Source organism: Kribbella sp. NPDC002412 (assembly GCF_053592935.1).
Genome location: NZ_JBSFBL010000005.1, coordinates 167,378 through 222,962, shown reverse-complemented (window position 1 = coordinate 222,962; position 55,585 = coordinate 167,378). Strand labels below are relative to the sequence as shown.

The following is a 55,585-nucleotide window of genomic DNA, read 5'->3' as shown; positions in this document are numbered from 1 at the left end:
GATCACCGTCTTCACCGAGGCCGGCTACAAGGTCGCGCGTGAGTTCGAGGACGGCGTGATCATGGTCGAGTTCGACATCGCGCCGACCGACACCTCGTTCGGCGTGATGCAGGCCCGCGAGCAACGCTCCGAGGCGCTGTCGATCGCGCGGCTGCTGACCCCGTCGGCGGTCGCGGTGATCGGTGCCAGCCGCCGGGAGGGCACGATCGGCAACGCGCTGCTGCGCAACCTGCGCGACGGCGGGTTCACCGGTCGCCTGTACGCCGTGAACACCGACACCGACGCGGACGAGATCGAGGGGGTCCCGGCGTACCCGACGATCCGGGACGTGGACGACACGATCGACCTGGCCGTGGTCGCCGTACGGGCCGAGATGGTCGCCGACGTGGTGCTGGACTGCGCGAACAAGGGGGTGCGCGGGCTGGTCGTGGTGTCGAGCGGGTTCGCCGAGATCGGGGACGAAGGGCGGAAGCGGCAGCGGTACCTGGCCGGCCTGGCCCGGTCGTACGGGATGCGGGTGATCGGGCCGAACGCGCTCGGGCTGATCAACACCGCGCCCGGGGTGTCGCTGAACGCGACGCTGTCACCGCTGATGCCGAGCCGGGGCCGGGTGGCGTTCTTCTGCCAGTCCGGCGCGCTCGGGGTGCCGATCCTGGCCGACATGGTCCGCCGGGGCCTGGGCCTGTCCAGCTTCGTCTCGGCGGGCAACCGGGCCGATGTCTCGGGCAACGACCTGATGCAGTTCTGGTACTCCGACGACGCGACCGAGGTCGTGCTGCTGTACCTGGAGTCGCTCGGCAACCCGCGGAAGTTCAGCCGGGTGTCGCGCCGGCTGGCCCGGCGCAAGCCGGTGGTCGCGCTGAAGTCGGGCCGGACCACCCAGGGGGTGCCGCTCGGGCAGATGGTCCGGCGCAGCCAGTTGCCGGCCGCAACCGTCGAGTCGATGTTCCGGCAGAGCGGGCTGATCGGCGTCGACACCACCGGTGAGCTGTTCGACGTCGCCCAGCTGCTCGCGCACCAGCCGCTGCCGAAGGGACGCCGGGTCGCGATCGTCAGCAACTCCGACGCGCTGACGCTGCTCGCGCTGGACACGATGGCCGGCTGCGGCCTGGACGTCGCGGGCGAGCCCCGCAACCTGAGCGCCGACGCGACCGCGGAGGACTTCGGGGCCGCGTTGTCGGAGGTGTTCGCCGACGACCGGGTGCACTCGGTCGTGGTCATCTACACGCCGCCGGTCCAGTCCAACGGCGCCGAGGTCGCGCAGGTGCTGGCCGCGGCCGCCGCAGGGTCGGACAAGCCGGTCGTGTCGACCTTCCTCGCGTCACGCAGTGTGCCGGCGGAGCTCCGGGTGCCGGACGGCGACGGCGGCGTGGCACGGGGTTCGATCCCGTCGTTCCTGAACCCGCAGTACGCCGTGGGTGCGCTGGCCAAGGCGACGCGGTACGCCGAGTGGCGACAGCGGTCCGACAGCACGATCCCGGATCTGCCGGACGTGGACACCAGAGCCGCGGAGGACTTCGTCGCGGAGTACCTGCAACGGCATCCGCACGGCGCCGACCTGGACGACGCGGACCGGCAGATGCTGCTGAGTTTCTACGGCATCTCGGTGCTGCCGGCGTTCCCGGTGCAGAGCGCCGACGAGGCCGTCGAGCGGGCCGCCGACCTGGGCTTCGAGGTGATCCTGAAGGCCACCGCCGAGCAGTGGCGGATGCGGCCGGACCTGGCCGACATCTGGCGGCACATCCACGACGATGACGACATGCGTGAGGCCTGGGACGAGATGACCCGGACCTTCGGGGTCGCGTCCGATCCGGGGCGCGCGCAGTTCGTCGTACAGAAGATGGCGCCGCCCGGGGTGCCGGTGGTGATCTCGGCGCTGGAGGACGTATCGTTCGGCCCGGTCGTGTCGTTCGGCCTGTCCGGGGTCGCGACCGACCTGCTGGGCGACCGCTCGTACCGGATGCCGCCGCTCACCACTCGCGACGCCGCCGAGATGGTCCGCGAGGTCCGGGCGGCGCCACTGCTCTACGGCTACCGCGGCACCGACCCGGTCGACATCTCCGCGATCGAGAACCTGCTGCACCGCGTCTCCCGGCTGACCCTGGACCTGGAGGAGGTCGTCAAGCTCGACCTCCGCTCGGTCCTGGTCGGGGCCGAGGGCGCGACAGTTCTCGACACCACGATCCGGATCGCCCCGAACGAGAAGCCCCGTCAGGACACCCCGGCCCGGCGCCTCACCTGACGTAGATGCTGTCCGCGCGGCTCAGCAGGCCGGCGTCGACCAGTTCGCGGCGCAGGGCCGCGTGGTCGGGGTGCCAGCGGTTGAGGATCTCGTTGACCTCGGACTCGGGGTAGCTGCGCCCCGGCTCGAAGCTCGCGGCGAGGTACTCCAGGACGACCCGGAACTTCGCCGGAATCGTCGGGAAGTGCGTCAGCTTGCCGTCCCGGATGAACGACTTGAGCACCGCGTCGCGATCAGGGTCCGGGTCGAGCGGGACCCGCTCCGGCCGGTTCTCCCGCACCGCATCCTTGAACGCGTCCTCGTCCGCCCGCAACGCACCGTCGCCGTCGGCGACCAGCCCGCCCTTCACCAACCGCTGCAAGGCCTTGTGTACGACGGGCGCAGCCAGCCCGGTGCTTCCGGCAACCTGCTCCGGAGTCGTGGCCCCGAGGACGACCGCAGAGTACGTCCGCAACCGCGAAGGCTCAGCCAGCAACCCACACAGCACCTCAGCATTCATACCTCCCACGCTAACCACTGCTGCAATCGCATTTCGGCGGGATGCTAGACAGTGCTCATGACGATGACACCGGGTCCGCACAACGCGATCACCGATGTGCCGGGGGTATTGGTCGGGCAGGTGGAGCGGGTGGATGCGCCGTACCTGACCGGGACGACGGTTGTGCACGTGCCGGCTGGAGCGGTGGGCGGGGTGGATGTTCGTGGGGGTGCGCCGGGGACGCGGGAGACGGATCTGCTGGAGCCGGTGAATGCGAACCCGGGTGCGAACGCGGTCGTGCTGAGCGGCGGCAGTGCGTACGGCCTGGACACCGCCGGGAGTGTGATGCGGTGGCTCGAGGAGCGCGGGCAAGGCGTGCGGGTGGGTCCGGGGGAGCGGGACGTCGTGCCGATCGTGCCGACCGCGGTGATCTTCGACCTCGGTCGCGGTGGTGACTTCACGGCGCGGCCCGAGCCGTCGTGGGGCGCCGACGCGATCGCCGCCGCCACCGGCGGACCTGTTGCGCTCGGCAACCATGGGGCCGGCGCGGGGGCCCAGGCGCGATCGCTCAAGGGCGGCGTCGGCTCGGCCAGCGTCCGGCTCGACGACGGGACGACGGTCGGCGCGCTGGTGATCGTGAACGCGGCCGGCTCGACCGTCGACGAGCAGGGCCGGCTGTACGGCGCGCGCTTCGGTCTCGGCGACGAGTTCGCGTTCTTGCGCACCCCCACCGAGCAGCCGGCGCTCGTCGTACCCGGCCGCAACCTGATCCCCGGCCCCGGGACCAACACCGTGATCGCCGTGGTCGCGACCGACGTACCGCTGGACAAGCCGGCCGCGAAACGGATGGCGATGATCGCGCACGACGGGCTGGCCCGGGCGATCGACCCGATCCACACCCTGGTCGACGGCGACAGCATCTTCGCGCTCTCGACCCGCGTCCCCGAGGACGACCGGCCCCGGCTCGGCGTCACCGACCCGACCGCGCTCGGCCAACTCGAGACCGTCTACGCGGCCGGTGCGCGAACCCTGTCCCGCGCGGTCGTCCACGCGATGCTCAACGCCGCGACCGTCGAGACCCCGGCCGGCGCCATCCCGAGCTACCGCGACGCCTACCCGTCAGCCTTCCGGACCGCCTGACGTACGACTCCAGTACGACGCGCACCCGACGAACGACTCCGGAAGGCGACGGCAAGACCGGTCTGCGGGCCGACGATCCGGCGGCCGACGCGCGGAAAGCTCAGCAGCATGAGCTTTCAGAGTCCCCAGCAGGTCGTCCTCAGCGGTCACGGCCTGGTCAAGTACTACGGCGACGTCGTCGGTCTTGCCGGTGTCGACGTGGCCGTCCACTCCGGTGAAGCCCTCGCCGTTATGGGTCCCAGCGGCAACGGCAAGACCACGCTCCTGCACGTCCTGGCCGGCATCCTCACCCCGGACCAGGGCGAGGTCTGGCTGGCCGGTGAGCGGGTCGACAAGCTGAACGACGCCGCCCGCACCGTCCTGCGCCGCCGCCGGCTCGGTTTCGTCTTCCAGGACAACCAACTGCTCGCCGAGCTGCCCGCCGACGAGAACGTCGCGCTGCCCTTGATGGTCGACGGTGTCAGTCGCCGGGACGCCATCGGTCGCGCCCGCATGATGCTCGCCCAAGTCGGCCTGTCCGCCGAAGCAGGTCGCCGGCCCGGCGAGCTGTCGGGCGGCCAGGCCCAGCGGGTCGCGATCGCCCGGGCCCTGGTCGGCGAGCCGCAGGCCGTGTTCGCCGACGAGCCCACCGGCGCACTCGACGCCGCCACCGGCGCTCAAGTCATCGACCTGCTCGTCGGCGCCGCCACCCATCGCGGTGCCGCGGTGGTCGTCGTCACCCACGACAACGCCGTCGCCGCTCGCTGCCACCGAGTGCTGACGATCGTCGACGGTCGAGTCAGCGAGTCACTGGGAGCCGGCCGATGAACCCGATGACCGATTTCGGCCTGCGGTTCGTCCGCCGGCCCGGTCCGGGTGGCCGGGCGGCCAACCTGGCCGCGCTCGGCGCCACCGCCGTCGTGGCGCTGCTGGTCACCTTCCTGATCGCCGGGTCGCTCGGCCTGGTGCATCGCTCGGACCGGATCGGCTGGCGCAGCGGCGACAAGGCCGACCCCGCCACCGCGATCGGCGCGATCAACCAGGAGGACGACCTGAAGGTCGACGGCCTGCACCTGCTCCGCGTCGACCTCGCGACCCTGCGACCGAACGAGCTGCCGGCACCGCCCGGCCTCGACCACACCCCGAAGCCGGGGGAGGTCTTCGTGTCGCCCGAGCTCGCCAAGCACTGGTCGAGCATCAGCAAGGAGTACGGCGACGAGCAGCCGACCGGAGTGATCAGCGACAAGGGCCTGTCGTCGCCGGAGGAGCTGGTGCTCATCCGCGGGGTCGCGCCCAGTGCCATCGGAGAGCACCCGCAGTACGTCGCCAGCTGGCACGAGGACGTGATGGACAGCCGGATGGTCGGACTGCTGATGGCCGTTGCCCTGGGCATCACCCTGGTGCTGTTCCCGATCCTCAGCCTCGTCGGGCAAGCGGCCGGAGTAGCAGCCAAGCGTCGCGAGCACCGCCTGGCCGGACTGCGGCTCGCAGGTGCCACCAGAACGCAGGTGTTGTGGCTGAGCGCGGTCGAACAGGCAGTGCTCGGCCTGGCCGGCGCAGTCGTCGGTCTCGTCGGTTACACAGTCCTGACGCCACTGATCGCACGCATCCCGCTCGGTGGCGGCAGATGGTTCCTCTCCGACATCACGGTCAACTGGTGGACCGTGCTCATCGTGCTTGCCGCCGTCCCCGTGCTCTCGGTGATCAGTGCACTCATCGGCTTAGGACGCGTCAGCATCACGCCGCTCGGTGTCGTCCGAGGCCAGACCCGGAAGGCAACCAGTGCGCTCCGACTGGTGTTCCTTATCATCGGACCGGTTGTGCTGGCGTACTACGGCATGCAGACCGGCCTGCTTCCGGTACTGATCGGAGTCGGCCTGGCTGCGCTCGCCGTACGGGTCATCGGACCGTGGGCTGTGCAAGTGATCGGGAGGATCCTGGCGAACCTGGCCAACGGCCCGGTCACGCTGCTGGCCGGCCGGCGGTTGGTCGACGACCCGAAGGGTGCGTTCCGCCCGGTGGCCGCGCTGGTGCTGAGCGGGTTCGTCACCGGCTTCATGTCGGTGTTCATGCCGCCCGGCGACGACGACCCGACGTACCAGGACCTCCGCATCGGAGTGGTGTTGTTGCTGGGCCTGGTGTTCCTGACCGTGGCCGCCTCGACCGCGGCCGGAGCAGTCGGTACGGCGCTGGACCAGGCGGCGCCCGCCCGTGCGCTACGGCGGTCCGGCGTGCCGCTGTCCGTGATCGAGCGGTCGGCTCGGCTGGCGGCCGTCGTACCGGTGGTCGGTGTCGGGCTGCCGGTGGTCGGGTTCGGCGCGCTGTGCGGGCTGGTACTGAGCGGCGGAAAGGTCATCACCGAGGGGAATTCGGGCCTGCTGGTGCTGATCGGGCAGGTGCTGGCCGGGCTGGCGCTGGTCGCGGTCGCCGGAGCGGCCGGGGCGCCGGTGCTGCGGAAGGCAAGTGCGAACTGATCGCGGTTGTCCACAAGGCGAAATCGCTCTTGCACCGGATCGTGCAAGGATGAGGGCATGCGTGACCTGAATGCGCCGCAACTCGCGGATGTCTCTTCCGCCCTGCGCGAGGCGATCGACCGGTGCGGCTACTACCCGGACGTCGTGACGGACTCGCTCGCGGTCGCGATCGCGGGCGAGCCGATCACCTCGTTCGTGCTGCAGCACGAGCCGACCTTCGACCGTGACGAGGTCCGGCGGCACATCACCATCCTGGCGCTGACCCCGACCCGGCTGATCGTCGGGCACACCGACGAGCACGCCGCCGACGAGCTGATCCGCGCGCCGTACGCGTCGACCTCCACCGAGGCGATCCCGCTGCAGCGGGTGAACGCGGTGGTGGTCAACCGCGTGGTGCCGAACCCGGCCGGCTACGCCTCGGGCAAGGCCGACCCGGCGGTGGCCGGTGGTGGTGAAGTGGTGCTGACGATCGGCTGGGGGATGGTGAACCGCATCGACCTCGAGCCGGCGGTCTGCGCCGACCCGAACTGCGAGGCCGACCACGGCTACACCGGATCGGTCGCGGCCGACGACATCTCGTTGCGGATCAGCGCGGCTGCGGACGGTCCGGCCGGGATCCAGCAGGTGCTCGACTTCGCGCAGGCGCTGTCGTTCGCCACCAGCCGGTAGTGCCATGCTGACGCCGGTGAGCCCGCAGTACGGCGGTGGGGCGCTCGCCGATGTGCTGCCCTCGGTGGCCGGCGCGTTGTCGGTCCCCAACGAGCAGAACGTGCTAGGTCTCCCGCCTGCTTCGCGGTACGCCGTTCTCCTGCTCGACGGACTGGGGTGGCACCTGCTGCAGCGGCATGCGGACGTCGCGCCGTACCTGGCGTCGTTGCTGCCGACAGGTCGCAGCCTGACCGCCGGGGTGCCGTCGACGACCGCGGTCAGCCTGACCAGCCTCGGGACCGGCCTGCCGCCGGGTGCGCACGGGATCGTCGGCTACACGTCGATCGTGCCGGAGTCCGGTGCGCTGCTGAACGCCCTGTCTTGGGATGCGCCGGTGGACCCGCGGAGGTGGCAGCCGCACAGGACCGTGTTCGAGCGGATCGCGGCGTCCGGTGTCGCGACCCGCAACGTGAGCAAGGCACGTTTCGACACGTCCGGGCTGACGGCTGCGGCGTTCCGGGGGAGTGCGCACCGCGGCGCGGACACCGTGGAGGACCGGCTGGACGCGACACGCTTCGCCAGCCGGGAGGGCAAGTCGTCGCTGGTGTACGTGTACGACTCGCAGCTGGACTACACGGGTCACAACCAGGGCTGCAACTCCTGGCAGTGGCGCAAGGAGTTGGCCGCCGCGGACCTGTTCGCTTCGCAGGTGCGCTCGGCTTTGCCGCGAGACGCCGTACTGGTCGTCGTCGCGGACCACGGGATGGTCGACGTCGCGCCGGAGCACCGGGTCGACCTCGACGCCGAGCCCGACCTGACCGACGGGCTCCGGCTCGTCGGCGGTGAGTCGCGCTTCCGGCACTTGTACTGCGTGGACGGCGCCGAAGCCGACGTGTTGGCGACGTACCGGGAGCGGCTCGGTGAGAAGGCGCTCGTGCTCAGCCGCCAGGAGGCTGTCGAGCTCGGATGGTTCGGTGGCGTCGAGGATCGCGTCGCGCCCCGGCTTGGCGACGTAGTGGTCGCCTCTCTCGGGCCGGTCGCGCTGGTCGCGAGTCGGCGCTACCCGCAGGAGGCCGGGCTGATCGGCCTGCACGGGTCGCTGACCGACGACGAGATGGCGATCCCGCTGCTGGTCGACCCCGGTGTCTAGAAGCTCCAGACGTTCCAGAAGAAGTTGGTCTGGGCGGTCTTCGCCTCGCCGTCGCGCGCGATGACGGTCACCTTGTAGCGCCCGGAGCCGGGGGTGAGGACGCCGGTGATCCAGCCGCGCTCGGGGTCGATCTCCAGACCCGGCGGCAGCCCGGTCGCCGAGTAGCTGATCTCGCCCGACCCGCCGGAGCCCTTCATCAGCAGCGGAATCGCCGGCAGGCCGCCGACGCCGAGCTGATCGCCCGGCTTGGTGATCGAGATGGCGCCGTTCGGCTGCGCGGCCGCGGCGCCGACCGCCTCGGCCGCGTCGACCATGCCCTCGCCGTAGTACGAGTTGTTCGCCTGGGTTCCGATGCACTCACCGGCGGCGCCGGGCGGGCAGGCCAGGTCGTTCGCCTGCTGGGCGAGCTGGCCGCGGACCTGCGCCGGCGTCGCCTTGGGGTTCAGGCTGCGGAGCAACGCGGCGACACCGGCGACGTGCGGCGAGGCCATCGAGGTGCCGCTCATCGACTGGTAGCCTCCGCCCGGGACGGTCGAGTAGACGTTCTCACCGGGGGCGGCGACGTTGATCTTGTTCTCGCCGAAGTTGGAGAACCGCGACTTCGCGCCGCTGCCGTCGACGGAGGCGACCACGACCATGTTCGGCAGCTCGGTCGGCAGGCTCAAACAGTCGTTCGTCACCGTCCGCAGGGCCGGCGTCGAGTCGTTCGGGCTGGAGTCGTCGTCGGACTTGTCGGCCAGGTTGTAGTCCTCGTTGCCGGCCGCGGCCACGTTCACCACGCCCTTGGAGTCGGAGTAGGCGACCGAGCGCCGTACTGCCTCCGCGATGGCGTCCTGGTCCTGGTCCGACGGGCACAGGAACAGCCACGGGTCGGTGTAGTAGCTGTTGTTGGTGACCGACACGCCCTTGTCGGCGGCGAACATGAACGCGCAGACAGTGTTCTCCGGGAAGAACAGCTGGCTGTCGGCCTCGGCGACCCGGATCGACGAGAACTTGACCCCAGGCGCGACTCCGATCATGCCGGCGCCGTTGCGCGCCGCCGCGATCGTGCCGGCCACGTGCGTCCCGTGCTCGCCGACCGGCCGCCAGGCGCCGGGCCGGGTGTCGGCCTTGCCGTAGGCGCAGGAGGCGGACTTGGTGGCGTCGAAGTTCGCCTTCAGGTCCGGGTGCTGGTCGTCCACGCCGGTGTCCAGCACCCCGACGGTGATGGTCTTGGCGCCCGGGTTCTTGTCCCAGGCCCGGTCGGCGCCGATCTGGGCCATGTCCGGCCGGTCGGTCTCCGGCGTGCTGCTCGGGGCCTCGGGGACCTGCGCCGGGATGGCCGGGGCGCCGATGTCGGCGGGCAGGTCCGACGTCCGGGTGGCGCCGGCCTTCTGGACGCCCTCGACGCCGCGCATCTTGCCGGCGAAGTCGGCCGCGTTCGAGTGCGCCACGACCACCCCGATCGCGTCGTACGACGCGTACACCGTGCCGCCGTTCGAGGTGATCGCTGCGGTGACCTTGGCGGTCTGCTTCGGCTCGGTGATGACGAAGTACGCCCGCAGCCCCGCCTCGCTGCGTTCCGGCACGGCGGCCGCCGGCAGAGTGGCGGACGCGGTCGTCAGGCAGGCCGCGAGGAGCAGGAGCAGAGCTTTGCGCACGATCCATTCAAACCGGACGGAGGCTCAGAACCCAAGCCGACCCCCGGGAACGGTATCGACCTGGTACGACGCGCCACCCCGAGGTGCGGGGTGGTCCGCTGACTTGGCAGGATGATCGCCCGTGGCTGAGCTGCTCTACTTCACCGGGACCATGGACTGCGGCAAGTCCACCCTCGCCCTGCAGATGGACCACAACCACAAGGCCCGTGGCCGGCTCGGCCGGATCTTCACCAGCCACGACCGGGCCGGTGAGTCGGTGCTCTCGTCCCGGCTCGGGCTGGCCGCGCAGGCGATCGAGGTACGGCCGGAGTTCGACTTCTGGGAGTACGTCGTCGGCGAGCTGACGCACGGTGGCCGGATCGACTACGTGGTGTGCGACGAGGCGCAGTTCTACAGCGCGTTGCAGATCGAGCAGCTGGCCCGGCTGGTTGACGAGCTCCAGATCGACGTGTTCGCCTTCGGCATCCTGACCGACTTCCGGGCCACGTTGTTCCCCGGTTCGGCCCGGCTGGTCGAGCTGGCGGACAGAATGGAGCTGCTACAGGTCGAGGCGTTGTGCTGGTGCGGTGAACGGGCCACGCACAACGCCCGTACGATCGGTGGTGAGATGGTGACGGAGGGCGAGCAGCTGGTGGTCGGCGACATCGTGACGCAGGACCACGAGGTCGCGTACGAGGTCCTGTGCCGGCGGCACCACCGGCGCCGGCTCACCCAGGCCCGCGCCCGCGCCACCCTGTCACCGGAAGTCCTGCCGTTCGGAGGAGCCGCGTCATGAGTAACCCGTTGATCACCCTCGAGGAACTGCGCGCGCTCACCGAGCGCACGGTGCTGATCGACACGACCTGGAACCTCGCGGGCCCGCCCGGCAAGGAGGCGTACGACGCCGGCCACCTGCCCGGCGCCTACTTCGTCGACCTGGAGACCGAGCTCGCCGGACCGCCCGGGCCCGGCCGCCACCCGTTGCCCGCAGCAACCACCGTCACCGCGGCGCTGCGCCGGGCCGGCGTCGGCCCGAGCACGCCGGTCGTCGTCTACGACGCGGCCAACTCGATGGCGGCGGCCCGAGCCTGGTGGATCTTCCGGTACTTCGGTGTGCGCGACGTCCGCGTGCTCGACGGCGGACTCGCGGCCTGGCAGGCGGCCGGGGGAGAGGTGACCACCGAGGTCCCGGCCGACGGGGACGGTTCGTTCATCGCGACCGCCGGACACATCCCGCTGCTGGACGCCGACGGCGCGGCCGACGTCGCCGCGGCCGGCGTACTGCTGGATGCGCGGGCGCCGGAGCGGTTCGCCGGTGAGGTCGAGCCGATGGACCCGGTCGCCGGCCACATCCCGGGCGCCGTCAACGCGCCGACCACCGCGAACGTCGACGAGTCCGGTCGCTTCCTCCCGGCCGACGAGCTCCGGGAACGCTTCGAGAAGCTCGGTGCGAACGACTCCACCCAGGTCGGCGTCTACTGCGGCTCCGGAGTAACCGCGGCGCACGAAGCGTTGGCGCTGGAGGTCAGCGGCATCCCGTCGACCCTGTACGTCGGCTCGTGGTCGGAGTGGATCACCGACCCGTCGCGCCCGGTTGCCACCGGCACCGACTAGGGCACCACGACGACCTTCCCGGCGGCTTGGTCGTTCTCCATGTAGCGGTGCGCCGCGACGATGTCGTCGAGGTCGAAGACACGGTCGAGGTTGGGCCGGTAGACGCCGGCCTCGACCTGGTCGACGACCCGCTGCAAGATGGTGGCGCCCGCGCTGCCCTTGACGTTGTCGCTGTGGAAGGCCGTGAGCTTCGTTCCGGACGGGATCATCGCGATGGCCTCGAAGTCCGGGATCGACCACCCACTGAGCGAGCCCGCGACACACACCGTCCCGCCACGACGGACCAGGTGCAGCGACTCCACCGTCGTACGCGCGCCGACGAGATCCAGGACATAGTCCGGACCCTCGGGCCAGACCTCGTGCAGGCTCGACGCCAGCGGTTCGCCAGTGTCAACGAGCGCGTGGTCAACGCCCGCCGCCTTAAGGGCATCGAGTTTGCTGTGCTGCCGCGTCGTTGCCGCGAGGTCGACGCCGTGGCCGGACGCGATCGACGCCGCCGCCAACCCGACCGACGAGGTCCCGCCACGGATCAGCAACCGTCCTTTGACGACGCCCAACGCGTCCAAGGCGCCCTGTGCGGTCAGGTACGTCTCGGGTAGTGCCGCCAAGACGTCCCAGGGCAGTGTGGTGGTGACCGGCATCAGGAGGTCGTTCGGCAGCAATGCGTACTCCGCATAGCCGCCGTCGAACGCGCGGCCCATCTCACCCATCACCGCCGCGACGGTGGTCCCCTCGGGCAACCGTGGATCGGTCGATACTGCCACGACTCCCACGCACTCGATTCCGAGCACCCGAGGGAACGTCACGGTGGGCGAATGCCCTTGCCTGGTCCTCAACTCCGATCGGTTCAGGCCCGCGGCCTTCACCTGCACCAGGCTCCAGCCTTCCCGAACCACCGGAACCGGTACTTCACGAATCTCCAGGACTTCCGGGCCACCTGGTCTCACACAAACTGCTGCTCGCATCATGTGCACGAGTCTCGCCAGCCGGGGCGATGACCGGCCACCGGTAAAATGCCAGGTTATGCCCGTTGGCCGCCAAGTTCCCGAGTCGCAGCTGTGGCCGTCCGCCGGGATGCACCTGTGGCCTTCGGGCGGCACGAGCTCGGAGCACGCTCATCGGCGCGGGCACCTGGTGTACGCGGCCCGCGGTGTCCTGTCGGTGCACACCGAGCGCGGGACCTCGATCGTTCCGGCCAATCGGCTCACGTGGATCCCGGCCGGCTTCAGCCACTACCACCGCGCGCACGGCAGCACGGACATGCGGATTCTCTTCCTGCCGGCCGCGCTGGCCCGGCTCGTGCCCGGCCATCCGGTCGTGTTCATGGTCTCCGGCCTGGCCCGCGAAGTTCTGCTCACGCTCACTGGCCCGAACCAGCGTGACCGCGCTGCCCAGGCCCGCCTCCGCCGGGTCCTTGTCGACGAACTTCAGGAGGCACCCGAGCAGCCGCTCCAACTGCCGGAACCGCGCGACGACCGGCTGCGAGCCCTCGCGCAATTGCTCTACCGAGATCCCGCGGACAACACGGGATTGGCCGAGCTCGGGCAGACGGTCGGCGCCAGCGCCCGCACTCTCAGCCGGCTGCTGAGCACCGAGCTCGGCATGACCTTCTACGAGTGGCGCACCCAGCTCCGCATCTATCACGCCCTCGTTCTGCTCGCCGACGGCCACGACACCACCCACGTCGCCCACGCCTGCGGCTGGTCGAACCCCAGCAGCTTCATCGCCGCCTTCAGCAACCTCGTCGGCACCACCCCGGGCCGCTACCGAACGGCGCCACCTTTCGGCGGTGCTGGAAGGTCTTGACGCCCAGATGCGGATGCGGGATGGTCCTGAGAAATCGATTTCCCCGCTCCCTGGGAGTCACACATGAAGCGATCCACGTTCCTTCGCGCTGCGCTCGGCGCCGGTGTCGTCGCCGCCGTACCCGGTGTGCCGGCGTTCGCGCGGAGCCAGGCTGTTCTGACGAACAAGGTGGCCGACCTGACCGGGCCCGGACTGACGGACCGGTTCCGGATGGCGGCGACGGACCTCGGGATTCCGGTGCGGACGCCGGATGGGCGGATGCTGTTCATGTTCGGCGACACGTTCGAGGAACCGAGGGTCGGCGGCGGCTGGTGGCGGTCGCCGGTGGCGTTGTGGTCGACCACGACGGACCTGAACAGCGGCGTGAAGTGGTCGGGCGCGGTCGGTGGCGCGGCTGCGCAGCAGTTGTGGGAGTACGAGCACGACAACCCGGTGTTCTCGACCGTGCTGCCGTCGGACGTGATCACGGTCGGCGGCTCGATGTACCTGCACGCGATGGTGAACAAGGGCCTCGGCAACGTGGTCTGGACCGAGATCTGGCGCAGCGACAACTCGGGGGCGAGCTGGTACCACACCGGCGCGAAGTTCGACCCGAACCTCGACGGCGGGATGTTCCAGTGCCTCACCTGGGGCGAGGGCAACGACGGGTACGTCTACGTCTACTCGACCGGGTTCCAGCGGAACAAGCCGATCATCCTGAAGCGGGTCCGCAGCAACCAGATCGCCAACCCGGCGGCCTACGAGCCGTGGGGTTACCGCGACGGCGTCTGGGCCTGGGGCAACCCGGCGACGCCGATCCTGACCGGCAGCTTCGGCGAGCTCTGCCTGCGGCCGCTCGGCGGCAAGTGGGTGCTGACCTGGTTCAACGCCGGTGACTACCGGATCGACGGCATCATCATGGACACCCCGACCTCGAACCTCTACACGGCGTACCGGCAGACCCTGATCTACGGCGGCGCCTGGGGCAACGAGGACGACAACCACGTCGCCCAGCTGTACGGCGGCTACATCATCCCCGGCTCGACCCTCAGCGACATGCACCTGTCCGTCAGCCAGTGGAAGACCGACGCCGGCTGGCCGTACCGCGTGATGCAGTTCCGGGTCCGCAACTTCGGCTAGCGCTCGAGCACCATCGTGTCGGAGGTCTCGACCGTGCCGATCTTCTCGAAGCCGAGCGAGCGGTAGAGGTCGGCGGCCGGGTTCTTCGGGTCGACACTGAGACTGAGCCTCGGGTACGGCGACATCTCGATCAGCTCGGTCATCAGGGCACGGGCGATTCCGCGGCGGCGGAAGGCCGGGGAGACGCCGAGGGAGAGCTCAGGAACGTCGTCGGCGACGTAGCCGTAGCCCGGGCGGTCGGCGGTGAGGCAGCGAGCCCAGGCGGCGCCGGCGGGCGTCCCGTCCACCTCGGCGACCACGCCGAAGTCGGTCGCGCGCGGCCAGCCGTCGACGTACCGCCAGGCCTTGTCCTCGGCCCGCAGCTTGTCGAGCGTGAACGTGGGCGTCCCGTCCCAGTTGTATGCCTCGAGCAACATCTCGGTCAGGAACGTGAAGTCGTCGGCGGTCGCGGGTCGGAGCAGCATGGTGTCATCCTCGCCGACCCGCGACGTCCCCACCACCCGATTACAGCTGGATCCGCACGAGGTTGCGGGCCTGGACGGTGAACAGCGCGCTGCCGCGCGGGTCCACCGCGAGCTTCGGCTCCCCGCCGAACCACTCGGCGGCCAGACCGGTCGCGAACGGCGTCACCGTGAACGTCTCGAGGTCGACGGCGTAGACCGCGTTCCCGTCGGTCGAGTACGCGGTCGCGTCGACGACGTGCAGGTCGGATCCCTTCGTGCCTGCTCTGACTGTCCGGGTGACCATGCGGCGGCGTACGTCGTACTCGAAGACCCAGCCGCTGCTGGTGATGCCGTAGAGGTGGTCGCACGAGTAGGCGAGGCCGGGGATGACCGCGGCGCCCGCGACGGGCTCGAGCTGCCAGAGCAGTTCGCGGCGGCGAAGGTCGAACGCGGCCAGCCGAGCGGTCGTGGTCACCGGCGGCAGGCCGAGTCCTTCCTGGATGTTGGTCGCGAGGTAGGCCACACCGGCGTGACAGACGACCGCGTACGGGCTCTGCCGGGGCACGACACCGCGGTACGTCGTCCATTCGCCGGTGCGCGGTGAGTGCAGGGTGAGGGCGCCGTTGAGCTGACCGGGCTCGGGCTGCGTCGTCATCGCGATCAGTCCGGTTGCCTGGTCGTAGGCGAGGTCGCGCGGCCGGTCCTGCTGGTTGCCGGTCTTGCCGATCAGCTTCGCCGACTCCTCGCCCGGCCGGTGCGCGTACAGCAGGCCTTGCGTGTAGACCCCGAGGTAGGTCGTGTCCTTGATCGTCAGGGCGGTCTTCGGCTCACCCGGAATGCCGAGGCGGGTCCGGGTGCCGGCCGCCAGGTTGTGTACGTCGGCTCCGCCCTTACCGCCGACGTAGACGCGCTTCCCGTCGGAGTGCACGGACATCGGCTGCTCGGGCGCTGCTCTGAATCCGCGCTGGACCAGGTTGACGAAGCCGAGCTGGCGCGTCGCCGGGTCGAAGACGAAGACCGCTCCGTCCTGGACGCCGTACACCTTGCCCTCGTGGGACAGCAGCCGGTGGGTGGCTGCCTCCGGCTGGGCGATCCCGAGCTCCTCGATCTCGCCGCCGGCGATCGGGGTGCGGTAGAGCATGCCGGTCGGGCGGCCGGCGAAGTACAGGTGCTCGTCGTGCAGGAGCACCGAGGTGATGTACTTCTCGCCGGCTGCGGCGATCACCCGGTAGTCAGCCGGCGTGGCTTTGGCTAGCAGCAGCGCCTCGCCGTTGGACGAGATGCCCGCGGCCAGGTGGGTGTCCGAGATGTGCATGCTGGCCACAAAGTCCCGGGCGGCGAGTTCGGCCGGCAGGATCTCGGTCTTCGCTCCAGTCGCCCGGTCGATCGCCACCAGGTGCGCGTGCGGTCCGATGCCGACGTACACGGTCGTCTCGTCGGCGGCGACGCTGCGCGCGTAGGCCTCGCCTGGCACGATCTCGCCGAGGTCACGGCTGACCCCGGTGGCCGGGTCGTACTCGACCACGCGGCCCGGGTCGGAGATGGCCAGGTAGACCTTGCCGTCGGGGGAGGAGGCGATGTTCCAGATGTACGGCCAGGAGTAGCTGCCGACCTTGGTCACCTGGCTCGTGATCGTGTCGAGCCGGTAGAGGTCGGACTGGCCGTGGGTCGCCACGTAGATGTCGCTCCCGACCGCGCACATCGCCCAGATCCCGATCCCGGTCGGGATGTCGAAGTGGGCGGTGACCTGGTCCTGGCCGAGGTCGTACGAGCCCACGACGTTGGGCGCCAGGCCGCGGGTCCCGGCGTACAGCACGGATCCGGCGAAGTCGGCGTTGCCCAGCGGCGTGGTGACGCTGGCCGGACCGAGGTCGGTCACGGTGCCACGGGGTGGCGCCGCGTGCGCGGTCTCGCCCTGCCACAGCGCCACGCCGCCGGCTGCCGCCGCGAGCTGGAGGACCCTTCGCCGAGGAATCACGTCAACCACCCATTTCGGTCAGGCCCGTAATTATCTCGCCTAGGCTAACTCATGAAAGGGTTTCGGTCATGACCCAAAGTCGAAATTGCGCAGCGGGCAAGGTGGCGGTGCGGATGGCGATGAGCCGGTCGGACCTGGTCCGCAAGCTGGTGATGATCGGCACCGAGCTCACACGGTCCAAATCGGTACCCTGCTGACCATTGAGAAAGTAACACGCTTGGTTTAACTTACTCGGGACCTGGCCGGTGTGTGGCTCAGAGCACACCGGCGGCCTCCGGAAACCTGAGGAGTTCCGATGACGAGAGTGAGCAGGTGGGGCGCCGGGCTGGGGCTGGCCGGACTGGTGCTCGCCGTGGCCGGCTGTGCGGACGGGACCACGCCCGGCGCCGACGCCGGCGGCGCGATCGACGAGAACGCGCCGGTGACGATCACGATCGGGGACCGCCCGACCCCGGACAAGCCGAACGACATCGCCGCGTTCGAGCGCAACATCAAGAAGTTCATGGACGCGCACCCGAACATCACGGTGAAGTCGACCGAGACCAAGTGGGACGCCCAGACCTTCCAGGCGCAGGTGGCGGGTGGCTCGCTGCCGACGGTGATGAACATCAGCTTCACCGAGCCGGCCAACATGATCCCGAACAAGCAGCTCCCGGACATCACCGACGAGCTCAAGCTGGTCGACCTCACCAAGGACCTGAACCCCGACGTCCTCAAGATCGTCCAGGACGACGCCGGCCGGATCTACGGCGTGCCGATCGACGTGTTCTCGGTCGGCCTGGCCTACAACCGGGCGCTGTTCCAGCAGGCCGGGCTGGACCCGGACAAGCCGCCGACGACCTGGGACGAGGTCCGGCAGTACGCCAAGCAGATCACCGAGAAGACCGGCAAGGCCGGGTACGCGCAGCTGACCAAGGACAACACCGGCGGCTGGATGCTGACCACGATGACCTACAGCATGGGCGGCTCGGTGGAGAGCGAGGACGGCAAGAAGGCCACCTTCAACGACGCGCCGACGAAGAAGGCGTTGCAGCTGCTCAAGGACATGCGCTGGACCGACAACGCCATGGGCAGCAACTTCCTCTACAACCAGGAGGAGATCCGGCAGGACTTCGCAGCCGGCAAGATCGGCATGGTCCTGCAGGCGCCGGACGCCTACGACATGTGCGTGAAGAACTTCGGGATGAAGCCGGCCGACTACGGTCACGCCGCGCTGCCGCAGGACGGCGGCCCGCACGGCACGCTGACCGGCGGCTCGCTGAAGATGATCAACCCGAAGGCGTCCAAGAACGAGATCGTCGCGGCGCTGAAGTGGATCAAGTCGCAGGAGTTCGACAAGTACACCACCGAGAGCCTCGCGGTGCAGAACGCCAAGGACACGATCGCCGACAAGGGCTTCGTCGGCCGGCCCGGCATCACGCCGCTGAGCCAGGAGACCTACGACCAGTACAACAAGTGGCGTGAGCCCTACGTGAACGTCCCGGTGAAGCAGTTCCAGGGCTACATCGACTCGACCAAGTCGCTGAAGCTGCTGCCCGAGCCGCCGAACAAGGGGCAGGAGGTCTACGCCCTGCTCGATCCGGTGGTCCAGCAGGTGCTGACCAAGAAGGACGCGGACATCGACAAGCTGCTCACCGACGCCGCATCGAAGATCGACGCGCGCCTGGCCCGGTAGCCGAATGTCCCTCCTGCGTACGCCGAAGCCCCGCCGGAGCGTTGCCACCTGGTACCGCTCCGGCGGGCTGAGCGCGATCATCTTCGCCCTGCCCCTGGTGCTGACGTTCCTGTACTTCTCCTGGGGCCCGATCGTCCGCGGCCTGGTGCTCAGCTTCCAGAAGAACAACCTGGTCACCACGCCGGAGTGGGTCGGGATGGCCAACTTCAGCTACGTGCTGACCGACCCGCAGCTGCCGCAGGCGGCGTTGAACACGCTGTACTTCGCGCTGCTCGCGCTGATCTTCGGGTTCCCGGTCCCGCTGTTCCTGGCCGTGTTCATCAGCGAGCTGCGCAGCACCGGCTGGCTCTACAACGTGCTCTCCTACCTGCCGGCGGTGGTGCCTCCGGTGGCGGCGATCCTGCTGTGGAAGTTCTTCTACGACCCCAGTGGCGCCGGTGTGTTCAACGCCGTACTGGGCTGGTTCGGGATCGGGCCGTTCGCCTGGCTGAACTCGCCGGACCTGGCGATGCCGGCCATCGTGCTGGAGGCGACCTGGGCCGGCGCCGGCGCCACGGCGATCATCTACCTGGCCGCGCTGACCGGGGTCCGGACCGAGCTGTACGAGGCGGCCGAGCTGGACGGGGCCGGAATCTGGAAGCGGGTCTGGCACGTCACGCTGCCGCAGATCCGCGGAATCATCCTGATCATGATGCTGCTGCAGCTGATCGGGACGTTCCAGGTCTTCACCGAGCCGTTCCTGTTCACCGGCGGCGGCCCGGACAACGCGACCACCACGATCCTGCTGCTGATCTACCGGTACGCGTTCATCAACGGCGACTTCGGCGCCGCGACCGCGCTCAGCGTGCTGCTGGCCGGGGTGCTGTGCGTGCTGTCCGTCGTCTACCACTTCCTGACCCGGCGCTGGAGCATCACATGAGTGACGAGCGCGGCATCATCTCCGTGGCCGACCGGAAGCGGTCGCTGATCCGGTACGGCCTGCCCGCGATCCAGGTGCTGCTGTTCATCGGCGTCGTCATCGCCGGTGTCGGCCCGCTGCTCTGGTTGCTGAAGTCGGGCCTGTCGACGAGCCAGGACATCCTGCGCGGCCCGATGCAGCTGTGGCCGTCCGGGATCCAGTGGCAGAACATCCCCGACGCCTGGACGCGGGTTCAGATCGGCTCGTACCTCGGCAACACCGCGATCATCGCGATCGGATCGCTGCTGTCGACGCTGTTCGTGTGTACGACGGGCGCCTTCGTGCTGAGTGTGCTGCGGCCGAAGTGGGGACCGGTCGTGACAGGCGCCGTACTCGCGACGCTGTTCCTGCCCGGGGTGATCTCGCTGGTGCCGCTCTACCTGACGATCCTGAAGATGCCGGTGCTCGGGTTCAACCTGCAGAACACCTTCTGGGCGGTCTGGCTGCCGCAGGCGGCCGGCGCGTTCAACATCCTGGTGATGAAGCGGTACTTCGACTCGATCCCGCGGGAGCTGATCGAGGCGGCCCGGATCGACGGCGCGAGCAACCTGCGGCTGTTCACGTCACTGGTGCTGCCGCTGTCGAAACCGATCGTCGGGGTGGTCGCCCTGCTGACCGTGATCGGCTCCTGGAAGGATTACCTCTGGCCGCTGCTGGTGCTGCCGGACCCCCGGCTGCAGCCGATCTCGGTGGCCCTGCCGCGGGTGGCCGAGACCACGGAGATCTCACTGCAGATGAGCGCGCTGTTCCTGGCGGTGCTGATCCCGGTGATCTTGTTCTTGGTGTTCCAGAAGCAGTTCCTGAGAGGTGTCGGGATGTCGGGAGGAATCAAAGAGTGACAACGCTGAACGGCCGGCGGGTGCTGGTGACGGGGGCGGCGGGCCGGATCGGATCGGTGACCGTCGGTCATCTGGCCGACCTCGGCGCGGTGGTGACCGCGCTGACCATCGTCGAGGACCCGTCGCTCAAGGCCGACCGGGTGGTCATCGGCGACACCCGGTCCGAGGACGACGTCGCCGGCGCGCTCGAGGGCGCCGACCTGGTCGTCCACCTGGCCGCGCTCGCGCATCGCGACGCCGGCTCGCCGTACGACGTGTACACGGGCAACGTGGTGTCCACGTTCAACGTGCTCGCCCAGGCCGGCGCGCTCGGCGTCGAGCGCGCGGTGATCGCCAGCAGCATCAACGCGTACGGCGTCGCGATGAACCCGCACCAGCCGCTGCCGGCGTACTTCCCGCTGGACGCGACGATGCCCTCCGACGTCGGCGACTGGTACTCGCTGTCGAAGCAGAACGACGAGAACACCGCCCGGATGGCGTGGCGGCACTGGGGCATCGACGTGGTCGCGTTCCGGTTCCCGCACGTCAACTCCGCCGACGTCCTGCGCCGGCAGGCCGACGGCCACCGGGACAACCCGGCGGGCGCCGTCCGCGAGGGCTGGAGCTACCTGGACACCCGCGACGCGGCGTACGCGATCGAGCTCGGGCTGACGGCGCCGTTGTCCGGGGCACACACCTTTCTCGTCGCCGCGAACACCACGAACGCGCCGTACGAGACCGATGCCCTGCTGGACGCCTTCGCGCCGGACGTGCCGCGGCTGCGGCGGTTCGCCGGGCGTGAGGTGCCGATCGACCTGACCGCGGCCCGGACCGTCCTCGGCTTCCAGGCCCGCCACGAGCTCGACCTGCCGACCCTTCCCTTGGAGATCTGAATGCCCTCGAACTTCGACCAGCCCTGGCCGGTCCGGGACGACGTACGCATCCGGGAGGTGAAGGCGATCGTCACCGCGCCGCAGGGCATCCCACTGGTCGTGGTGAAGATCGACACCACCGAGCCGGGGCTGTACGGCCTGGGCTGCGCGACCTTCACCCAGCGGTGGAAGGCGGTGCAGACGTTCGTCGACGAGCACCTGGCCCGGCTGCTGATCGGGCGCTACCCGGGTGACATCGGCGACCTGACCCGGCTGGCCGGGTTCTCCGGCTACTGGCGCGGTGGGCCGGTGACGAACAACGCGATCTCCGGGATCGACCAGGCGCTGTGGGACATCGCCGGCAAGCGGGCCGGCATGCCGGTGTACGAGCTGCTCGGCGGCAAGGTCCGCGCGGCCGCCGACACCTACATCCACGCCAGCGGCCGGACGATCGAGGAGACCCTCGACCAGGCGCAGAAGTTCGTCGCGCAGGGCTGGCGGCACATCCGGCTGCAGATGTCGACTCCGGGCGGCGGCGGGTACGGCGCTCCGCGGATGGAGACCCTGTATCCGAACTCGCCGTACCACAACGGCTGGTCGGCGCGCGACTACCTGCGCACCACGCCCGAGCTGTTCGAGGAAGGTCGCTCGGCCCTGCCCGCCAACATCGAACTGCTGCACGACGTGCACTCGCGGCTCACGCCGAAGGAAGCGGTGCTGCTGGCGCGGTCACTCGAGCCGTACGGGCTGTTCTTCCTCGAGGACGTACTGCCGCCGGAGCACTGGGACCGGCTGCCCGAGGTGCGGGCCGCGTCGCCGGTGCCGCTGGCGGTCGGCGAGCTGACCACCTCGATGGGTGACGCCGTCCGCCTGGTTCGCGACGGGGGTGTCGACTTCATCCGGTCGCACGTGTCCGACATCGGCGGGCTGACTCCGGCCCGCAAGCTCGCCGACCTGGCCGAGCTGTGCGGCGTCCGTACGGCGTGGCACGGCCCGGGTGACACGTCTCCGATCGGCGCCGCCGCCAACGTCGCCCTCGATGTCAGTTCCGTTGCCTTTGGCATCCAGGAGGGCCACCTCTACAACGAGGCGACGCACGAGGTGTTCCCCGGCACGCTGCGGATCGAGGACGGCTGGCTGACCCCGAACGACGCGCCCGGCTGGGGGATCGACATCGACCTCGAGGCGGCCGCCCGTTATCCCGCGCAACTGTCCGGACACGACGAGTGGGCGGCCGGCGTACGACGCATCGACGGCGCCCTGGAAGCGCCGTGACAGCGGTTCTCCCGCAGTACGATCTCGGCTAGTCACGGACAGGAACGGGGAGGTGGGCAGTGGTGGCGGACGAACAGGACCTGCGGCGCGCGGGCGCGAACCAGTACGACCTGGGCTCGTTCAACGAAGCCGTGATCATCGAGACGATCCGGCTGGCCGGCACCATCAGCCGGACCGAGATCTCCCGCCGGACCGGGCTCACCCAGCAGTCGGTGTCGCGGATCCTGCGCATCCTGCTGCAGCAGGGACTGCTGGTCGAGGAGGCCCAGGAGCGGGCCGAGCGGCTGGGCAAGCCGCGGACGCCGGTCCGGCTGCGGTCGAACGCCGCGCACGCGGTCGGCATCCACATCGACCCTGAGCTGCTCACCGTCGCGGTCGTGGACCTGGACGGCACGATCGTGCGCCGCGAGACCGTCGAGCTCGCGGACGACCTGAGCGCGGACAGGCTCGTCGACCTGACCGCCGCGACCGTGACCGCGGCGCTCAGCATCAGCCAGGTCGACCTCGACTCGATGCTCGGCGTCGGCGTCGCCGTACCCGGGCCGATCAACGCCGACGGCACGTTGCTCGCCCTGCCCTTGCAGCCGGCGTGGCGCGGCCTGAAGATCCGGCATCTGCTCCAGCAGAAGCTCAACCACCCGGTCCTGGTCGAGAAGGACGGTACGGCGGCCGCGATCGGCGAGCGCTGGATCGGCCGCTCGGCCCGGGACCGCGACTTCGCCTACCTCTACCTCGGCACCGGCGTCGGCAGCGGCCTGATCCTGAACGGATCGATCTACCGCGGCGGTACGGCGAACGCCGGCGAGTTCGGCCAGGTCGCGGCGCTGCGGATGGGGGAGTGGGACGCCGCGGACGGACCGCGGATGCTGCCCGAGTGCAACCCGACCGCCTCGCTGCCGGTGATCGCGGCGGAGTACGGGTACGTCGAGACCGACCCGAGCGCCACCGACGAGGCGAAGCGGTACCGGGCGGTCTGCAAGGCAGCCGCCGACGGTGACGAGGCGGCGGTGCAGGCCGTCACCCGGATCGCCCGGGTGATCGGTCAGGGCGCGGTCGGCCTGGTCGACCTGCTCGACATCGACCTGGTGGTGCTCGGCGGGCCGGCGTTCGGCAAGGAGATCTCGGAGGTCTTCCTGGCCGAGATCGGCCGCGCGGTCAACGCGCATCCGGTCGCCCGCGAGACGCGCCCGGTCGCGGTGGAGGAGTCGATGCTGCAGACCGACGCGGCCGCGGTCGGCGCCGCCTCGACGATCTTCCACGACGCGTTCACACCGCGGGTCAGTGGATCCAGTCAGGCGCGTAGGCTGCCGAAGTGATTGCACCCCGCTCGCTGACTTCCGACGTACAGCTCCGTCTCGTGACCCTCGACGACGCCGAAGGGTTCCTGGACGCCTACAACCGCAGCTGGGACCACCTCAAGCCGTGGGAGCCCGACCGGCCGGACAGCTTCTTCACCGTGGCCGGGCAGCGTGACCGGCTGACCGGAGCGCTGGAGCGCTACAAGGACGGCCGGACCGTGCCGTGGGTCCTGACCGACGGGGACCGGGTGCTCGGCGCGATCACGCTCAACGACTTGGTGCACGGACCGTTCCGGACCGGGGCGCTGGCCTACTGGCTCGCGGTCGACGCGGTCGGGCGCGGCCTGGTCACCCGCGGCGTGGAGACAGTCCTGGAGATCGCCGACACCGAGCTGAAGCTGCACCGGCTCGAAGCCAGCACGCTGACGAACAACGTCGCGTCGCAACGCGTTCTCCAGCGCACCGGCTTCGTCCAGATCGGCATGGCGCCCACCTACCTGCACATCGCGGGCGCCTGGCAGGACTGCAACCTCTACCAGCGCATCCTCAACGACCGGGAGCCCGGCGCCTAGTTGGGCGGCAGGCCGACACCGCGCGAGACCTCGACGTCGTCGTAGCGGCCCTCCAGCACGTCGATGAACTTCACCGGCCGCTGGAGGGTCGAGGCGATGTAGACGGCGCGGACCGTGGCCAGCGCGTCGATGGCGTCCTGGACCGTGATGCCCGGCTGGCCGCCGTCCGCGATCGCTCGCAGGATGTCGTCGTACTGCGCCTTGTGCTTGCCGGGCGGGCCCGCGTCGACCGGGACGTCGTCCTTCGAGCCGTCGGCGTTGAACCGCTTGAGCAGGTCGTCCTCCACCTCGGCGCCGCCTCGCGTCCCGTGCACCGACACCCGCGTCCGGCCACCAGGAAAGGCCGCGGTCGTCGCGTGCAGGGTCGCCACGGCGCCGGACTCGAACGTCAATGTCGCGACGACGGTGTCCTCGACCTCGATCTCGTGGTGCGCCGCCCGGAGCGCCTGGGCCTGGATGTTCACCGGGCGGCCCATGAACCACAGCAGCAGGTCGACGGTGTGCACGCCCTGGTTCATCAGCGCGCCACCGCCGTCCTGTGCCCAGGTCCCACGCCAGCCGGCCGAGGCGTAGTACTCGTCACTGCGCCACCAGGCGACCGTCGCCACGGCCGACGTGAGCTGACCGAACCGGCCGGCCTGGATCGCCTCGTGGACGACCGCGCTGCCCGCGTCGAACCGGTGCTGGCTGATCACCGAGGACACGAGCCCTTGGTTCGCCGCCCGGGCCGCGGCAGCGCCGAGGCGCCGCGCCCGGGTCAGGTCGACGTCGAGCGGCTTCTCGATCACGACGTGCTTCTTCTCGTTCAGCGCTTCCTCGGCCAGCGCCGCATGGGTCCCGCTGGGGGTGCAGATCGCGACGAGCGAGATGTCTGACCCGCTCAGCGCCGCGGACAGGTCGTCGTACACCTTCGGCTCCGGGTGCCCGGCCTCCTTGAGCCGGGCCGCCAGCGCCTCCCGGGCACCGGCGTCGCCGTCGACCAGTGCCGTGACCGTGGCGTCCGGGCGTTCGGCGATGGTGTCCGCGTGGGTGCGGCCGATGATGCCGCAGCCCACGATCGCGACCTGGTGGTTCGTAGCGTCAGCCATCTCGCTCCTACGTGAAGTTCGCGGTCAGTACCTGGTCCGTGCCGACGGTGAAGGTGTACGACGCCTCGGTCGATACCACCACACCGTCGACGGTCCAGCTCTGGAAAACGCTATCCGATCTTGGTGTCGCAGTCACGGTCACCTGCGCGCCGACCTCGTACGTGCCGGGTTCGGACTCGTTGCCGGCGATCTTCACCGTGCCCGGGCCGTTGGCGGCGACCGAGACCCGGCGCTGGACGACGTTGATCACCATGACGTTCCGCAGCGTGACCGGGCCGGTGCTGGTGGCGCCGTTGTAGCGCGCGAGGTTGGTCGCCTCGACATCGCCGCCGGCCACCTTGACGGTGTAGCCGTCGGCGCCGAGGTTGTCGGTGCCGAGGTTGAAGGCGTCCACCTGCCCGCTGTTCACTACGAGCCCGTCGTGGAAGCCGTACGCGAACACGTTGAGCAGCGTCAGCCCGGTCGCGCCGTCGACGGTGACGATCTTGGCGGTCTTGCGCATGTACTTGTCGATGACGAGCTCGAAGATGTTGCCCTCGTTCATCCAGTACGGCTGCTGGTAGCCGACCCGGGTGACCGCGTTGCCGTTCGACAGCACGCCCTCGATCCGGCCGTCGCGGCCCGGGCCGAGCTTGATCGCGTGGTCGAAGAACGCGCCGGCGACCTTCCGGACCACGATGTCGTCGCCGCGCAGGTCGATCCCGTTCCAGGTGTTCGGGAAGCCGGAGTTGATGACGTAGTTGGCGCCGGCGTGTCCCCGGATAGCGAACGGATAGGCGACCACACCTTCGGCGCGGCCCGGGTTGTTGTCCGGGTAGAACACCCGCAGCCCGCGCACGCCGGCCTGGTGGTTCAGCGTGATCAACGCCGTCTCGGTGTTCCGCTCGAAGGCGTGCAGCACGGTCCCACCGCTTGCCCCGGACTGGTCCCGGTTCGGTACGGCGGACGCACCCCGCAACTCCACCTTCGCCGGGACGGTGAGGTGCGTGCTGATCCGGTACCACCCGGCGGGCAGGTAGACGATGCCGCCGCCCGCTCGTCCGGCCTTGTCGAGGGCCTTCTGCACAGCGCTCGTCGCGTCGGCGGCCGGGAGGTACCCGACCCCGTGTGGCGCGTCGACGACGTACAGGGCCTGCTTCGGTTTCGGAAGCGGCTTGGTCTGGTACGTCGGCGCCGTCCCCGACATACGGTGGACGATGCCGTCGACCGCGCCGGTGAGTGCTGTGCCGGTGACCTTCACGTAGCCGCGGGAGTTGTTCAGCACCGCGTGGTCGCTGCCCTCGACCCGGCCGGCTGCCAGCGTCATACCCCACCGGTCGTCCATCACGTCCACGAGGATGCCGATGTCGGTCCGCCGTACGTCGGGCTGGAGGAAGCTGCCGGTGAACTGGGCCCGCTGCCCGGCGACGACGTGGATGCCGACGCGGTAGTCGGACAGCGTGATCCGATGGAACTGGTCCCACTCGAGGTCGCCGAGGACCAGGCCGGTCCCGTGCGCCCGGGTCCAGGCGTCGAGGGCCTGGCGGGACGGCGGGTTGTACTTCGCCGGCGCCGACGCCCACACGGAGTTGCTGAACGCAACGTTCTCCCAGGTGCCGACGTCGGCGCCGTTGTACGCGCGGACGCCTTCGAACAGCGCGGTCCCGCGGACGTTGCGGATCGTCGACGACTCGTGCACCTGGCCGGAGCTGGGCGCGTTGCCGCGGTCGTTGGGCATCGTGCTGATCCCGATGCCGCGGTAGGAGTTCAGCAAGGTGACGTCCGCGACGGTCGCCATCATGTAGTTCTCGTTGCCGATCCAGGCGCCGCCGGGGATCTCGAACGTGTAGTTGTACGGGACCGGGTCGGTCGCGTTCTGGTTCGGGTAGAAGGTGGTGACGCCGAGGACGCCGGCGCTGCCGCCGATCCGGAACAGGCTCGGGCCGTCGTCGCCGCTCGGCAGGTCGGCGATCACGACCGTGTGGTCGATGTCGCCGCGCAGGGTGCAGAAGGCGTGCACCTCGACGGTGTCGCTGACCAGGTAGCGACCGGCGGGCAACCAGACCGTGCCGCCGCCTGCGTCCTGGCAGGCGTAGATCGCTTGCTGGATCGCCTTTGTCGAATCACGCCGGCCGCTGCGATCTGCGCCGTACTCGGTGGCGTCGAAGTCCGCGACCACTCCGTCCTCGGTGGGCGTTGCCGTCTGCACCAGCCGGGGCTCCGGGGTGACGACCGGGGACTCGCGGAGCTGGAGCTCCTTGACGATGAAGGAGTCGGCGCCGGTCATCGCGACCCGGAGGTAGCGGGCGGCGGTCGTGGCGAAGCGGGTCTTGCTGAACTGGTCGCCGCCGGGCGATCCGGTCCGGCCGACGGTGGTGAAGGTCGTCCCGTCGTTGGAGACCTGGACGGTGTAGTCGGGGGAGTAGGCCTGCGCCCATTCCACGCGGACGTCGTTCACGCGCCGCGGCTTGCCGAGGTCGAGCTGCAGCCAGGAGTCGCCTGGTCCGCTGGTCCAGGCCGAGTTGTGGTTGCGGTCGTTGACGTTGGTTGCGCCGGTGCCGCTGCTCGCGGTCGCCGCGCCGTCCGGGGCGAAGTTCGTGTCGACCGGCTGGAACGCATCCAGCTTCGCCTGCAGGGCCTGCAGCGCTTCCTTGACCTGTACGTCGGTGACGCCTGGAGTGGCCGCGATCGCTCGGGCGTCGTCGATCGCCGTACGCAAGGTGGCTCGGCTGCCGGCTGGGTACTGGCCGTCGCGGGTGCCTTCCCGGGCGGCCTTCTCGACCCGGGCGGCTTCGTCGATCAGGTCGAGCAGGCCTTCGGTCACGTCGAGCGCGGTCGCGACCTTGGCCACGCGCACCGCGGCGACCTTGAGGTCGACCGCGCCGTCGCCGTTGTGGATCCGGAAGTCGGAGCCGTTGGAGCGGTTCGTCATCACCGCGTCCGGGAGCGCGAAGGTGTGCGTCTTCCAGGTCTTGGTGTCGCCGTAGCGGACGACCTCGGAGTTCTTGAACTTCTCCGGGATCGTCTCGCCGGGGGAGTCGTAGTGCAGGCCGAACTGGCCGTTGCCCTCGTCGAAGTAGTCGACGCTGACCAGGACCAGGCTGCGGTTGTCGTACAGGTAGGTGTCGGCGACGTTCATGTAGAAGAAGTTCGTGCCCGGCGACGGCGCGGTGCGGTCGGTCTGCCAGTACGGACGGCCGTCCTGCACGCCGGTGACCAGGTTCTCCGGGCGGTCGCCGGCTCGCGGGCTGATGCCCTGCTGGACCGGCGACTGGCCGAGTTGTACGGCCGCGCCCGCCGTACTGATCCGCAGGCTTGCGATGGTGATGTCGGCGCTGCCGAACAGCCGAAGGTCGGCGTCGCCGAGCCGGTTGGTGAAGCCGATGCCGGTCAGCGCGAAGGTGCCGGTCTGCCACTGGCCCGTGTCCGCCAACTGGAGGTCTTCCGCGTCCGCCTGGGGGTTGTCGGCGGCGTCGTACTGGAGTTCCAGCGTGCCGGTGCCGCGGTCGAGATAGGTCACCGTCACCAGGACGTCGTCGGTGCCGATCTCGTCGACGTAGTCCCGGTCGACGTCGAACTCCAGGTAGCTCGTGTTGGCCGCCTGGTTGGTGCGCCAGAAGCTGCGGCCCAGCTCGGTGCCGGTCTGCAGCCCGGCCGGATCATCACCCGCGGCGGGCTGCACGCCGAGCGTGGTCGGGGTCGGTCCGAGGTCGGCGCCGACGCCGCTCGGGTACATCGTGGCGGCCTGGGCGGCCGGCGTGACGAGCACGCCGGCCAGCAGTAGGGCAGGGAGGAACCCCGCGAGCAGGCGTCTGGTCATGCTGAAACCTCCAGGTGGCGGTCCGGAAGTACACGCTTTCGGCAGCTGCGCGGTTAAGTTAAACCAAGCGTGTTACTAATTCAAGAGCCTGCCGCCCGCGGGGAGATCCCGACTGCCGACCTGCCCGCTGCCGTGCTGTCCGCGCCGGTGAACCTGTTGCGCCACGAGATGCTGCTCTCCCGGGAGCCGGCCACCTCGTCGACGATGGTCGCCCTCGTCGACGAGGTCTTCCTGCCGCTCGTCCGGGCTACTTGAACGCGGGCGCGTTGCGGGTCGCCCACTCCGCGAACGACCGGGCCGGACGGCCCAGGACCCGCTCGACATCCGGGCTGACGCGCTGCTCCTCGGCGGTCGGCTCGCCGAGGATGCCGAGCGTGGACTCGACCACCGGCTCCGGCATGTAGGTCAGCATCCGGGACCGGGCGGCATCGCGGCTGAGCTCGGCGAACCGCACCGGCTCACCGACCGCGTCGCCGATCGCGACCGCCTGCTGCCGCGGGGACACCGGCTCCGGTCCGGTCAGCGTGTAGATCGCTCCGGCGTGGCCGGGTTCCCGCAGTACGACGGCAGCGACCTCGGCGATGTCCGACGGGTCGACGGCCGGTAGTGCGATGTCGCCGTACGGCGCCTCGATCAGCCGGTGGGTGCGGACCGACTCGGCCCACTGGAAGGCGTTCGAGGCGAAGTTGCCCGGTCGCAGCATCGTCCACTCCAGGCCGGACGCCTTCACGATGTCCTCCAGGCCGGACGGGTGGCGCTGGGTGCCCACTCCTTGGGAGGACAACAGCACCACCCGCTCGACCCCGGCACCGCGGACGACGTCCATGACCTCACCGAGATTGCCCTTGGCCAGGAAGTCGGCGGAGGTCAGCAGGAAGACCGCCCGCGCCCCGTCGAGGGCGGGCTTGAGGGTTTGGGGTTCTGTCAGGTCCGCCGGGAAGCCGGACGCCGTCCGCGATACCGCTCGCACTTGCTCGCCGGCGGCGGTGAGTGCCGCCACCAGCGGCCGTCCGACGTTTCCCGTTGCACCAGTGACCACGATCATGTGTTCGCTCCTCGTTCGGTGGAATCCGCCGAGGACGCTACTTGCCTGGGCATACTAGGTACCTAGAGGAAAGTATTGGGATGGGAGGCTGATTGTGGCCGACGCCACACAGGTGGATCCGGTGCAGGCCTGTCCGATCGCGCCGGTGGTCGACGTGGTGTTCAGCCGGTGGACGACGCCGATCCTGTGGACGCTGAACGAGTTCGGCCGGCAGCGGTTCGTCGAGCTCGAGCGCCGGATCGGCGTGATCACGCCGAAGGTGCTGACCCAGCGGCTGCGGCAGCTCGAGCGGGACGGCCTGGTGCTGCGCACGTACTACCCGGAGGTGCCGCCGCGGGTCGAGTACGAGATCAGCGACCTGGGACGCAGCCTGGCGCCGCTGTTCCAGTCACTCGCCGAGTGGTCGCCCAACCTGGCCGAGGTCGAGGCCGCCCGCCGCCGCTACGACGACACCGAACCTGCCCACCGGCGTCCTTGACGGTTCAGGCCACGCCGACGAGCACACGCTCGGGGGTCCGGGTCTCGTCGAGCAGGGTGAAGAAGTGGGTGGCGGCGTCGGTGAGCCGGAGCAACCCGGCCTCGTGGGACTGCCAGCCGAACAGCAGCTCGCCGTCGATGGTGCGCTCCTCGAACGGTACGGCGTACCGGCTGAGCGTCACCCGGGTCGGACCGGTCTGCGGGTGATGGTCGCCGCAACCGCACTCGGCGGCGATGGTGATCGTAGTCAGCGCGTCGGGGGAGAAGCGGCTGAGCCGGAGCGTGGTGCCGCGCGCGGTGAACCGGGCGATCGATGCGTCAGGCAACTGCACGAGCAGCTCGACCGGGACGGCGTGCGAGCCGGGCAGCAGCAGGAGGCCGCGGGACGCGAGCAGATCGGCGAAGGCCGGGAGATTCATGTGCGAAAGATCCTGTGAGTGCTGGTGTCGGCGGGCGGGCCTCGGAAAGGACAGGGCCTCGTGCGCCGGAGACGGCGCGCGTCAGCGACAACAGCAACAACACAGCATCTGCATGCCGAAGATGATGGCAGAGGCCCGGTCCGATGCCAAACACCGTCCGCGATCTGGGACGACTGTCCGTGATGTGTCAACCAGCCTGCAGTTCCGCGGTGCGTTGCTTGGCCTCGTCGACCAGTTCGGGGACCTCGGTGTTGGCCAGGGTGTAGGCGTACCAGCGGAGTGACTGCTCCTTCTCGCCCAGCCAGTAGGCGAGCTCGCCGAGGTGGGCCGCAGCCAGTGGAGCGCCGACGTAGCCGGCGTCGACGTACTGGCCGAACCAGCGGGTGGCGTCCGGGAGGTCGCGGCGGTCCTTCGCCAGCAGGCCGAGGTTGAAGAGCACGTCCTCGCGCCGGGAGCTCTCGCGGTCGGCGGCGCGGAGGAAGGTTGTGCGGGCTGCTGTGTAGTCGCCCGCCTGGATGTGGCTCTGGGCCAGGGCGAAGACTGCCTCGGGGTCGTCGTCCCGTGCGGCGTCAGTCAGCGTGGCCAGCGAGTCGTTGACCTGTCCGGCGTCGCGTTGCAGGACGCCGAGGAGCGTCTTGGCCTGCGTTGGTACGTCGGCGACGGGTCCGTCGGCGAATCCGAGGATCGCGGACGTGGGCTGTTGCCCGGCGGTCGCCGTCTCAACGGCCCGTCGGCAGGCATCGGCCGCGGCGGTCTTGTCGCCGGCGGACACCAGCACCTCCGCCAGCGACAGCCAGCCGGGCGCGGCGAAGTGCCCGAGCGCCACGACTTGCCTCGCTGCCCGCGCGGCAGGCTCATGATGCTGCACCGAGAAATGCAACGCGTAGAGCCCCAACGCCACCCGGGACCTCACCTCGACACCGAAGCCGGACAGCAACCGCGGCAGGACCGGCTCGCCTTGCCGAAGGTCCCGCGACTCCGGCCAGATCAGTTCGTCGGTGAGCTGTGTGGTGAGGTCACCGGTGAAGTCGACCTCGTCGAGTACGGCGGTCACGTAGTCCGAGGCCCGGTGCCACGCCGCCACCCCGGCCGACGTCTCGCCGTACCGGATCGACACCAGGCCCGCGAGCAACGACGACCGCCCGGTCACCTCCGGTTCGGTGCCGTAGGCCACCGCCGCCCGGAAGCACTCCCAGGCCGACGCCGGATCATCCAGGGCCAGGTAGGCCCAGCCCACCAGCAACGCACTGCGCTGGCCATCCGGCTGCACTTCCTGGAGTGGGGCCCAGCACCTGTCGACCGCCTCCCGCGCGCCCGGATCCTGCCGCACCGCCAACACCGCGGCGGCTCGCGCCGCCTCCTCGAGACCAGTCGCCACGGAGCGGGAACCTACCGGTCCGCGGGGTTCAGGCCGGGTGAATCAGTCGGCTTTCTTGCCGAACATGATTTCGTCCCAGCTGGGGACGCTGGCGCGCTTGTTGTTGCGGCGGGCCGGCTTCTTCTTGGGCTCGGCAGGGGTTTCCTCTTCCGCGGAGGCAGTGGCAGCGGGCTCGGGGGTGGCTTCCGGCTTGGGCTCTGCCGGCGGAGGAGTGGGCTCCTCGACGACCGGGGCGCGCTCGCGGTCTTCGGCCGGGGCTGGGGTGCGGCGCTCGGTGAACGGGTTCTCCGGCGCGGCGGCACGCTCCTCGGGCGGAGCCATGGACGTGGCTTCGACGGGGAGTTGCGTCGGGCGCTCGACCGCACGGACGGCAGGCCGCAGGGCCGGCGGCTGTTCGATCGGTACGTCGATCAGCGTCGGCTCGGTGTCCGGGTCCGGGACCGAGTGCACCCGGCGGGGACCGTTGTCCCGGCTCGGCTCGCGGGATCCGAAGCCTTCGCGCTCGCGCACGGGCTCGCGGGAAACCGGGTGGTTTCTACGGGGCAGGCTGACAGTGTCCTCGAAGCCGGCCTCGTAGCTGTCGGCGCCGTGGTCGGGGGCGACGGACAGGTCGATGTCGGCGACCGCCGAGAGCCGGCGCTCACCGGGCTGCGGCTGCACGGGCGGCGCCAGCACCTGCGCCTGCTCGCCGACCAGCCAGCGGGCCTCGTCGTCGTCCGGGACCGCGTACCGCCCCGGGGCGTCGTACGCGAACATCGCGGTCTTCTCGTCCTTCTGCTCGGCCTCGTCGGCGCTCTCGACGAAGTACGAGACACGGACCGCCCAGCGGCCGTCGTCGCGCCGCCACGCGTCCCACTCGGCCGACGCCGGGTCGACCTGCCGGGTGCGCAGCCGCTCGGTCACCCACGCGCCCAGGTTGCGGGCCGGGGCGTCGGCGCCGCCGCGGCGCCGCACGGACGCGCGCTGCGCGAGACTCGCGATGTGGTCCCGCTCGGCCAGGACCGGGCCGGCGAACGCCATCACGCGTTCCATCGGCATCTGGGCGACCGCAGCGACCGCCTCGGGACTTTCGCCGGCGCGGATACGAGCCTGGATGTCTCGTGGGCGCAGCGCGCTCTCCATTTGAATCTCCAGCTGGCCGAGTCGGGCACGGTCGCCGCGCAGGGCCGCACGCAACCGGTCGTCGACCGGGATGGCGAACTCCTCACCCGTCTCTGCCATCGCCAGGATGAGCTGCTTGCCATCCTGGCTCAGACCGACGAGCCTCGCCTCGCGCATTGCCTTGTTCTCCTGTGCGGTTCTCGACAGTCTCTCCCGGGACGTGCTGCCTGACCAAGACCGGCGCGCCGTGCCGCGCGGTCATTGTGGAGGTTACGTCACGAAATCACATCTTGCCTGCTCACAAGGGTCCTTGTGATCACACCAGTCACATTAGTCACAACACGGTGTGACCGCGACTTGCTGCCGGCTCTAGAAGGCCGAACGGACCGCCAGAGCGCGGGTCAGATCGTCGACCCCGTCGCCGACGGACCGCCGGATACCGGCCGCCACCGACTCGTCCGCGACCAGGTCCGACGCCCGCGCCACGACCTGCTGCGAGACGGCGTAGCGAGGGAACGCGAGCTTCGCGCTCTGCGCGACCACCCAGCCGGACCGCAGCTTCTCGGTGCCGCCGATCTCGGCGAAGAACCGGTCCACGTACGGCGCCGTCAGCTCGACCTGGCCGGGATGCCAGAAGCCCTCGCACGCGGCGTACAGCTCGTAGTTCGCGACGTCGGCGTCGGTCGTGATCAGCGCCCAGGCCTGTTCCTTGGCTTCGGCGGTCGGCAGCGCGGCCCGGCAGCGGGTCGCGTGCACGACGCCCTCGGACGACGTGTCGCGCTCGAGCTCGGCGTCGATCTCGGCCGTGCCGACCGCACCGAGCCGGGCGAGCTGGAGCAGGACGGTCCACCGTAGGTCGGCGTCCATCGCGAGCCCCTCCGGCACCCCCTCGCCGACGAGCCAGCCCTTGAGTACGTCGACCTCCTCGGTGAACCGCACGTAGCCGCGGGCCACCGACAGTTGCAGGCTGCTCCCGGCCGGGACCGTCCGGAGCCGCGCCGCGAGAGCCTCGGCCAGCCGGCCGCGGTACGGCTCGTAGGGCAGGTAGATGCCGAGCAGGTGGGTATTGGCCCAGCCGACCATCGTGGACACCGCGATGTCACTGGTCTCGTGCGGCAGCATCCCGACCAGGACGTCGAACCCGAGCTTCGGGTCGAGCTCCGCGTCGGCGACCGCGTCCCGGATGCTGTTCAGCACGACGGCCCGGGTCACGCCGTCGTCGATCCTCGGCAGCACCGCCGGCAGGTTCGCCAGGCTGTCCGCGTCGAGCCGGATCTTGGCCCAGGTGTCGTCGCCGGCGTCCGGGATCACGACCGCGACCGACGGGTCGAGCGCGACCTCCACCTCGTCCGCGTCGAGCAGTACGGCGACCGCCGTACCCCGGCCGTCGGCGTCGTACCCGCCGACCGTCAGCTTGTGCGGGCGCTCGGCCGGGAACTCGGTCGGCGCGACGCGGCGCAGCACGATGCCCGACTCGGTGCGCGCGGCGCTGATCGTGTCGAGGCCGGGGGTGCGCAGCCAGCTGCGGGCCCAGGTGTCCAGGTCGGTCGCGCCGGCCTCGGTCCACTTGGCGACCAGGTCCGCGAAGGTCGCGTTGGCGAACTCGTTCGACCGGATGTGCGCGCCGACACCGGCCAGGAAGACGTCGTCACCGAGGTAAGCGGCCAGCTGCTTGAGGACCGCGGCGCCCTTGGCGTAGGAGATGCCGTCGAAGTCGTCGAGCGAGGCGAGCGCGTCCTTGACCGGGTCGGCCGCGACCGGGTGCGTGGACGACCGCTGGTCGGCCTGCAGGCCCCACCACTTCCGGATGAACGCGAAGTCGATCCAGTTGTCGGTGTACTGGGTCGCGTCGGTCGAGACCCGGTGCGCCATGTACTCGGCGAACGACTCGTTCAGCCAGAGGTCGTTCCACCACTCCATCGTGACGATGTCGCCGAACCACTGGTGCGCCATCTCGTGCACGATGGTCCGGGCCCGGTTGCTGCGCTCGCCGTCGGTCACGGCCGAGCGGAACACCATCTGGTCGCGGAAGGTCACGCAGCCCGGGTTCTCCATCGCGCCGGCGTTGAACTCCGGCACGAAGGCCTGGTGGTACTCGCCGAACGGGTACCGGTAGCCGAACATCCGGTGGTACTCGTCGAAGGACTGCTTGGTGACGGTGAAGATGTCCTCGGCCTCCCGCTCCAGCGCCTCCTTGAGCGACTGCCGGGCGACCACGCTGAGCGGGATCCCGTCGTGGGCGTCGGTGAGCTGGTGGTACGGCCCGGCCACCACGGTGACGAAGTACGTCGACAGCGGCGGCGTCTCGGCCAGCTCCCAGCGACCGGGGGAGACCTGGGTGGCCGCGCCGTTCCCGAGCACCAGCCAGTCGGCCGGCGCGGTGACCTTCATCCGGTACGGCGCCTTGAGGTCGGGCTGGTCGAAGCACGCGAAGATCCGGGGCGCGGCGTCCAGGAACGACATCGCGTAGGTGTAGGCGAGTCCGTCGGCGGCGTCGACCGCGCGGTGCAGCCCCTCACCGTCGTGGGAGTACAGCATCGAGGCCACCACGACGAGCTCGTTCTCCGGCTGCAGGCCGGTCAGCTCGAGCCGGCCGTCGGTCAGTCCGGCCACGTCGACCGCCGTCCCGTTCAGGGTCACCGAGACGAGCTGGTCCGGTTTCACGTCCAGCCACGTCGTCGTGCTGGTGGCGGCGAAGCTGATCGTGGTGGTCGATCCGAACGTGCGCTCGCCCTGGGTCAGGTCGAGGTCGACGTCGTACGAGTGGACGGAGAGTGCGGCGGCCCGGGTACGGGCGCCGGCGACGGTGAGACTCGGCATGCCGGCAACTCTATGCGGTTACTACGCTGAGCACATGACGCAGATGGAGTACCGGCAGCTGGGTGACTCCGGCCTCACGGTCAGTGTGGTGGGACTGGGCTGCAACAACTTCGGGCGGCGGCTGGACGCGACCCGGACGGACGCGGTCGTGAACGCCGCGGTGGACGCGGGGATCACGCTGTTCGACACCGCGGACATCTACCACGGTGAGCACGGCTACAGCGAGGAGCTGCTCGGCAAGGCGCTCGGCAGCCGCCGCGACGAGGTCGTGGTCGCGACCAAGTTCGGCGGCGACATGCAGGGCGTGAACGGGCCGGACTGGGGTGTCCGCGGCTCCCGCCGGTACATCCGCAAGGCGGTCGAGTCGAGCCTGCAGCGGCTCGGCACGGACTGGATCGACCTCTACCAGCTGCACTTCCCGGATCCGGTCACCCCGATCGAGGAGACCCTCGCGGCGCTCTCCGAACTGGTTGCCGAGGGCAAGGTCCGGTACATCGGCAGCTCGCAGTTCGCGGCCTGGCAGGTGGTCGACGCCGACTGGGTCGCGAAGTCCGCCGGCCTGGAGCACTTCATCAGCGCGCAGAACCAGTACTCCCTGCTTGAGCGCGACGTCGAGGACGAGCTGGCCCCGGCCTGCGAGCACCTCGGCATCGGCATCCTGCCGTTCTTCCCGCTCGCGTCCGGCCTGCTCACCGGCAAGTACAAGCGCGGCGAGGCAGCGCCCGAGGGAAGCCGGCTGGCGACCCAGCCGGAGCGCCTGGCGCGGGCGGACTTCGACAAGATCGAGGCGCTCGAGACCTTCGCGGCCGAGCGCGACCTGACCATGATCGACGTCGCCATCGGCGGCCTCGCGGCCCAGCCCGCGGTCGCCTCGGTGATCGCCGGCGCGACCACACCGGAGCAGATCGAGCAGAACGTCGCCGCCGGGCTCTGGGACCCGACCGCCGCCGACCTGGCTGCCCTGGACGAGCTGACGTGACCCTCATCCTGCTGCCGCCCTCCGAGGGCAAGACCGGGCGGAGCCGCGGCCGTGCCGTCGACCACGCGTCACTGTCCTTCCCGGAGCTCAATCCCGTTCGCGAGCAGGTCCTCGAGACGCTGGCGAAGGTCTCCGCTTCGTCCGACGCGTACGACGTCCTCGGTGTCGGCGCATCGCTTCAGCACGAGGTGGACCGGAACACCCGGTGGCGGACCGAGCCCGCCGTACCGGTCTCGGAGCTGTACTCCGGGGTCCTGTACGACGCACTCGGCTACGCGACGTTGTCCGCCGGCAGCAAGCGGCGGGCTGGCAACCGGCTGCTCGTCGTGTCAGCCGCGTGGGGCGCACTGCGGATGGCTGACCGCGTGCCGCCGTACCGGCTGTCCATGGGTACGGCGCTGCCCGGCCTCGGACCGCTGGCGTCGGTGTGGCGCGACCCGCTGGCCACCGCACTGGCAGAGGCCGACGGGGTGATCGTGGACTGCCGCTCGTCCACCTATGTGGCTGCCTGGCGACCCTCTGGTGACCAGGCCGCGAAGTGGGTCGCGGTGAACGTCGTCCGCGAACGCGACGGCGTCCGGTCGGTCGTCTCGCACAACGCGAAGCACACCCGCGGCCTCGTCGCCCGGCACCTGCTCGAGTCCGGCAAGGACCCCGGCACACCGAAGGCCCTGCACAAGCTGGTGAGCGAGCGCTGGAACGCAGAGCTCGACCGCACGGCCGCAGGCTGGGCCCTCACCGTCGTAGAAAGGGACTGACCAGTCCGTTTCAGTTGATATTGACATGGCGTGGACCGCGGCGGACGCTCCCAGGAGGAGGGGTCCAAAGGGGGAGTCATCATGCGTATCAACCGTGTCGGCGCTGAGATCAGCGTGCTGAGTGACCAGTTGCCGGTGCCCGGCATCGGCTTCCTGCCCATCAACGCCTTCGTCCTGCTGGGGGCCGAACCGCTGGTGGTCGACACCGGGTTGAGCCTGCCGGACCGGGGCTTCATGGACGCCCTCGGCACGGTGGTCGATCCGCAGGACGTGCGGTGGATCTTCCTGACCCACCCGGACCGGGACCACACCGGTTCGCTGTTCGACCTGCTGGAGGCGGCGCCACAGGCGCGGCTGATCACGACCTTCATCGGCGCCGGGATCATGAGTACCGAGCGGCCGCTGCCGATGGACCGGCTCTACCTGCTGAACCCAGGCCAGTCGCTGGCGATGACCGACCGCACACTGACCGCCTTCCGGCCGCCGCTGTTCGACAGCCCGGCGACGGTCGGCTTCTACGACGACCGCTCGCGGGCGTGCTTCAGCTCCGACTGCTTCGGTGCGCCGATGCCGACGTCCGAGCTCGCCGACTGCGGTGACGTCAGCGATGCTCCGCCGGACGCGCTGCGCGGCGGACAGTTGCTGTGGGCGACGCTCGACAGTCCGTGGGTGCACAACGTCGACCAGGACGCGTTCCGCCGTACCGTCCAACCGCTGCGGGAGATGGATCCGGAGGTCATCCTCAGCAGTCACTTGCCTCCGGCACCGAGACACACGACCGACTTCCTGGACCTGCTCGAGACGGCGCCGCAGGCCGACGCGTTCGTCGGGCCGGACCAGCAGGCCCTGGAGGAGATGCTTGCCAGCTTCGAGCCGGCGGCATCAGCACCAGCCTGAGCGAGTCCGTTCACCACCGTTTCATCAGTGAGTGGTTTCTTACCGCGCGTGATCGGGGAAGGCTGAGGGCAGCACGTCAGGGGGGACCCGCCCGACCCTTCGGAGGCCTGACTGATGCGACGCTTCACCACCTTCGTCATGACTGCCGTCGCCGCGGTGACGGCATGGACCCTGGGCGCCGGACCGGCGCTCGCCTACCCACCGACCCCGCCGTCGGCCAGTACGGCGGCCACGCAGCTGGCCGGTCTCACCGTCAAGGCCGAAGGCTCGACGAGCGGCTACAGCCGGGACCTGTTCCCGCACTGGATCACCCAGTCCGGGACCTGCGACACCCGCGACCAGGTGCTCAAGCGTGACGGCTCCGGGGTCACGGTCGACAGCCAGTGCGAGCCGACCGCCGGCCGGTGGTACAGCGTGTACGACGCCACCTGGGTGACCGACGACTCGTCCGTTGACATCGACCACATCGTGCCGCTGGCCGAGGCATGGAAGTCCGGCGCCAACACGTGGAGCACGTCGCGCCGGCAGCAGTTCGCCAACGACCTCACCATCGCCCAGCTGATCGCGGTGTCCGCGTCCAGCAACCGCTCGAAGGGCGACCGGGACCCATCGGCCTGGAAGCCGCCGAACACCTCGGTGCACTGCATCTACGCGCGGGAGTGGATCTGGGTGAAGCACACCTACGGTCTCTCGCTGCAGTCCGCGGAGAAGACCGCACTGCAGCAGATGCTCGGCACCTGCTGACTCAGTCCTCGAGCAGATGGCGGCGCTGGGCGTGGATCCCGGCCTGGAACCTGGTCCGCGCACCCAGCGTCTCCATCAGCTCGGCGACCCGCCGGCCGACCGTGCGGCTGCTCAGCCCGAGCTGCCGCGCGATCGCGTCGTCCTTGAACCCGGCGGCGAGCAACGTCATCAGCCGCGCGTCGAGCGGATCCGTCGTCGCCGGCGGCACCACTGGCACCGCCTGGTCCCACAGCAGCGTGAACATCTCGATCAACGCGTCCAGCAGCGCGCACGGATGTACGACGAGCGCCGTGTCGACCAACTGGTCGACCGACAACGGCAGCAGCGCGATCTTGCGGTCGAAGACGGCCAGCTTCATCGGGACCTGCGGATGCACCCGAGACGTCTCCCCGGCGTCGGCCGCGCTGTACGCCTCGTCCACCCCACCCGGGACGTCGAGGGAGTCGGGGGAGTAGATGCCTCGGACAACGACCCCGTCACTGAGCAGCCCGCGGACCCGCGGATCGGACTCACCCGGCCGGGACGCGTACGGCGGCCGGTCGAGCACGAGCAACTGCTCCCGCGTCCCGTTCAGCAACTGCGCGAACCGGGCCGCGATCGCCTCTTGCCCGACGATCACCTCGACCAGGTTCTCCGGCCGGTGCTGCTCCTGCGCCCGCAGCTCCGACAGCAACACGCGAGCCTCGGCGCGCACCCGGTCCAGCTCCGCACGCCGTACGGCGACGAGCGCGTCGACGGCCACGTCCGGCCGGGTCGGCAGCAGCCGGGGCGGATCGTCGGCGGTGGCCGTCAGCAACCCGGCCGCCTCGAGCCGCTCGACCGTCGCGACGACGTCCTTCTCGTCCCGGTCGAGCCGTTTGACGAACTCGGTCAGCTCACATCCCGGCGCCGCCAGCAGGGCCCGATAGGCCTCCTCGTCCGCCGGCTCCACCCCCAGCGACTCCAGCATCATCCCTCCCGCGCGACCGGATCCCGGACAGGCTATCTCGTCTCCCGGATGCTGTGGATTCGTTTTCACCTGATTGGCGACTTCGCGCCATGTCCGACATACGTCAGCGAAATCTGTGGTGCGACCGACCCCGGAATGGGGTACGACTAGCTGAGCAGGGCGCGCGCGGACCGGACAGGGGACGCCCGGTCAAGCCTCAACGCGCGCGCCCGCGCCTTTCCGGCTCTTCATCCGCAGGTAGGCCCGCCAGATCGCGCGTTGCAGCAGCAGCGTCACCACTCCGGCCGCCGTCATCCCGACCAGGTTGATCCCGAGCTGCGCGGCCGCGCCACCGATGTGGTGCGGCGCCCACAGGGCGATCGACAGCGCGAGGTCGCCGGCAGCCGGCACAGTGGTCACCGAGATGAACACGCCGACGAGCGCGTTCGACCGCCCGGCCGTCTGCGACAGCACGCCCGCACACCCGGCCAGTACGGCGACCACCGCCGACCACTTGTCGGGTCGCCAGATGAACCCGGTCAACGGCCGCGCGCCGGTCACGTCGGTGACGTCGATCCAGCCCACCGCCCGGGCCAGCAACGCCGCCAGCGTGGTGAGCGCGATCGCCACCAGGAATCCCCAGGCCAGCAGCAACGTCGCCCGCCAGGTGAGCTGGGCGTCGCGCAGTGCCAGCCCGACTGCCACGGCGGCGACCACGGCGAACTCCGGGCCGACCACCATGGCGCCGACGACCAGGATCGACGAATCGGTGACCACGGCAACGGCCGCGATCATCGTGGCCAGGGTCAGGAACGCGAAGTACACCCAGGAACCCTTGGCCTCGTTGTAGGCCTGGTCGACGACCGCGTCCCAGATCACCGCGTCGTCCGGGGCGCCCGGCGCGGCCTTCTCCGTCTGCCGCGCGTTCCGCGACGGGGCCGCGTCGACCACGGCCACCGCGACCGACCCATCGTCGTACAGGCCCTGCTGCTTGAGCCAGCTGAGGATGTTCGAGGTCGCCTCGCGGGTGACGTCGCACTCGATCACGTCACCGGCCGGGCGCTGCGCGGCGCCGGGCAGCCGGACGATGCTGGTCACCCGCGGATCGTCGACGAGCGTGTCCAGGACGCGCTCGCTGCGATCCGGTGGGACGATGAGACGAAGGTGCATCACGGGCCATATGCTCCCAGGCCGCCGGTCACCTTCCGGTCACGGCCTGAGCGCCGGCCCTGCGTATGCACCCCCGGATGTGGTCCACTGACGCACCGAATCCAGGGAGGCACGATGAGTGATAGTGCTGGGGCGGCCGCAGCACCCAAGGCCGGTGAACGCCCTGAGCTGAAACGGGTCATGGGCCCGGGCCTGCTGCTGCTGTTCGTGGTCGGGGACATCCTCGGCACCGGCGTCTACGCACTGACCGGCAAGGTGGCCGGCGAGGTCGGCGGAGCGGTCTGGCTGCCGTTCCTGTGCGCGTTCATCGTGGCCCTGCTGACCGCGACCAGCTACCTGGAGCTCGTCACCAAGTACCCGCGTGCCGGTGGCGCCGCGGTCTACACGCACAAGGCGTTCGGGATCCACTTCCTCACCTTCCTGCTCACCTTCGCGGTGATGTGCTCCGGCCTCACCTCGGCGTCGAGCGCGTCGAAGGCGTTCGCGGCGAACTTCTTCTCCGCCGCCGACATCGACCCCGAGCGCGGCTCGCTGCTGATGATCACCTCGCTGACCTTCATGGCGCTGATCGCGCTGGTGAACCTGCGCGGCGTCGGCGAGAGCGTGAAGGCGAACGTCGTGCTGACCTGCGTCGAACTGTCCGGTCTGCTGATCGTGATCGCGATCGGCGCCTGGGCGATCGGCAGTGGCGACGGCGACACGTCCCGGCTGACCGACTTCAACACCCCGTCCGGTGAGACGGCCTTCGGATCGGTCACCGCGGCGACCGCGCTGGCGTTCTTCGCGATGGTCGGCTTCGAGGACTCGGTGAACATGGCCGAGGAGACCAAGGACCCGGTCCGGATCTTCCCGAAGATCATGCTGACCGGCCTGTGCATCACCGGTGTCATCTACGTCCTGGTCGCGATCTCGGCGGTCACCCTGGTGTCGCCCGACGACCTGAACCAGGGCTCGACGCCGCTGCTGAAGGTGGTCTCGGCCGGCGCCCCGGGCTTCCCGCTCGAGGTGTTCGCGTGGATCACCATGTTCGCGGTCGCCAACTCGGCGCTGATCAACATGCTGATGGCGAGCCGGCTGCTCTACGGCATGGCGCACGAGCAGGTGCTGCCCGGCCCGCTCGGCCGGGTGCTGAACCGGCGCCGGACGCCGTACGTGGCGATCCTGTTCACCACGCTGCTGGCGTTCTTCCTGATCGGGTACGCCGACCTGGCCGCGCTCGGTGGGACGACGGCGTTCCTGCTGCTGTGCGTGTTCGCGATCGTGAACGTCGCCGTCCTGGTGCTGCGCAAAGACACGGTCGAGCACAAGCACTTCCACGCGCCGACCGTGCTGCCGGTGCTGGGAGCCATCCTGTGCGTTTACCTGGCCAGCCCGTTGTCCGGGCGGGCCTCGGCCGACTACAAGATCGCCGGCTGGCTGATGCTGATCGGTGTCGGGCTGTGGGCGCTCACCTGGCTGCTGAACAAGTACGTGTTCAAGCGGCACGCCGAGTTCGACCCGAGCCATATCGACCCGAGTGGTCCGGTGAACTGACCGGCAGCAACGCTGCCACCACGACGGTGCCCAGGGCCGTGAGCCCGGTGGCCACGGCGATCCAGCCGAGTGCGGCGTAGCCCGCGCCGGCGGTGATCGCCAGGCCGCCGAGCCACGGCCCTGCGGTGATTCCGACGTTGAACGCGGAGAAGTTGGTCGCGGTCGCCAGCGTGGGGGCGTCGCCGGACAGGCTGAAGACGCGGGCGTTGAGCGCCGGGTTGGTCGCGAAGCCGAAGCCGCCGAGCAGCACGATGACCGGGATCGCGACGACGGGACTGGTCGCGGTGAGCGCGAGGAGCGCGGACAGGACACTGAGGCCGGCGATGCCGGTGTACAGGGTGTGGAAGGGCAGCGCGTCCGCGGTCCGGCCGCCGAGCGTGATGCCGATGAACGAGCCCAGGCCGTAGAGGGCGAGGACGGCGGGCACGGCTCCCGGAGGCAGTCCGGTGGTCTGGATCAGCAGGGGAGCGAGGTAGCTGAACACCACCAGGATGCTCGTCGTCACGAGTGCTGTCGTACCGAACGCCAGCCACAGCCGGGAGTTGGCGAGCGCGCGGACCTCGTTGCGGAGTCGCGGGGTCTGTTCAGCGGTGGGTCGTCCGGCCGGGATCGTGGCGAGCACGCCGGCCATCGCGAGGACACACAGGCCGGCGACGGTCCAGAACGCCGTACGCCAGCCGAGGTGCTGGCCCATGACCGTGCCGGCCGGGAGTCCGACGATCGCGGCGATGGTGAGGCCGCCGGTGACGATGCTCATCGCCCGGGCGCGCGTGTTGGCCGGGACGAGCGCGACCACCGTGACGGCCGCGACCGACCAGAAGCCGGCGTAGACGAAGGCGCCGACGATCCGGGTGGCGAGCAGTACGTTGTAGTTCGGGGTGAGCGCACCGGCGACATGCGTCAGCGCGAACACAGCCAGGAAGAGCACGAGCGCCGTACGGCGGGACCAGGTGAGCGTCACGACGGCGAGGACCGGGGCGCCGATCAGCATGCCGATGGCGAAGGCGGAGATGAGGAGGCCAGCCTGGGGGATGGAGATGTCCAGGTCTGCTGACAGCTCAGGCAGCAGTCCGGCGAGCATCAACTCCGACGTGCCCTGCGCGAAGATGCTCAGGCCAAGGACGTAGACGGCTACCGGCATCGCGTTCCCCCACCTCGACGGCAACCCGGAGTATCGCAAAGATCACCGTCCGCTGTCGCCGCGCCTGCCACGGACTGAGACTTGGGTGGATACGGCATCGTTGAGTCATGAGCTTCCAGACACCCGCGAAGAGGACGGGCCGGAGTGTCGACACGGCCCGGATCGGCGGCGGCCTGAAGTTGCTCGTGCTGCTGGTCGGGCTGATGTGGCTGAGCGAGATCGTCGACACCGCGATGAACGGCGCGCTCGATCAGTACGGGATCATCTCGCGCGATGCCGAGGGACTGCTCGGTGTCGTGACCGCGCCGTTCCTGCACCTCGGCTTCGGCCACCTGATCTCGAACACGCTGCCGCTGGTGACGCTCGGCGCGCTGATCGCGATCAGCGGCGCGATCCGGCTGTTCGCGGTCACCGCGATCGTCACCGTCATCGGCGGGTTCGGCACCTGGCTGGTGTCACCGCCGAACACGATCACGATCGGCGCGAGTGGGCTGGTCTTCGGGTTCGCGGCGTACCTGATCGCGCGGGGGATCTTCAACCGCCGGCTCAGCCAGGTGCTGGTCGGTGTGCTGGTCGTGCTGGTCTGGGGGAGTGCGCTGCTCGGCGGCCTGCTGCCGCAGGACGGCATCTCCTGGCAGGGCCACCTGTTCGGCGCGATCGCCGGCGTCCTGGCCGCCTGGATTCTCGCCGACGACCGGCCCAAACGCACCGTCTAGCCGAGGGTTGCGGGGTCGGTGTTGGCCCCGCAGACGATGACCACGACCCGCTCGCCGGCTGCGGGCCGGTAACTCCCCGACGTGAGGGCTGCGTACGCGACGGCAGCGCCGTGCTCGACCACGAGGCGATGGTCCCGCCAGAGCTCATTGCGAGCGGCAACGATCGCGTGGTCGTCGACGAGCAGCGAGGCGAGCTCGTACTGCGTAGCCGCTGCGAAGGCCAGGTCGCCGAGCCGTCGGCCACCCAGTGAGTCGACCGCGACCCCGCCGACCCGAACGTCGACCGGCTCGCCGGCTTCGAGCGCGCGGTGGAAGGTCGGCGCGAGTTCCGGCTCGACCCCGATGACGCGAGCCCGGTCTCCCAGTGCTGTGGCGATTCCCGCGATCAGCCCGCCGCCGCCGACCGCGACCAGCACGGTGTCGAACCCGCCGACCTGGTCGAGCAGTTCCAGCCCGATCGTGCCTTGGCCGGCGACGACCTCCGGCTGGTCGTAGGCGTGCAGCAGCAGCGCGCCCGACTCGTCTCGTGCTTCGAGGGCCGCCTGGTAGGCCTCGGCGTACTCGCTTCCGACCTGAATGACCTCGGCCTGCAGGGTGTGCAGCTTGGCGACCTTCGCCGCGGGCGTGGTGGCCGGGACGAAGATCCGCGCGGGGATCCCGAGCTCACGCGCTGCGTAAGCGGCCGCGAGGCCGGCGTTGCCTCCGGAGGCCGCGACCAGGCCCTTCCCGGTGAGGTCGCCATTCTCCTTGGCGGTCAGCAGCCGGTTGAACGCGCCGCGTGGCTTGAACGAGCCGGTGTGCTGCAGCAACTCCAGCTTGAAGGTCAGGCCCGGCGCGACCTCGATCACCGGCGTACGGCGTACCCGCCCGGCGAGCCGCTGCGCCGCCGCACGGACATCCTCGACACTTACCGTCATGCGCCAACCCTGCCACGATGAGGGACATGGGCGCGTATGAGGAAAGCCACCGGCGCAGTCTCGACGATCCGGAAGCGTTCTGGCTGGAAGCGGCCGGCGCGATCAGTTGGACCCGGCCACCGTCCCGGGCGCTCGACGCGGTCGACGCACCGCTCTACCGCTGGTTCCCCGACGGTGAGCTCAACACGGCGTACAACGCGCTCGACCGGCACCTCGACGCCGGCCACGGCGACCGGACCGCACTGATCTACGACTCGCCGATCACCGCGACCAAGCGGACCCTGACGTATCAGCAGCTGCGCGACGAGGTTGCCGTCTTCGCCGGGGCGCTCAGGTCGCTCGGGGTCGGGAAGGGCGACCGGGTGATCGTCTACATGCCGATGGTTCCGGAAGCCGCCGTCGCGATGCTCGCCTGCGCGCGGCTCGGCGCGATCCACTCGGTCGTGTTCGGCGGCTTCGCCCCGAAGGAGCTCGCGGCCCGGATCGACGACGCGCAGCCGAAGGTGATCGTCGCCGCGTCCTGCGGCATCGAGCCGGCCCGCGTCGTCGAGTACAAGCCGATCATCGACGCCGCCCTCGAGCTCACCCGGCACCAGCCGGAGCACACGATCGTGCTCCAGCGCGAGGCCGCGCTCGCGAAGCTCGGCGACCGCGACCTGGATTGGTCCGAGCTCACCGCCGGTGCCGAGGCCGCCGACCCCGTTCCGGTCGCGGCGACCGATCCGCTCTACATCCTCTACACCTCAGGTACGACGGGGAAGCCGAAGGGCGTGGTCCGCGACAACGGCGGGCATGCCGTCGCGCTGTCCTGGTCGATGCGCGCGGTCTACGACATCGGACCGGGCGACGTGTGGTGGACGGCCTCCGACGTCGGCTGGGTCGTCGGCCACTCCTACATCGTCTACGCACCGCTGCTGGTCGGCGCCACGACCGTGCTCTACGAGGGGAAACCGGTCGGTACCCCGGATGCCGGGGCGTTCTGGCGAGTCATCTCCGAGCACGGCGCGAAGGCCCTGTTCACCGCACCGACCGCGTTCCGCGCGATCAAGCGGGTCGACCCGGAGGCGCTCGAGCTGAGGAAGTACGACCTGCAGGGCTTCCGGACGCTGTTCCTCGCCGGCGAGCGACTGGATCCGGAGACCTACCACTGGGCGCACGATCACCTCGGCGTACCGGTGGTGGATCACTGGTGGCAGACCGAGACCGGCTGGCCGATCGCCGCCAACCCGCGCGGCCTCGAACCGTTGCCGACCAAACCCGGCTCGGCAACCGTCCCGATGCCCGGCTGGAACCTGCAGATCCTCGACGCCGCCGGCGACCAGCTGCCGGCGGGCCAGGAGGGCGCGATCGCGATCAAGCTGCCGCTGCCACCGGGCGCGTTGCCGACGCTGTGGGGTGACGACCAGCGCTACATCGACAACTACCTGAGCCGGTACGACGGCTACTACCTCACCGGCGACTCCGGCTACCTCGACGACGACGGCTACATCTTCGTGATGGGCCGCACCGACGACGTCATCAACGTCGCCGGGCACCGGTTGTCGACCGGCAGCATGGAAGCCGTGCTGGCCGCGCACCCTGCCGTCGCCGAGTGCGCGGTGATCGGGGTGCAGGACGCGTTGAAGGGCCAGCTCCCACGCGGCCTCGTCGTACTCAAGGCCGGAGCGGACGTGCCCGAAGAGGTCCTGCGGGAGGAGCTGGTGGCCGCGGTACGGCGGGACATCGGGCCGGTGGCCGCGTTCCGGGACGTGTCAGTGGTGGATGCGCTGCCAAAGACCCGGTCAGGGAAGATCCTCCGCAAGACCATGCGCGGGATCGCCGACGGCCGCGACGAGCCGATCCCGTCGACGATCGAGGACCCCGCCGTCCTCGAGGCCCTACGCCCGATCCTGCGCAGCCAGAAACCGTAGGACCGCCGGCCCGGCGACGTCATGGAACTCGTGGAAGTACGCGTGCCGGGCGCCCTCGATCAGCTCGGCATGCGCATGCGGGATGCGGCCGGCCAGCAGTTGCGCGTTGGCCGCCGGGCTGAAGACGTCATCGGTCCCGTGCACGATGAGCGTCGGCGCAGTAATGCTCGGTAGACCGTCCCACGCGTCGTGCCTGTTGCTCGCGACGAGGTGCCGAGACTTCGCGTACGACGGCATGCTCGTGTCTCCGAGTACCGGATGCGGGCCCGGATTCGCCGCCAGCCACTCCGGCGTGTACATCAGCTCGAGCAGCACCCGCTCGCTCTTCTCGGGGTCGGCCAGCGCGCGGCGGATCTCCTGGCTCCGCTCGTACCCATGCGCCGCACCCGGCGAAGTGCACCCGAGGACGAGACCCTTCACCCGGTCGGGATGGTTGATGGCGACCCACTGCGCAACCCGCCCACCCATCGAGGTGCCATAGAGGTGCACCGCGACCAGCCCGAGATCGTCCAGTACGGCGATGACATCCTCGGCGAACCCGGGCGTGCCGTAGACCTCGTCCGGCTTGTCGCTGTCACCGGTGCCGCGCCAGTCGATGGTGATGGTTCGGTACGACGCTTCGAAGTCGGCGCGGACCGGGTCCCACCAGGTGTGGTTGTTGGACTGGCCGGCCAGCAGCACGAGCGGTTGCCCGGTGCCCCGGACCTGGTAGGCGATCCGTTGGCCGTCGGTGGTTGTTGCGTGCGGCACGGGAGAAGTCTGCCTGATTCGGGCGCGAGTTAGGCTCGGGGTATGCGAGTGGTGATTGCGGGTGGACACGGGCAGATCGCGCTGCGGCTGACCAAGCTGCTGGCCGGCGACGGGCACGAGATGGTCGGGCTGGTCCGCAACCCGGATCATGAGGCCGACATCGCCGCCGCGGGTGGGCAAGCCGCCGTGCTGGATCTCGAGCAGGTCGACGCCGAGGCGGTCGCCGAGGTGCTGGCTGGTGCCGACGTGGCGATCTTCGCCGCCGGCGCGGGGCCGGGCAGCGGGAAGGCGCGCAAGGACACCGTCGACCGCGCGGCCGCGGCGCTGTTCGCGGACGCCGCCGAGCAGGCCGGCGTACGGCGCCACATCCAGGTCGGCTCGATGGGCGCCGACCGGGCCGACTCGCTGACCGACGACGAGGTGTTCACCATCTACCTGAAGGCCAAGTGGGCCGCCGAGCAGGACCTGCGGCGGCGCGACCTCGACTGGACCATCCTGCGCCCGGGCAGTCTCACCGACGACCCCGGCACCGGCCTGGTCCGGCTCGAGGACAAGACCGGCAACGGCCGGATCAGCCGCGACGACGTGGCGCTGGTGCTGGCCGGCCTCTGCGACACCCCGGCCGCGATCGGCCGGACCCTCGAGCTCGTCGCCGGCCAGACCCCGGCGGCCGAGGCACTGAAGAACCTCTGACGTTGCCACAAGCAACAGAATGTGACGGTTATGGGCGACACTCTCCGGCAGGTGCACTTCGAGCGCCTGGCCAACAGCAGCTACGAGGTCCGCAACGCCCGCGGCGGCACCATCCGGGTCGGGTCGGGCGGCGAGGACACCGACTTCACCCCGGTCGAGCTGCTGCTCGCGGCGATCGGCACCTGCTCGGCGATTGACGTCGACATCGTGGTCAGCCGCCGGGCCGAACCGACCGAGTTCACCGCGGTCGTCCGCGGTGACAAGGTCCGCGACCCCGAGGAGGGCAACCGGATGGAGAACCTAGCGGTCGAGCTCACCATCCGCTTCCCCGAGGGCGAGGAGGGCGACAAGGCGCGGGAGGCGCTGCCGCGTGCGGTGAAGATGTCGCACGACCGGCTCTGCACGGTCAGCCGCACGGTCGAGCTCGGGACGCCGGTCACCACGACGGTCGACGAGACGGTCTAGGCGGGACGGTCTAGGCGGGACGGTCTAGGGCCAGGAACTCACTGACCGGCCGCAGCCGGGTGGTGAGCAGCTTCTGCGTGCGCTCGCCGGCCAGCCGGACGTCCGACGGTGGACCGGGGGTGAAGGGCAGCGACTGCGGGTCGAGGCCGTCGCGGGTCGCGATCATCCGGCCGAGCTCTAGGCGGTTGACGGCCTGGGGCCCGGCCACGTGCGCCGGGCCCTGGACGTCGGACTCCAGGAGCTCGAGCAGCGCGGTCGCCAGGTCGGTCACGTGCACCGGGCAGCGGATGTTGCCGGTGTACAAGGCACCCGGTCCGCCGGCCGCCAGCGCGTGCACGAGCTGCTCGGTCGACGACGTCCCGTCGTACCCGATGATCAGCGAGGTCCGGGCGATGACGGCGGCCGGGTCGATCGCTCGGACGACCGTCTCGGCCGCGGCTTTCGCTGCGCCGTACGGCGTGACCGGGCAAGGGCTCGCGTCCTCGTCGTACGGCTGGTCGCCGCCGCCGAAGACCACGTCCGTGGAGACGAAGACGAGTCGAGTGCCGCGGGCGGCGAGGGCGACGTTCGCCGGACCGTGCGCGGTCGTCACCCAGTCCGACTGCAGGAACGCGGCGTGGATGATGCCGTCCGGCCGGACCTTGCGGATGACGTCCTCGACCTCACCCCGGTCCCGGACATCCATCCGGACCCCACCCGGCACTGGCTGTCGGTAGTATGCCGGTACCACTTCGTGCTCAGCCACCCGCGCGATCTCGCCACCCAGTAGCCCAGCGGCCCCAGTGACGAGCACCCTCACCCGCTCAGCCTACGGGGAAACCTGCGACTCCGGCGTCTGCTGCGGGCCGCGGAGGGGGAGGGTCTGGGAGTAGACGAGGTTGGTGGTGGTGCTGCCGAAGTCGGTGAGCTCGTTGACGAGCTCTTCGAGGTGCGGCATCGAGGCGGCGGCGACCTTGAGGGTGTAGCAGTCCTCGCCGGTGGTCCGCAGGCACTCGAGGATCTCGTGACGCTCCTTCAGCAGCCGATGCAGCGGCTCGTGCTTGTTGCCGGGGTACTTCAGCCGGACGACGGCCAGCACCGGGTAGCCGACCTTCGTCAGGTCCACCTCGGCGCGGTACGCGGTGATGATGCCGGCCGACTCCAGCCGGCGGACGCGTTCGGTGGTCGCCGAGGCGCTCAGGTTCACCCGGCGGCCGAGCTCGGTGAGCGAGATCCGGGCGTCGTTCTGCAGCTCGGCCAGGATGGCCCAGTCGGTCGGATCGAGACTCTCGGTCATACCGCGAATATACCGGCGATTCCCCGGCGCAACCCGCCGTACGCCGGGAGGATTCTCTTCAAAACCGGGCCTTCGGCTGGCTAGCCTGATGGGCGTGGAACTCGGTGTGAACGTCCCCAACTTCGGCCCCGGCACGAACCCGGCCCGGCTGCGCGCCTGGGCCCGCACGGTCGAAGGCCTCGGCTACGACCTGCTGATGGTCTCCGACCACGTGGCGATCACGCCCGACGTCGCGGAGCAGTACCCGGCGCCGTTCTTCGACCCGTTCACCACGCTGAGCTGGCTGGCCGGCGTCACCGAGCGGGTCCGGCTCGGCACCACGGTGCTGATCGCGCCGTACCGGCACCCGTTGCTGGTGGCAAGGATGGCGGCGAACCTGGACCAGTTGAGCGGCGGCCGGCTCGTCCTGGGCGTCGGCGTCGGCTGGGCCCGGCAGGAGTTCGAGGCGCTCGGTGCGGACTTCGAAGCACGCGGCCGGGTGACCGACCAGACCCTGGTCGACATCCGCCGGGCCTGGGAGAACGAGAAGGACTACGGCGGCGGCTCGATCCCGATCTGGGTCGGCGGTCGCAGCACTCCGGGCCTGCGTCGCGCGGTCCGGTACGGCGACGCCTGGCACCCGCTGCGGGAACGGCTCGACTGGATGCGCGATGCACTGGATCGGCTGCGAGCGATCGCCGCCGAGGAAGCGCGCCCAGTACCGGAGTTCGCGCCCCGGATCCTGCTCCGGCTGACCCCGTCACCGCTGCCCGAGGACGAACGTGTCGCCGGTGAGGGCTCGCTCGACCAAGTGCTGGCCGACCTCGACGCACTCCAGGAGCTCGGCGCGCGGAGCGTCGTACTGGATCCCTTCATCGGCGATCCCGCCGAGACCGAGCGGCCCGAAGTGGCCTGGCAGGCGCTGGCGACGATCGCCGCGCACCGACGACAGGAGAACACGTGACCCCCGAAGCAGAAGGCTTCCTGCGCCGCGCGATCGAGCTGGCCGCGGCGGCCCGGCGATCCGGCAACCCGCCGTTCGGGTCGCTGCTGGTCGGCCCGGACGGGACGGTGCTCGCCGAGCAGCAGAACTCGACCATCACCGACGGCGACATCAGCTTCCACCCGGAGCTGAAGCTGGCGGTGTGGGCGGCCCGGGAGCTGGACCCGGAGACGGCCGCGGGGACGACCATGTACACCAGCTGCCAGCCGTGCGAGATGTGCTCGGGAGCGCTGGCCCGGTCCGGTCTGGGGCGGGTGGTCTACGCGTTGTCGGGTGAGCAGCTCAACGGACTCAAGACCAGCGGCAGCTTCCCCGCCGTACCGCTGGAAGGTCCGGCGCTGTACGACGAGGCGAAGGTGCCGGTCGAGGGGTACTACCCGTAGACCGGCACCCACGCGTCGATCAGATCGGGCCGAGGCAGAGCGTGTACCGCTGCGAGCCGACCTCCGAGGTGTACGCCGCCTCGTAGCCGGGGAACTGCTCGCACTTCGTGTCGTCGACGGTGTCGTCGAGCTTGCCGACGACCTTGTACTCCGCCTCGGACGACGCGCAGTCGACGACCTCCACGTCCGGGGTCGTCGAGGTGCCCTTGTTCACCACGCAGGATCCGACCGTGGCCTCGGACGCGGTGGTGATACTCAGGTTGATCGCGACGATCGCGACGATCAGCGCGATCGGGAGCAGCAGCATGGCGATCGCCGGGCGCTGCAGCAGCGGCTTGCCCGGGTTCATCGGCCGGCCCGGGGCGCCGGGGGCCGGCTCGGGGAGCTTGCGGAACTTCGACCACGGCTCGAGGTTCATCAGCATCGTGATCGGGTTGACGATCATCGAGCCGATACCCCACCAGCCCTGCCACAGGCTCTTCGAGGTCATGTCGCGGACGGTCGCGATCCCGCAGGTGCGGCAGAACGGTCCCTGCAGCTTCAGGAACCGCATCACCACGATCATGCCCTGGTGCCCGCGCACGGTCGCCTGCACGGCGGGGAACCCACCACAGAACCGGCACTGCACCGCCCCCTGCGGCACCGGCTGCTGCATGGGCTGCTGGAACTGGCCCTGCTGGGGGAACGGCTGCCCCTGCTGCGGGAAGGTCTGCTGGTGCGGCGCCTGCTGGTACTGCTGAGGCTGCTGCGGCGGGCCCTGGGTGTACTGGGGGAACTGCTCCGGCGGCGGACCGTAGCCACCCGGCTGGTTGGGGTACGGGTTCTGCGGGGGCTGCGGTGGGGATGTGGTCACGGACGCTTCCTGAAAGACGATGACGGAACAAGACGAACCACCGCACTTTACTCACCCCAGTGGTCCACCTGGGCCCCGAATGTGAAACGGTGCCGTCCATGCTCACCATCGGCCCCCTGGAACCCGCGGACCGCCAGGCCTGGCAGCGGTTGTTTGCCGGGTACAACGAGTTCTACGGCCGCACGATGCCGGACGAGTTCTACGAGCAGGCCTGGACCAGATTCCGCCAGGACACCGAGATCCACGCCCTCGGCGCCCGGCTCGACGGGCGACTGGCCGGCATCACGCACTTCCTCACCCACGCCAGTACGACGGCGGCGGACTCCTGCTACCTGCAGGACCTCTTCACCGCGCCCGAGGCCCGCGGCCAGGGCGCCGCCCGCGCGTTGATCGCGGCCGTCACCGACTGGGCGCGAGAGCGGGGCTGTGCCCGCGTCTACTGGTCCACCCACGAGTCGAACGCGACCGCCCGCCGCCTCTACGACCAGGTCGCCGAGAACCGCGGCTTCATCCTGTACGGCGTCCCGCTCTAACCGCTGTACCGATCGGCGAGCTCACGCCCCAACCGAGCCAGCTCGGCCTGCACCGACGGCGGATCGAGCACCTCGATCGAACCACCCCAGCCGGCCAGGTGCTGCGCGATCATCAGCGGCGTCGGCGCGGTCACCTTGATCCGGACGCGGTCGCCGTCCATCCCGTCGACCTCGCAGTGCCGCCCGAGCCGGTCCTGCATCACCCACAGGTGGCGTCCCTCCATCAGCACGGTCGCGGTCAGTCCGGAGCGCCGTTCCTCCATCTGCTCGACCACCTCGTTCCACGCCGCGGACAGGTCGAAGTCCGCCGGCCGCTCGAACGGCTCACCGGTCACCTCGGCCGACACGACCCGCTCGACCCGGAACGTCCGCTGCCCCTTCGGTGTCCACGCGATCAGGTACCAGATGTCGTCCTTGTCCACGAGCCCGAGCGGATCGACCACGCGCTCGGACGGCTCGCGGCCGCGGCTCGCGTAGACCAGTCGCACCTTCTTCCGCCGTACGACGGCGTCCTGCAACTGCCGCACCAGCTCCGGGCGTTCCTTCACGTTCTCGCCCCAGCGCGCCGGATCGATCACGACCGCTTCGGCCGCCGCCTCGGCGTGCTCGCGGAACGTCTGGGGGAGTGCGCGCACGAGCTTGCGCAGCGCAGCCTTCGCATCCGGTGCGATCGACGCAGCCGGCCCGACCAGCAGGAACAACGCCTGCGCCTCGGGAGCGGTCAGTCCACTGAGGTCCGTCCGCGCCCCGCCGATCAGCTGCCAGCCACCGTTGCGTCCGGGCTGTGGATAGACCGGGATCCCCGCGGTGGACAGCGCCTCGAGATCGCGCCGCGCGGTGGCGACCGAGATCTCCAGCTCCTCGGCCACCTCGGCCGCGGTCACCCGGCCGCGCGCCTGCATCAGCAGCAGCACTGCCACCAGTCGATCCGCTCGCACCCGACCATGCTCGCAGACAAACCGCTCAGCTGCTGAGCACTTATCCCAGCCACTGTCAGTGGCCGCAGAAGCACGGAAAATCAGGTCGATCCGGAAGCGAGCTCCGCTGCGACAGTAAAGACATGAGCACCCTGTCCGACACCGAGCTGCTGCGGAACATCTCCGCGGGCGACGAGTCGGCGCTCCGGATGCTCTACGAACGCCACGCCGGCTGGCTGCTGCTCCGGCTGAACCGCCGCTGCGGCAGCCAGGACGTCGTGGCCGGCGCGCTGCAGGACACCTTCGTCGCGGTCTGGCAGTCCGCCGGCCGGTTCCGCGGCGAGGGCGACGTCGCCGCCTGGCTGTGGGGGATCTCGATCCGGCGGCTCGTCTCCGCGCTCCGCGGTCACCCGGCCGCCGACCCGCTCGGCGATGACGTCGTCGGCTCCGCCGTACCGGCCGTCAACAGCGCCGAGGACGAGTTGCTGCGCGGAGTCGAGTACGGCGACGTCGGGCGCGCACTGCGCACGCTGCCACCGGAGCTGCGCGCGACGCTGCAAGCGACGGTGATCGACGGGCTGACCACGAAGGAGGCGGCCGTGCTGCTCGGCGTACCGCAAGGCACCGTGAAGAGCCGTCTTCGGGTGGCCAAGAGCCGCCTGCGCGACCAGTTGATGCCGACGCGGGACGGGAGGATCTGATGACCTGGCACCTTGGTCCCGAACTGCTGGACCGCTACGCCGACGGTGACCTGG

54 protein-coding genes (2 of these 54 cut by a window edge) are annotated in these 55,585 nt (G+C 70.0%); 33 read left to right on the top strand and 21 right to left on the bottom strand.

Annotation, left to right across the window (positions count from 1 at the left end; translation table 11 throughout):
• Nucleotides 1-2,242: the 3' portion of a bifunctional acetate--CoA ligase family protein/GNAT family N-acetyltransferase gene (locus ACWCOV_RS06470; protein ID WP_449828195.1), read on the top strand. 461 nt of this gene lie to the left of the window's left edge; 2,242 of the gene's 2,703 nt are visible here — the last part of the coding sequence; its start codon lies beyond the left edge, outside the window; its stop codon occupies nt 2,240-2,242.
• Here ACWCOV_RS06470 and ACWCOV_RS06465 read toward each other — a convergent pair.
• On the bottom strand, nt 2,235-2,741 hold the full coding sequence (locus ACWCOV_RS06465; protein WP_449828194.1) for a DUF2087 domain-containing protein: 507 nt from the start codon (nt 2,739-2,741) through the stop codon (nt 2,235-2,237). The genes ACWCOV_RS06470 and ACWCOV_RS06465 overlap by 8 nt on opposite strands.
• Nucleotides 2,742-2,798: 57 nt before the next feature.
• On the opposite strand from ACWCOV_RS06465, the gene ACWCOV_RS06460 reads away from it, so the two are divergent.
• The 5 genes from ACWCOV_RS06460 (at nt 2,799) to ACWCOV_RS06440 (ending at nt 8,111) form a co-directional block, all read left to right on the top strand.
• Nucleotides 2,799-3,860 (top strand): P1 family peptidase, encoded by a 1,062-nt coding sequence (locus ACWCOV_RS06460; protein WP_449828193.1) that lies wholly within the window; start codon nt 2,799-2,801, stop codon nt 3,858-3,860.
• Between the two features lie 108 nt (nt 3,861-3,968).
• Nucleotides 3,969-4,667, top strand: coding sequence for an ABC transporter ATP-binding protein (locus ACWCOV_RS06455; protein ID WP_449828192.1), 699 nt, complete (start codon nt 3,969-3,971; stop codon nt 4,665-4,667).
• A complete protein-coding gene (locus tag ACWCOV_RS06450; protein ID WP_449828191.1) occupies nt 4,664-6,313 on the top strand; it encodes an FtsX-like permease family protein in 1,650 nt (549 codons plus the stop codon). The genes ACWCOV_RS06455 and ACWCOV_RS06450 overlap by 4 nt, the downstream gene beginning before the upstream one ends.
• Nucleotides 6,314-6,370: 57 nt before the next feature.
• A complete protein-coding gene (locus tag ACWCOV_RS06445) occupies nt 6,371-6,982 on the top strand; it encodes a DUF5998 family protein (RefSeq protein WP_449828190.1) in 612 nt (203 codons plus the stop codon).
• Nucleotides 6,983-6,986: 4 nt separating this feature from the next.
• Nucleotides 6,987-8,111, top strand: coding sequence for an alkaline phosphatase family protein (locus tag ACWCOV_RS06440; protein WP_449828189.1), 1,125 nt, complete (start codon nt 6,987-6,989; stop codon nt 8,109-8,111).
• Here the strand turns inward: ACWCOV_RS06440 and ACWCOV_RS06435 are convergent.
• Nucleotides 8,108-9,751, bottom strand: a complete 1,644-nt coding sequence (locus tag ACWCOV_RS06435) for a S8 family peptidase (protein ID WP_449828188.1) — start codon at nt 9,749-9,751, stop codon at nt 8,108-8,110. The genes ACWCOV_RS06440 and ACWCOV_RS06435 overlap by 4 nt on opposite strands.
• Nucleotides 9,752-9,872: 121 nt before the next feature.
• Between ACWCOV_RS06435 and ACWCOV_RS06430 the strand changes: the two genes are divergently transcribed.
• Nucleotides 9,873-10,526: a thymidine kinase gene (locus ACWCOV_RS06430; RefSeq protein WP_449828187.1), complete on the top strand. Its 654-nt coding sequence runs from the start codon at nt 9,873-9,875 to the stop codon at nt 10,524-10,526.
• Nucleotides 10,523-11,344: a sulfurtransferase gene (locus tag ACWCOV_RS06425; protein WP_449828186.1), complete on the top strand. Its 822-nt coding sequence runs from the start codon at nt 10,523-10,525 to the stop codon at nt 11,342-11,344. The genes ACWCOV_RS06430 and ACWCOV_RS06425 overlap by 4 nt, the downstream gene beginning before the upstream one ends.
• On the opposite strand, the gene ACWCOV_RS06420 is transcribed toward ACWCOV_RS06425, so the two are convergent.
• Nucleotides 11,341-12,309 carry a zinc-binding dehydrogenase gene (locus ACWCOV_RS06420; protein ID WP_449828209.1) on the bottom strand — a complete coding sequence of 323 codons (969 nt, stop codon included), beginning with the start codon at nt 12,307-12,309 and terminating at the stop codon, nt 11,341-11,343. The genes ACWCOV_RS06425 and ACWCOV_RS06420 overlap by 4 nt on opposite strands.
• A 58-nt stretch (nt 12,310-12,367) precedes the next feature.
• Between ACWCOV_RS06420 and ACWCOV_RS06415 the strand changes: the two genes are divergently transcribed.
• Nucleotides 12,368-13,150 (top strand): AraC family transcriptional regulator, encoded by a 783-nt coding sequence (locus ACWCOV_RS06415; RefSeq protein WP_449828185.1) that lies wholly within the window; start codon nt 12,368-12,370, stop codon nt 13,148-13,150.
• Nucleotides 13,151-13,213: 63 nt separating this feature from the next.
• Nucleotides 13,214-14,269, top strand: coding sequence for a DUF4185 domain-containing protein (locus ACWCOV_RS06410; protein WP_449828184.1), 1,056 nt, complete (start codon nt 13,214-13,216; stop codon nt 14,267-14,269).
• Here the strand turns inward: ACWCOV_RS06410 and ACWCOV_RS06405 are convergent.
• Together ACWCOV_RS06405 and ACWCOV_RS06400 are read right to left on the bottom strand one after the other, a co-directional pair.
• Nucleotides 14,266-14,733 carry an N-acetyltransferase family protein gene (locus tag ACWCOV_RS06405; RefSeq protein WP_449828183.1) on the bottom strand — a complete coding sequence of 156 codons (468 nt, stop codon included), beginning with the start codon at nt 14,731-14,733 and terminating at the stop codon, nt 14,266-14,268. The genes ACWCOV_RS06410 and ACWCOV_RS06405 overlap by 4 nt on opposite strands.
• Before the next feature lie 40 nt (nt 14,734-14,773).
• Nucleotides 14,774-16,690 carry a hypothetical protein gene (locus ACWCOV_RS06400; RefSeq protein ID WP_449828182.1) on the bottom strand — a complete coding sequence of 639 codons (1,917 nt, stop codon included), beginning with the start codon at nt 16,688-16,690 and terminating at the stop codon, nt 14,774-14,776.
• 295 nt (nt 16,691-16,985) lie between these two features.
• On the opposite strand from ACWCOV_RS06400, the gene ACWCOV_RS06395 reads away from it, so the two are divergent.
• The 7 genes from ACWCOV_RS06395 to ACWCOV_RS06365 all read left to right on the top strand — a co-directional run bounded on the left by ACWCOV_RS06395 (nt 16,986) and on the right by ACWCOV_RS06365 (nt 24,158).
• Nucleotides 16,986-18,365 (top strand): ABC transporter substrate-binding protein, encoded by a 1,380-nt coding sequence (locus tag ACWCOV_RS06395; RefSeq protein WP_449828181.1) that lies wholly within the window; start codon nt 16,986-16,988, stop codon nt 18,363-18,365.
• Nucleotides 18,366-18,369: 4 nt separating this feature from the next.
• Nucleotides 18,370-19,284: a carbohydrate ABC transporter permease gene (locus ACWCOV_RS06390; protein WP_449828180.1), complete on the top strand. Its 915-nt coding sequence runs from the start codon at nt 18,370-18,372 to the stop codon at nt 19,282-19,284.
• Nucleotides 19,281-20,162 carry a carbohydrate ABC transporter permease gene (locus tag ACWCOV_RS06385; RefSeq protein ID WP_449828179.1) on the top strand — a complete coding sequence of 294 codons (882 nt, stop codon included), beginning with the start codon at nt 19,281-19,283 and terminating at the stop codon, nt 20,160-20,162. Before ACWCOV_RS06390 ends, ACWCOV_RS06385 begins: the two co-directional genes overlap by 4 nt.
• A complete protein-coding gene (locus tag ACWCOV_RS06380) occupies nt 20,159-21,034 on the top strand; it encodes an NAD-dependent epimerase/dehydratase family protein (RefSeq protein WP_449828178.1) in 876 nt (291 codons plus the stop codon). Before ACWCOV_RS06385 ends, ACWCOV_RS06380 begins: the two co-directional genes overlap by 4 nt.
• A complete protein-coding gene (locus tag ACWCOV_RS06375; protein ID WP_449828177.1) occupies nt 21,035-22,288 on the top strand; it encodes an enolase C-terminal domain-like protein in 1,254 nt (417 codons plus the stop codon). It abuts the gene before it with no gap.
• 62 nt (nt 22,289-22,350) lie between these two features.
• Nucleotides 22,351-23,604, top strand: a complete 1,254-nt coding sequence (locus tag ACWCOV_RS06370; RefSeq protein ID WP_449828176.1) for an ROK family transcriptional regulator — start codon at nt 22,351-22,353, stop codon at nt 23,602-23,604.
• The gene (locus ACWCOV_RS06365; RefSeq protein ID WP_449828175.1) at nt 23,601-24,158 is read left to right on the top strand and encodes a GNAT family N-acetyltransferase; all 558 of its coding nucleotides are present in this window, start codon (nt 23,601-23,603) and stop codon (nt 24,156-24,158) included. Before ACWCOV_RS06370 ends, ACWCOV_RS06365 begins: the two co-directional genes overlap by 4 nt.
• On the opposite strand, the gene ACWCOV_RS06360 is transcribed toward ACWCOV_RS06365, so the two are convergent.
• Both ACWCOV_RS06360 and ACWCOV_RS06355 read right to left on the bottom strand, forming a co-directional pair.
• Complete coding sequence (locus ACWCOV_RS06360; protein WP_449828174.1) at nt 24,155-25,246, bottom strand: Gfo/Idh/MocA family protein; 1,092 nt, start codon at nt 25,244-25,246, stop codon at nt 24,155-24,157. The genes ACWCOV_RS06365 and ACWCOV_RS06360 overlap by 4 nt on opposite strands.
• 7 nt (nt 25,247-25,253) lie before the next feature.
• Entirely contained in the window at nt 25,254-29,045 is a 3,792-nt protein-coding gene (locus tag ACWCOV_RS06355) for a glycosyl hydrolase family 28-related protein (RefSeq protein ID WP_449828173.1), read from the bottom strand.
• Between the two features lie 69 nt (nt 29,046-29,114).
• Here ACWCOV_RS06355 and ACWCOV_RS06350 point away from each other — a divergent pair, with 69 nt between their 5' ends.
• On the top strand, nt 29,115-29,300 hold the full coding sequence (locus ACWCOV_RS06350) for a hypothetical protein (protein WP_449828172.1): 186 nt from the start codon (nt 29,115-29,117) through the stop codon (nt 29,298-29,300).
• Here ACWCOV_RS06350 and ACWCOV_RS06345 read toward each other — a convergent pair.
• Complete coding sequence (locus ACWCOV_RS06345) at nt 29,293-30,090, bottom strand: NAD(P)H-binding protein (RefSeq protein WP_449828171.1); 798 nt, start codon at nt 30,088-30,090, stop codon at nt 29,293-29,295. The two genes, ACWCOV_RS06350 and ACWCOV_RS06345, sit on opposite strands and share 8 nt — an antisense overlap.
• 94 nt (nt 30,091-30,184) lie before the next feature.
• Here ACWCOV_RS06345 and ACWCOV_RS06340 point away from each other — a divergent pair, with 94 nt between their 5' ends.
• Entirely contained in the window at nt 30,185-30,568 is a 384-nt protein-coding gene (locus tag ACWCOV_RS06340; RefSeq protein WP_449828170.1) for a winged helix-turn-helix transcriptional regulator, read from the top strand.
• Between the two features lie 4 nt (nt 30,569-30,572).
• Here the strand turns inward: ACWCOV_RS06340 and ACWCOV_RS06335 are convergent, their stop codons facing one another.
• From ACWCOV_RS06335 to pepN, 4 genes are all read right to left on the bottom strand, one after another.
• Nucleotides 30,573-30,986 (bottom strand): hypothetical protein, encoded by a 414-nt coding sequence (locus tag ACWCOV_RS06335; protein WP_449828169.1) that lies wholly within the window; start codon nt 30,984-30,986, stop codon nt 30,573-30,575.
• Between the two features lie 187 nt (nt 30,987-31,173).
• On the bottom strand, nt 31,174-32,364 hold the full coding sequence (locus ACWCOV_RS06330) for a tetratricopeptide repeat protein (RefSeq protein ID WP_449828168.1): 1,191 nt from the start codon (nt 32,362-32,364) through the stop codon (nt 31,174-31,176).
• 42 nt (nt 32,365-32,406) lie between these two features.
• Nucleotides 32,407-33,642 carry a septation protein SepH gene (sepH, locus tag ACWCOV_RS06325; RefSeq protein WP_449828167.1) on the bottom strand — a complete coding sequence of 412 codons (1,236 nt, stop codon included), beginning with the start codon at nt 33,640-33,642 and terminating at the stop codon, nt 32,407-32,409.
• 192 nt (nt 33,643-33,834) lie between these two features.
• Nucleotides 33,835-36,285, bottom strand: coding sequence for an aminopeptidase N (pepN, locus tag ACWCOV_RS06320; RefSeq protein WP_449828166.1), 2,451 nt, complete (start codon nt 36,283-36,285; stop codon nt 33,835-33,837).
• 34 nt (nt 36,286-36,319) lie between these two features.
• Here pepN and ACWCOV_RS06315 point away from each other — a divergent pair, with 34 nt between their 5' ends.
• The 4 genes from ACWCOV_RS06315 to ACWCOV_RS06300 all read left to right on the top strand — a co-directional run bounded on the left by ACWCOV_RS06315 (nt 36,320) and on the right by ACWCOV_RS06300 (nt 39,663).
• A complete protein-coding gene (locus ACWCOV_RS06315) occupies nt 36,320-37,264 on the top strand; it encodes an aldo/keto reductase (RefSeq protein ID WP_449828165.1) in 945 nt (314 codons plus the stop codon).
• A complete protein-coding gene (locus tag ACWCOV_RS06310) occupies nt 37,261-38,022 on the top strand; it encodes a YaaA family protein (protein ID WP_449828164.1) in 762 nt (253 codons plus the stop codon). Before ACWCOV_RS06315 ends, ACWCOV_RS06310 begins: the two co-directional genes overlap by 4 nt.
• A gap of 81 nt (nt 38,023-38,103) precedes the next feature.
• Nucleotides 38,104-38,919, top strand: a complete 816-nt coding sequence (locus ACWCOV_RS06305) for an MBL fold metallo-hydrolase (protein ID WP_449828163.1) — start codon at nt 38,104-38,106, stop codon at nt 38,917-38,919.
• A 114-nt stretch (nt 38,920-39,033) separates the two neighbouring features.
• Nucleotides 39,034-39,663, top strand: a complete 630-nt coding sequence (locus ACWCOV_RS06300; protein ID WP_449828162.1) for an HNH endonuclease family protein — start codon at nt 39,034-39,036, stop codon at nt 39,661-39,663.
• Between the two features lies 1 nt (nt 39,664).
• Here ACWCOV_RS06300 and ACWCOV_RS06295 read toward each other — a convergent pair whose 3' ends face one another.
• Entirely contained in the window at nt 39,665-40,612 is a 948-nt protein-coding gene (locus tag ACWCOV_RS06295; protein ID WP_449828161.1) for a LuxR C-terminal-related transcriptional regulator, read from the bottom strand.
• Nucleotides 40,613-40,801: 189 nt separating this feature from the next.
• Nucleotides 40,802-41,761: a DUF389 domain-containing protein gene (locus ACWCOV_RS06290; RefSeq protein WP_449828208.1), complete on the bottom strand. Its 960-nt coding sequence runs from the start codon at nt 41,759-41,761 to the stop codon at nt 40,802-40,804.
• 114 nt (nt 41,762-41,875) lie between these two features.
• On the opposite strand from ACWCOV_RS06290, the gene ACWCOV_RS06285 reads away from it, so the two are divergent.
• The gene (locus ACWCOV_RS06285) at nt 41,876-43,294 is read left to right on the top strand and encodes an APC family permease (protein WP_449828160.1); all 1,419 of its coding nucleotides are present in this window, start codon (nt 41,876-41,878) and stop codon (nt 43,292-43,294) included.
• Here ACWCOV_RS06285 and ACWCOV_RS06280 read toward each other — a convergent pair.
• Nucleotides 43,236-44,435, bottom strand: coding sequence for a Cmx/CmrA family chloramphenicol efflux MFS transporter (locus ACWCOV_RS06280; RefSeq protein ID WP_449828159.1), 1,200 nt, complete (start codon nt 44,433-44,435; stop codon nt 43,236-43,238). The genes ACWCOV_RS06285 and ACWCOV_RS06280 overlap by 59 nt on opposite strands.
• Nucleotides 44,436-44,542: 107 nt before the next feature.
• Between ACWCOV_RS06280 and ACWCOV_RS06275 the strand changes: the two genes are divergently transcribed.
• On the top strand, nt 44,543-45,151 hold the full coding sequence (locus tag ACWCOV_RS06275) for a rhomboid family intramembrane serine protease (RefSeq protein WP_449828158.1): 609 nt from the start codon (nt 44,543-44,545) through the stop codon (nt 45,149-45,151).
• Here ACWCOV_RS06275 and ACWCOV_RS06270 read toward each other — a convergent pair.
• Complete coding sequence (locus ACWCOV_RS06270) at nt 45,148-46,068, bottom strand: threonine/serine dehydratase (RefSeq protein ID WP_449828157.1); 921 nt, start codon at nt 46,066-46,068, stop codon at nt 45,148-45,150. The genes ACWCOV_RS06275 and ACWCOV_RS06270 overlap by 4 nt on opposite strands.
• Before the next feature lie 26 nt (nt 46,069-46,094).
• Between ACWCOV_RS06270 and ACWCOV_RS06265 the strand changes: the two genes are divergently transcribed.
• A complete protein-coding gene (locus ACWCOV_RS06265; protein ID WP_449828156.1) occupies nt 46,095-47,978 on the top strand; it encodes a propionyl-CoA synthetase in 1,884 nt (627 codons plus the stop codon).
• Here ACWCOV_RS06265 and ACWCOV_RS06260 read toward each other — a convergent pair.
• Nucleotides 47,946-48,728: an alpha/beta fold hydrolase gene (locus ACWCOV_RS06260; RefSeq protein ID WP_449828155.1), complete on the bottom strand. Its 783-nt coding sequence runs from the start codon at nt 48,726-48,728 to the stop codon at nt 47,946-47,948. The genes ACWCOV_RS06265 and ACWCOV_RS06260 overlap by 33 nt on opposite strands.
• Before the next feature lie 42 nt (nt 48,729-48,770).
• Between ACWCOV_RS06260 and ACWCOV_RS06255 the strand changes: the two genes are divergently transcribed.
• Nucleotides 48,771-49,421 (top strand): SDR family oxidoreductase, encoded by a 651-nt coding sequence (locus ACWCOV_RS06255; protein ID WP_449828154.1) that lies wholly within the window; start codon nt 48,771-48,773, stop codon nt 49,419-49,421.
• Nucleotides 49,422-49,451: 30 nt separating this feature from the next.
• Nucleotides 49,452-49,886, top strand: coding sequence for an OsmC family protein (locus ACWCOV_RS06250; RefSeq protein ID WP_449828153.1), 435 nt, complete (start codon nt 49,452-49,454; stop codon nt 49,884-49,886).
• 10 nt (nt 49,887-49,896) lie between these two features.
• Here ACWCOV_RS06250 and ACWCOV_RS06245 read toward each other — a convergent pair whose 3' ends face one another.
• The gene (locus ACWCOV_RS06245) at nt 49,897-50,679 is read right to left on the bottom strand and encodes an SDR family oxidoreductase (protein WP_449828207.1); all 783 of its coding nucleotides are present in this window, start codon (nt 50,677-50,679) and stop codon (nt 49,897-49,899) included.
• A 15-nt stretch (nt 50,680-50,694) separates the two neighbouring features.
• Nucleotides 50,695-51,162: an Lrp/AsnC family transcriptional regulator gene (locus tag ACWCOV_RS06240; RefSeq protein WP_449828152.1), complete on the bottom strand. Its 468-nt coding sequence runs from the start codon at nt 51,160-51,162 to the stop codon at nt 50,695-50,697.
• An 88-nt stretch (nt 51,163-51,250) separates the two neighbouring features.
• Between ACWCOV_RS06240 and ACWCOV_RS06235 the strand changes: the two genes are divergently transcribed.
• Both ACWCOV_RS06235 and ACWCOV_RS06230 read left to right on the top strand, forming a co-directional pair.
• Nucleotides 51,251-52,105: an LLM class flavin-dependent oxidoreductase gene (locus tag ACWCOV_RS06235; RefSeq protein ID WP_449828151.1), complete on the top strand. Its 855-nt coding sequence runs from the start codon at nt 51,251-51,253 to the stop codon at nt 52,103-52,105.
• Nucleotides 52,102-52,527 carry a nucleoside deaminase gene (locus ACWCOV_RS06230; protein WP_449828150.1) on the top strand — a complete coding sequence of 142 codons (426 nt, stop codon included), beginning with the start codon at nt 52,102-52,104 and terminating at the stop codon, nt 52,525-52,527. Before ACWCOV_RS06235 ends, ACWCOV_RS06230 begins: the two co-directional genes overlap by 4 nt.
• 19 nt (nt 52,528-52,546) lie before the next feature.
• Here the strand turns inward: ACWCOV_RS06230 and ACWCOV_RS06225 are convergent, their stop codons facing one another.
• Entirely contained in the window at nt 52,547-53,380 is an 834-nt protein-coding gene (locus ACWCOV_RS06225) for an LppU/SCO3897 family protein (protein WP_449828149.1), read from the bottom strand.
• A gap of 98 nt (nt 53,381-53,478) precedes the next feature.
• Here ACWCOV_RS06225 and ACWCOV_RS06220 point away from each other — a divergent pair, with 98 nt between their 5' ends.
• Complete coding sequence (locus ACWCOV_RS06220) at nt 53,479-53,913, top strand: N-acetyltransferase family protein (protein ID WP_449828148.1); 435 nt, start codon at nt 53,479-53,481, stop codon at nt 53,911-53,913.
• Here the strand turns inward: ACWCOV_RS06220 and ACWCOV_RS06215 are convergent.
• Nucleotides 53,910-54,851: a helix-turn-helix transcriptional regulator gene (locus ACWCOV_RS06215; RefSeq protein ID WP_449828147.1), complete on the bottom strand. Its 942-nt coding sequence runs from the start codon at nt 54,849-54,851 to the stop codon at nt 53,910-53,912. The genes ACWCOV_RS06220 and ACWCOV_RS06215 overlap by 4 nt on opposite strands.
• A gap of 122 nt (nt 54,852-54,973) precedes the next feature.
• Here ACWCOV_RS06215 and ACWCOV_RS06210 point away from each other — a divergent pair, with 122 nt between their 5' ends.
• On the top strand, nt 54,974-55,531 hold the full coding sequence (locus tag ACWCOV_RS06210; RefSeq protein WP_449828146.1) for an RNA polymerase sigma factor: 558 nt from the start codon (nt 54,974-54,976) through the stop codon (nt 55,529-55,531).
• On the top strand, nt 55,531-55,585 hold the beginning of the coding sequence (locus tag ACWCOV_RS06205; protein ID WP_449828145.1) for a zf-HC2 domain-containing protein. It continues 761 nt past the right edge of the window; the window shows 55 of its 816 coding nt (coding positions 1-55); it begins with the start codon at nt 55,531-55,533; the stop codon falls past the right edge of the window. Before ACWCOV_RS06210 ends, ACWCOV_RS06205 begins: the two co-directional genes overlap by 1 nt.

What these genes read in the sequence shown, in the direction of transcription:
- ACWCOV_RS06240 (WP_449828152.1), bottom strand. Translation starts at nt 51,162, where the DNA reads ATGACCGAGAGTCTCGATCCGACCGACTGGGCCATCCTGGCCGAGCTG.
- ACWCOV_RS06445 (WP_449828190.1), top strand. Translation starts at nt 6,371, where the DNA reads ATGCGTGACCTGAATGCGCCGCAACTCGCGGATGTCTCTTCCGCCCTG.
- ACWCOV_RS06300 (WP_449828162.1), top strand. Translation starts at nt 39,034, where the DNA reads ATGCGACGCTTCACCACCTTCGTCATGACTGCCGTCGCCGCGGTGACG.
- ACWCOV_RS06390 (WP_449828180.1), top strand. Translation starts at nt 18,370, where the DNA reads ATGTCCCTCCTGCGTACGCCGAAGCCCCGCCGGAGCGTTGCCACCTGG.
- ACWCOV_RS06415 (WP_449828185.1), top strand. Translation starts at nt 12,368, where the DNA reads ATGCCCGTTGGCCGCCAAGTTCCCGAGTCGCAGCTGTGGCCGTCCGCC.
- ACWCOV_RS06210 (WP_449828146.1), top strand. Translation starts at nt 54,974, where the DNA reads ATGAGCACCCTGTCCGACACCGAGCTGCTGCGGAACATCTCCGCGGGC.
- ACWCOV_RS06315 (WP_449828165.1), top strand. Translation starts at nt 36,320, where the DNA reads ATGACGCAGATGGAGTACCGGCAGCTGGGTGACTCCGGCCTCACGGTC.
- ACWCOV_RS06405 (WP_449828183.1), bottom strand. Translation starts at nt 14,733, where the DNA reads ATGCTGCTCCGACCCGCGACCGCCGACGACTTCACGTTCCTGACCGAG.
- ACWCOV_RS06275 (WP_449828158.1), top strand. Translation starts at nt 44,543, where the DNA reads ATGAGCTTCCAGACACCCGCGAAGAGGACGGGCCGGAGTGTCGACACG.
- ACWCOV_RS06425 (WP_449828186.1), top strand. Translation starts at nt 10,523, where the DNA reads ATGAGTAACCCGTTGATCACCCTCGAGGAACTGCGCGCGCTCACCGAG.
- ACWCOV_RS06305 (WP_449828163.1), top strand. Translation starts at nt 38,104, where the DNA reads ATGCGTATCAACCGTGTCGGCGCTGAGATCAGCGTGCTGAGTGACCAG.
- ACWCOV_RS06440 (WP_449828189.1), top strand. Translation starts at nt 6,987, where the DNA reads ATGCTGACGCCGGTGAGCCCGCAGTACGGCGGTGGGGCGCTCGCCGAT.
- ACWCOV_RS06450 (WP_449828191.1), top strand. Translation starts at nt 4,664, where the DNA reads ATGAACCCGATGACCGATTTCGGCCTGCGGTTCGTCCGCCGGCCCGGT.
- ACWCOV_RS06420 (WP_449828209.1), bottom strand. Translation starts at nt 12,309, where the DNA reads ATGCGAGCAGCAGTTTGTGTGAGACCAGGTGGCCCGGAAGTCCTGGAG.
- ACWCOV_RS06290 (WP_449828208.1), bottom strand. Translation starts at nt 41,761, where the DNA reads ATGCACCTTCGTCTCATCGTCCCACCGGATCGCAGCGAGCGCGTCCTG.
- ACWCOV_RS06335 (WP_449828169.1), bottom strand. Translation starts at nt 30,986, where the DNA reads ATGAATCTCCCGGCCTTCGCCGATCTGCTCGCGTCCCGCGGCCTCCTG.
- ACWCOV_RS06375 (WP_449828177.1), top strand. Translation starts at nt 21,035, where the DNA reads ATGCCCTCGAACTTCGACCAGCCCTGGCCGGTCCGGGACGACGTACGC.
- ACWCOV_RS06460 (WP_449828193.1), top strand. Translation starts at nt 2,799, where the DNA reads ATGACGATGACACCGGGTCCGCACAACGCGATCACCGATGTGCCGGGG.
- ACWCOV_RS06355 (WP_449828173.1), bottom strand. Translation starts at nt 29,045, where the DNA reads ATGACCAGACGCCTGCTCGCGGGGTTCCTCCCTGCCCTACTGCTGGCC.
- ACWCOV_RS06360 (WP_449828174.1), bottom strand. Translation starts at nt 25,246, where the DNA reads ATGGCTGACGCTACGAACCACCAGGTCGCGATCGTGGGCTGCGGCATC.
- ACWCOV_RS06235 (WP_449828151.1), top strand. Translation starts at nt 51,251, where the DNA reads ATGGGCGTGGAACTCGGTGTGAACGTCCCCAACTTCGGCCCCGGCACG.
- ACWCOV_RS06280 (WP_449828159.1), bottom strand. Translation starts at nt 44,435, where the DNA reads ATGCCGGTAGCCGTCTACGTCCTTGGCCTGAGCATCTTCGCGCAGGGC.
- ACWCOV_RS06395 (WP_449828181.1), top strand. Translation starts at nt 16,986, where the DNA reads ATGACGAGAGTGAGCAGGTGGGGCGCCGGGCTGGGGCTGGCCGGACTG.
- ACWCOV_RS06385 (WP_449828179.1), top strand. Translation starts at nt 19,281, where the DNA reads ATGAGTGACGAGCGCGGCATCATCTCCGTGGCCGACCGGAAGCGGTCG.
- ACWCOV_RS06295 (WP_449828161.1), bottom strand. Translation starts at nt 40,612, where the DNA reads ATGCTGGAGTCGCTGGGGGTGGAGCCGGCGGACGAGGAGGCCTATCGG.
- ACWCOV_RS06455 (WP_449828192.1), top strand. Translation starts at nt 3,969, where the DNA reads ATGAGCTTTCAGAGTCCCCAGCAGGTCGTCCTCAGCGGTCACGGCCTG.
- ACWCOV_RS06250 (WP_449828153.1), top strand. Translation starts at nt 49,452, where the DNA reads ATGGGCGACACTCTCCGGCAGGTGCACTTCGAGCGCCTGGCCAACAGC.
- ACWCOV_RS06220 (WP_449828148.1), top strand. Translation starts at nt 53,479, where the DNA reads ATGCTCACCATCGGCCCCCTGGAACCCGCGGACCGCCAGGCCTGGCAG.
- ACWCOV_RS06255 (WP_449828154.1), top strand. Translation starts at nt 48,771, where the DNA reads ATGCGAGTGGTGATTGCGGGTGGACACGGGCAGATCGCGCTGCGGCTG.
- ACWCOV_RS06265 (WP_449828156.1), top strand. Translation starts at nt 46,095, where the DNA reads ATGGGCGCGTATGAGGAAAGCCACCGGCGCAGTCTCGACGATCCGGAA.
- pepN (WP_449828166.1), bottom strand. Translation starts at nt 36,285, where the DNA reads ATGCCGAGTCTCACCGTCGCCGGCGCCCGTACCCGGGCCGCCGCACTC.
- ACWCOV_RS06410 (WP_449828184.1), top strand. Translation starts at nt 13,214, where the DNA reads ATGAAGCGATCCACGTTCCTTCGCGCTGCGCTCGGCGCCGGTGTCGTC.
- ACWCOV_RS06465 (WP_449828194.1), bottom strand. Translation starts at nt 2,741, where the DNA reads ATGAATGCTGAGGTGCTGTGTGGGTTGCTGGCTGAGCCTTCGCGGTTG.
- sepH (WP_449828167.1), bottom strand. Translation starts at nt 33,642, where the DNA reads ATGCGCGAGGCGAGGCTCGTCGGTCTGAGCCAGGATGGCAAGCAGCTC.
- ACWCOV_RS06270 (WP_449828157.1), bottom strand. Translation starts at nt 46,068, where the DNA reads ATGACGGTAAGTGTCGAGGATGTCCGTGCGGCGGCGCAGCGGCTCGCC.
- ACWCOV_RS06345 (WP_449828171.1), bottom strand. Translation starts at nt 30,090, where the DNA reads ATGATCGTGGTCACTGGTGCAACGGGAAACGTCGGACGGCCGCTGGTG.
- ACWCOV_RS06285 (WP_449828160.1), top strand. Translation starts at nt 41,876, where the DNA reads ATGAGTGATAGTGCTGGGGCGGCCGCAGCACCCAAGGCCGGTGAACGC.